The 54,880-nt window shown below is 67.7% G+C and carries 55 protein-coding genes and 1 tRNA gene (2 of these 56 only partly in view); 33 read left to right on the top strand and 23 right to left on the bottom strand.

The annotated features are described in order from the left end of the window. The 7 genes from ACQKLX_RS03535 to ACQKLX_RS03505 all read left to right on the top strand — a co-directional run. Positions 1-207: the 3' portion of a (2Fe-2S)-binding protein gene (locus ACQKLX_RS03535; protein ID WP_427359545.1), read on the top strand. 84 nt of this gene lie to the left of the window's left edge; only the last 207 of its 291 coding nucleotides appear in the window; its start codon lies beyond the left edge, outside the window; its stop codon occupies positions 205-207. Then, positions 204-1,604, top strand: coding sequence for an FAD/NAD(P)-dependent oxidoreductase (locus ACQKLX_RS03530; RefSeq protein WP_427359543.1), 1,401 nt, complete (start codon positions 204-206; stop codon positions 1,602-1,604). The genes ACQKLX_RS03535 and ACQKLX_RS03530 overlap by 4 nt, the downstream gene beginning before the upstream one ends. Next, positions 1,601-2,791: an NAD(P)/FAD-dependent oxidoreductase gene (locus ACQKLX_RS03525; protein ID WP_427359542.1), complete on the top strand. Its 1,191-nt coding sequence runs from the start codon at positions 1,601-1,603 to the stop codon at positions 2,789-2,791. Before ACQKLX_RS03530 ends, ACQKLX_RS03525 begins: the two co-directional genes overlap by 4 nt. Then, positions 2,788-3,840 carry an ABC transporter substrate-binding protein gene (locus tag ACQKLX_RS03520; protein WP_427359540.1) on the top strand — a complete coding sequence of 351 codons (1,053 nt, stop codon included), beginning with the start codon at positions 2,788-2,790 and terminating at the stop codon, positions 3,838-3,840. Before ACQKLX_RS03525 ends, ACQKLX_RS03520 begins: the two co-directional genes overlap by 4 nt. Before the next feature lie 297 nt (positions 3,841-4,137). Then, positions 4,138-5,196 (top strand): sugar phosphate isomerase/epimerase family protein, encoded by a 1,059-nt coding sequence (locus tag ACQKLX_RS03515; protein ID WP_427359539.1) that lies wholly within the window; start codon positions 4,138-4,140, stop codon positions 5,194-5,196. An 11-nt stretch (positions 5,197-5,207) separates the two neighbouring features. Then, the gene (locus ACQKLX_RS03510; RefSeq protein WP_427359537.1) at positions 5,208-6,383 is read left to right on the top strand and encodes a Gfo/Idh/MocA family protein; all 1,176 of its coding nucleotides are present in this window, start codon (positions 5,208-5,210) and stop codon (positions 6,381-6,383) included. Positions 6,384-6,456: 73 nt separating this feature from the next. Next, the gene (locus tag ACQKLX_RS03505; RefSeq protein WP_427359536.1) at positions 6,457-7,203 is read left to right on the top strand and encodes a transporter substrate-binding domain-containing protein; all 747 of its coding nucleotides are present in this window, start codon (positions 6,457-6,459) and stop codon (positions 7,201-7,203) included. A gap of 117 nt (positions 7,204-7,320) precedes the next feature. Here the strand turns inward: ACQKLX_RS03505 and ACQKLX_RS03500 are convergent, their stop codons facing one another. From ACQKLX_RS03500 to ACQKLX_RS03475, 6 genes are all read right to left on the bottom strand, one after another. Next, positions 7,321-8,259 (bottom strand): threonine ammonia-lyase, encoded by a 939-nt coding sequence (locus tag ACQKLX_RS03500; protein WP_427359534.1) that lies wholly within the window; start codon positions 8,257-8,259, stop codon positions 7,321-7,323. Continuing rightward, positions 8,256-9,296 carry a succinylglutamate desuccinylase/aspartoacylase family protein gene (locus tag ACQKLX_RS03495; protein ID WP_427359532.1) on the bottom strand — a complete coding sequence of 347 codons (1,041 nt, stop codon included), beginning with the start codon at positions 9,294-9,296 and terminating at the stop codon, positions 8,256-8,258. Before ACQKLX_RS03495 ends, ACQKLX_RS03500 begins: the two co-directional genes overlap by 4 nt. 225 nt (positions 9,297-9,521) lie before the next feature. Next, positions 9,522-10,304 (bottom strand): transporter substrate-binding domain-containing protein, encoded by a 783-nt coding sequence (locus tag ACQKLX_RS03490; RefSeq protein ID WP_427359530.1) that lies wholly within the window; start codon positions 10,302-10,304, stop codon positions 9,522-9,524. A 46-nt stretch (positions 10,305-10,350) separates the two neighbouring features. Beyond that, a complete protein-coding gene (locus ACQKLX_RS03485) occupies positions 10,351-11,082 on the bottom strand; it encodes an amino acid ABC transporter ATP-binding protein (RefSeq protein WP_427359529.1) in 732 nt (243 codons plus the stop codon). Continuing rightward, positions 11,069-11,719 carry an amino acid ABC transporter permease gene (locus ACQKLX_RS03480; RefSeq protein ID WP_346358232.1) on the bottom strand — a complete coding sequence of 217 codons (651 nt, stop codon included), beginning with the start codon at positions 11,717-11,719 and terminating at the stop codon, positions 11,069-11,071. The genes ACQKLX_RS03485 and ACQKLX_RS03480 overlap by 14 nt, the downstream gene beginning before the upstream one ends. Then, positions 11,716-12,375, bottom strand: coding sequence for an amino acid ABC transporter permease (locus ACQKLX_RS03475; RefSeq protein WP_427359526.1), 660 nt, complete (start codon positions 12,373-12,375; stop codon positions 11,716-11,718). Before ACQKLX_RS03475 ends, ACQKLX_RS03480 begins: the two co-directional genes overlap by 4 nt. Before the next feature lie 155 nt (positions 12,376-12,530). Between ACQKLX_RS03475 and ACQKLX_RS03470 the strand changes: the two genes are divergently transcribed. The 4 genes from ACQKLX_RS03470 (at position 12,531) to ACQKLX_RS03455 (ending at position 16,047) form a co-directional block, all read left to right on the top strand. Continuing rightward, positions 12,531-13,316: an IclR family transcriptional regulator gene (locus ACQKLX_RS03470; RefSeq protein ID WP_427359524.1), complete on the top strand. Its 786-nt coding sequence runs from the start codon at positions 12,531-12,533 to the stop codon at positions 13,314-13,316. Between the two features lie 125 nt (positions 13,317-13,441). Then, on the top strand, positions 13,442-13,651 hold the full coding sequence (locus ACQKLX_RS03465) for a hypothetical protein (protein ID WP_100962668.1): 210 nt from the start codon (positions 13,442-13,444) through the stop codon (positions 13,649-13,651). Between the two features lie 153 nt (positions 13,652-13,804). Continuing rightward, complete coding sequence (locus ACQKLX_RS03460) at positions 13,805-14,131, top strand: polyhydroxyalkanoic acid system family protein (protein ID WP_427359522.1); 327 nt, start codon at positions 13,805-13,807, stop codon at positions 14,129-14,131. A 125-nt stretch (positions 14,132-14,256) separates the two neighbouring features. Then, on the top strand, positions 14,257-16,047 hold the full coding sequence (locus ACQKLX_RS03455) for a cation:proton antiporter domain-containing protein (protein ID WP_427359520.1): 1,791 nt from the start codon (positions 14,257-14,259) through the stop codon (positions 16,045-16,047). Position 16,048: 1 nt separating this feature from the next. Here the strand turns inward: ACQKLX_RS03455 and ACQKLX_RS03450 are convergent, their stop codons facing one another. Genes ACQKLX_RS03450 through ACQKLX_RS03440 form a run of 3 tightly spaced genes read right to left on the bottom strand, consistent with a single transcriptional unit; the run spans position 16,049 to position 18,987 of the window. Next, positions 16,049-16,984 carry a site-specific tyrosine recombinase XerD gene (locus tag ACQKLX_RS03450; protein WP_427359518.1) on the bottom strand — a complete coding sequence of 312 codons (936 nt, stop codon included), beginning with the start codon at positions 16,982-16,984 and terminating at the stop codon, positions 16,049-16,051. Then, a complete protein-coding gene (locus ACQKLX_RS03445) occupies positions 16,981-17,124 on the bottom strand; it encodes a histidine kinase (protein WP_427359517.1) in 144 nt (47 codons plus the stop codon). The genes ACQKLX_RS03450 and ACQKLX_RS03445 overlap by 4 nt, the downstream gene beginning before the upstream one ends. Before the next feature lie 30 nt (positions 17,125-17,154). Further along, on the bottom strand, positions 17,155-18,987 hold the full coding sequence (locus ACQKLX_RS03440; RefSeq protein ID WP_427359515.1) for an aminodeoxychorismate synthase component I: 1,833 nt from the start codon (positions 18,985-18,987) through the stop codon (positions 17,155-17,157). 125 nt (positions 18,988-19,112) lie between these two features. Here ACQKLX_RS03440 and ACQKLX_RS03435 point away from each other — a divergent pair, with 125 nt between their 5' ends. The 3 genes from ACQKLX_RS03435 to ACQKLX_RS03425 are packed head-to-tail and all read left to right on the top strand — an operon-like array spanning position 19,113 to position 22,182. Beyond that, the gene (locus ACQKLX_RS03435; RefSeq protein ID WP_427359514.1) at positions 19,113-19,703 is read left to right on the top strand and encodes a shikimate kinase; all 591 of its coding nucleotides are present in this window, start codon (positions 19,113-19,115) and stop codon (positions 19,701-19,703) included. Beyond that, the gene (gene aroB, locus ACQKLX_RS03430; RefSeq protein WP_427359512.1) at positions 19,700-20,845 is read left to right on the top strand and encodes a 3-dehydroquinate synthase; all 1,146 of its coding nucleotides are present in this window, start codon (positions 19,700-19,702) and stop codon (positions 20,843-20,845) included. The genes ACQKLX_RS03435 and aroB overlap by 4 nt, the downstream gene beginning before the upstream one ends. A gap of 11 nt (positions 20,846-20,856) precedes the next feature. Beyond that, complete coding sequence (locus ACQKLX_RS03425; RefSeq protein ID WP_427359510.1) at positions 20,857-22,182, top strand: HlyC/CorC family transporter; 1,326 nt, start codon at positions 20,857-20,859, stop codon at positions 22,180-22,182. On the opposite strand, the gene ACQKLX_RS03420 is transcribed toward ACQKLX_RS03425, so the two are convergent. The 4 genes from ACQKLX_RS03420 to ACQKLX_RS03405 form a co-directional block, all read right to left on the bottom strand. Next, positions 22,172-23,344, bottom strand: coding sequence for a calcium:cation antiporter (locus tag ACQKLX_RS03420; RefSeq protein ID WP_427359508.1), 1,173 nt, complete (start codon positions 23,342-23,344; stop codon positions 22,172-22,174). The genes ACQKLX_RS03425 and ACQKLX_RS03420 overlap by 11 nt on opposite strands. Before the next feature lie 134 nt (positions 23,345-23,478). Beyond that, the gene (locus ACQKLX_RS03415; protein ID WP_427359507.1) at positions 23,479-23,808 is read right to left on the bottom strand and encodes a DUF1330 domain-containing protein; all 330 of its coding nucleotides are present in this window, start codon (positions 23,806-23,808) and stop codon (positions 23,479-23,481) included. Positions 23,809-23,916: 108 nt separating this feature from the next. After that, positions 23,917-24,891 carry a TRAP transporter substrate-binding protein gene (locus ACQKLX_RS03410; RefSeq protein WP_427359505.1) on the bottom strand — a complete coding sequence of 325 codons (975 nt, stop codon included), beginning with the start codon at positions 24,889-24,891 and terminating at the stop codon, positions 23,917-23,919. An 83-nt stretch (positions 24,892-24,974) separates the two neighbouring features. Continuing rightward, positions 24,975-26,792, bottom strand: a complete 1,818-nt coding sequence (locus ACQKLX_RS03405; RefSeq protein ID WP_427359503.1) for a glucan ABC transporter ATP-binding protein/ permease — start codon at positions 26,790-26,792, stop codon at positions 24,975-24,977. Positions 26,793-26,929: 137 nt separating this feature from the next. Here ACQKLX_RS03405 and ACQKLX_RS03400 point away from each other — a divergent pair, with 137 nt between their 5' ends. From ACQKLX_RS03400 to ACQKLX_RS03390, 3 genes are all read left to right on the top strand, one after another. Further along, positions 26,930-27,700: a motility protein A gene (locus ACQKLX_RS03400; RefSeq protein WP_427359501.1), complete on the top strand. Its 771-nt coding sequence runs from the start codon at positions 26,930-26,932 to the stop codon at positions 27,698-27,700. Between the two features lie 13 nt (positions 27,701-27,713). Next, the gene (locus ACQKLX_RS03395) at positions 27,714-28,538 is read left to right on the top strand and encodes an OmpA/MotB family protein (RefSeq protein WP_427359499.1); all 825 of its coding nucleotides are present in this window, start codon (positions 27,714-27,716) and stop codon (positions 28,536-28,538) included. A 99-nt stretch (positions 28,539-28,637) separates the two neighbouring features. Then, positions 28,638-29,294: a M15 family metallopeptidase gene (locus ACQKLX_RS03390; RefSeq protein ID WP_427359498.1), complete on the top strand. Its 657-nt coding sequence runs from the start codon at positions 28,638-28,640 to the stop codon at positions 29,292-29,294. Between the two features lie 19 nt (positions 29,295-29,313). On the opposite strand, the gene ACQKLX_RS03385 is transcribed toward ACQKLX_RS03390, so the two are convergent. Further along, positions 29,314-29,844, bottom strand: coding sequence for a CAP domain-containing protein (locus ACQKLX_RS03385; protein ID WP_427359496.1), 531 nt, complete (start codon positions 29,842-29,844; stop codon positions 29,314-29,316). Positions 29,845-29,848: 4 nt separating this feature from the next. Next, positions 29,849-32,440: a DUF3772 domain-containing protein gene (locus ACQKLX_RS03380; protein WP_427359494.1), complete on the bottom strand. Its 2,592-nt coding sequence runs from the start codon at positions 32,438-32,440 to the stop codon at positions 29,849-29,851. A 447-nt stretch (positions 32,441-32,887) separates the two neighbouring features. Here ACQKLX_RS03380 and ACQKLX_RS03375 point away from each other — a divergent pair, with 447 nt between their 5' ends. From ACQKLX_RS03375 to ACQKLX_RS03345, 7 genes are all read left to right on the top strand, one after another. Next, entirely contained in the window at positions 32,888-33,355 is a 468-nt protein-coding gene (locus tag ACQKLX_RS03375; protein ID WP_427359492.1) for a (2Fe-2S)-binding protein, read from the top strand. A 77-nt stretch (positions 33,356-33,432) separates the two neighbouring features. After that, entirely contained in the window at positions 33,433-35,628 is a 2,196-nt protein-coding gene (locus tag ACQKLX_RS03370) for a xanthine dehydrogenase family protein molybdopterin-binding subunit (RefSeq protein ID WP_427359490.1), read from the top strand. Beyond that, the gene (gene soxX, locus ACQKLX_RS03365; protein ID WP_427359488.1) at positions 35,625-36,071 is read left to right on the top strand and encodes a sulfur oxidation c-type cytochrome SoxX; all 447 of its coding nucleotides are present in this window, start codon (positions 35,625-35,627) and stop codon (positions 36,069-36,071) included. The genes ACQKLX_RS03370 and soxX overlap by 4 nt, the downstream gene beginning before the upstream one ends. After that, complete coding sequence (locus ACQKLX_RS03360; RefSeq protein WP_427359487.1) at positions 36,034-36,528, top strand: thiosulfate oxidation carrier protein SoxY; 495 nt, start codon at positions 36,034-36,036, stop codon at positions 36,526-36,528. Before soxX ends, ACQKLX_RS03360 begins: the two co-directional genes overlap by 38 nt. 4 nt (positions 36,529-36,532) lie before the next feature. Further along, positions 36,533-36,859, top strand: coding sequence for a thiosulfate oxidation carrier complex protein SoxZ (gene soxZ / locus ACQKLX_RS03355; protein WP_427359485.1), 327 nt, complete (start codon positions 36,533-36,535; stop codon positions 36,857-36,859). Continuing rightward, a complete protein-coding gene (soxA, locus tag ACQKLX_RS03350; protein WP_427359484.1) occupies positions 36,856-37,617 on the top strand; it encodes a sulfur oxidation c-type cytochrome SoxA in 762 nt (253 codons plus the stop codon). The genes soxZ and soxA overlap by 4 nt, the downstream gene beginning before the upstream one ends. A 62-nt stretch (positions 37,618-37,679) precedes the next feature. Continuing rightward, positions 37,680-38,615, top strand: a complete 936-nt coding sequence (locus ACQKLX_RS03345) for an alpha/beta hydrolase (protein WP_427359482.1) — start codon at positions 37,680-37,682, stop codon at positions 38,613-38,615. A 109-nt stretch (positions 38,616-38,724) separates the two neighbouring features. Here the strand turns inward: ACQKLX_RS03345 and ACQKLX_RS03340 are convergent, their stop codons facing one another. After that, the gene (locus tag ACQKLX_RS03340; RefSeq protein WP_427359480.1) at positions 38,725-39,843 is read right to left on the bottom strand and encodes an ROK family protein; all 1,119 of its coding nucleotides are present in this window, start codon (positions 39,841-39,843) and stop codon (positions 38,725-38,727) included. 182 nt (positions 39,844-40,025) lie between these two features. Here ACQKLX_RS03340 and ACQKLX_RS03335 point away from each other — a divergent pair, with 182 nt between their 5' ends. The 3 genes from ACQKLX_RS03335 to ACQKLX_RS03325 are packed head-to-tail and all read left to right on the top strand — an operon-like array spanning position 40,026 to position 42,512. Next, a complete protein-coding gene (locus ACQKLX_RS03335; RefSeq protein ID WP_427359479.1) occupies positions 40,026-40,505 on the top strand; it encodes a DUF2938 domain-containing protein in 480 nt (159 codons plus the stop codon). A gap of 39 nt (positions 40,506-40,544) precedes the next feature. After that, positions 40,545-41,780 carry a metal-dependent hydrolase family protein gene (locus tag ACQKLX_RS03330; protein WP_427359477.1) on the top strand — a complete coding sequence of 412 codons (1,236 nt, stop codon included), beginning with the start codon at positions 40,545-40,547 and terminating at the stop codon, positions 41,778-41,780. Positions 41,781-41,786: 6 nt separating this feature from the next. Beyond that, positions 41,787-42,512, top strand: a complete 726-nt coding sequence (locus ACQKLX_RS03325; protein ID WP_427359476.1) for a spermidine synthase — start codon at positions 41,787-41,789, stop codon at positions 42,510-42,512. Here the strand turns inward: ACQKLX_RS03325 and ACQKLX_RS03320 are convergent. Beyond that, positions 42,509-43,252: an aspartate/glutamate racemase family protein gene (locus tag ACQKLX_RS03320; RefSeq protein WP_427359475.1), complete on the bottom strand. Its 744-nt coding sequence runs from the start codon at positions 43,250-43,252 to the stop codon at positions 42,509-42,511. The genes ACQKLX_RS03325 and ACQKLX_RS03320 overlap by 4 nt on opposite strands. A gap of 216 nt (positions 43,253-43,468) precedes the next feature. Between ACQKLX_RS03320 and ACQKLX_RS03315 the strand changes: the two genes are divergently transcribed. Continuing rightward, on the top strand, positions 43,469-43,657 hold the full coding sequence (locus tag ACQKLX_RS03315) for a DUF3008 family protein (RefSeq protein WP_427359473.1): 189 nt from the start codon (positions 43,469-43,471) through the stop codon (positions 43,655-43,657). 32 nt (positions 43,658-43,689) lie between these two features. On the opposite strand, the gene ACQKLX_RS03310 is transcribed toward ACQKLX_RS03315, so the two are convergent. Then, positions 43,690-43,766, bottom strand: a tRNA-Arg gene (locus ACQKLX_RS03310). 118 nt (positions 43,767-43,884) lie between these two features. Between ACQKLX_RS03310 and ACQKLX_RS03305 the strand changes: the two genes are divergently transcribed. From ACQKLX_RS03305 to ACQKLX_RS03295, 3 genes are all read left to right on the top strand, one after another. Continuing rightward, entirely contained in the window at positions 43,885-44,610 is a 726-nt protein-coding gene (locus ACQKLX_RS03305; RefSeq protein ID WP_427359472.1) for a hypothetical protein, read from the top strand. 6 nt (positions 44,611-44,616) lie between these two features. Next, a complete protein-coding gene (locus ACQKLX_RS03300; RefSeq protein WP_427359470.1) occupies positions 44,617-46,092 on the top strand; it encodes a M48 family metalloprotease in 1,476 nt (491 codons plus the stop codon). A 73-nt stretch (positions 46,093-46,165) separates the two neighbouring features. After that, positions 46,166-47,035 (top strand): dienelactone hydrolase family protein, encoded by an 870-nt coding sequence (locus ACQKLX_RS03295; protein WP_427359468.1) that lies wholly within the window; start codon positions 46,166-46,168, stop codon positions 47,033-47,035. A 59-nt stretch (positions 47,036-47,094) separates the two neighbouring features. Here ACQKLX_RS03295 and ACQKLX_RS03290 read toward each other — a convergent pair whose 3' ends face one another. The 5 genes from ACQKLX_RS03290 to ACQKLX_RS03270 form a co-directional block, all read right to left on the bottom strand. Continuing rightward, complete coding sequence (locus tag ACQKLX_RS03290) at positions 47,095-47,691, bottom strand: CarD family transcriptional regulator (protein ID WP_427359466.1); 597 nt, start codon at positions 47,689-47,691, stop codon at positions 47,095-47,097. A 389-nt stretch (positions 47,692-48,080) separates the two neighbouring features. Then, the gene (fdxA, locus tag ACQKLX_RS03285) at positions 48,081-48,416 is read right to left on the bottom strand and encodes a ferredoxin FdxA (RefSeq protein WP_092157697.1); all 336 of its coding nucleotides are present in this window, start codon (positions 48,414-48,416) and stop codon (positions 48,081-48,083) included. A 158-nt stretch (positions 48,417-48,574) separates the two neighbouring features. Continuing rightward, positions 48,575-48,886: an RNA-binding S4 domain-containing protein gene (locus ACQKLX_RS03280; RefSeq protein ID WP_427359464.1), complete on the bottom strand. Its 312-nt coding sequence runs from the start codon at positions 48,884-48,886 to the stop codon at positions 48,575-48,577. Between the two features lie 21 nt (positions 48,887-48,907). Further along, positions 48,908-52,231: a helicase-related protein gene (locus ACQKLX_RS03275; RefSeq protein WP_427360087.1), complete on the bottom strand. Its 3,324-nt coding sequence runs from the start codon at positions 52,229-52,231 to the stop codon at positions 48,908-48,910. A gap of 312 nt (positions 52,232-52,543) precedes the next feature. Beyond that, complete coding sequence (locus ACQKLX_RS03270) at positions 52,544-53,434, bottom strand: alpha/beta fold hydrolase (protein ID WP_427359463.1); 891 nt, start codon at positions 53,432-53,434, stop codon at positions 52,544-52,546. Positions 53,435-53,624: 190 nt separating this feature from the next. Between ACQKLX_RS03270 and ACQKLX_RS03265 the strand changes: the two genes are divergently transcribed. Together ACQKLX_RS03265 and ACQKLX_RS03260 are read left to right on the top strand one after the other, a co-directional pair. Beyond that, entirely contained in the window at positions 53,625-54,815 is a 1,191-nt protein-coding gene (locus ACQKLX_RS03265) for a hypothetical protein (RefSeq protein ID WP_427359461.1), read from the top strand. Then, positions 54,812-54,880 carry the 5' portion of a hypothetical protein gene (locus tag ACQKLX_RS03260; RefSeq protein ID WP_427359460.1) on the top strand. It continues 603 nt past the right edge of the window, so the window shows 69 of its 672 coding nt (coding positions 1-69); it begins with the start codon at positions 54,812-54,814; its stop codon lies beyond the right edge, outside the window. Before ACQKLX_RS03265 ends, ACQKLX_RS03260 begins: the two co-directional genes overlap by 4 nt.

Below are 54,880 nucleotides of genomic sequence, written 5' to 3'. Positions count from 1 at the left end.
GGCGACACCGTACTGACCGCGATCCTGACCCAGGCCGAGCGGCTGCGCCTGTCGGAATTCTCGGCCTCGCCGCGCGCCGGCTTCTGCCAGATGGGCGCCTGCCAGGATTGCTGGGTCGTGCTCGAAAGCGGCGAACGCCTGCGCGCCTGCTCGACAACGCTGACCGCTGGCATGCGCATCCTCAGCCGCCGCGCGAGGGCGGCATGAACGGACATTCGGCGAGCGAGCGCCCGCAGCCGCTGATCGTCGGCGCCGGCCCGGCCGGCATCCGTGCTGCCGAGGCGCTGGTCGCGGCGGGCCTGCGCCCGCTCATCGTCGACGAGGCGCCCGCCTGCGGCGGCCAGATCTATCGCCAGCGCCTGGTTCCGGACGGACGCTCCACCAGCGATCTCTACGGCTCGGAAGCGGAGAAGGCCAAGGCGCTGCATCGCGACTTCGCCGCGCTCGACGGCAAGCTCGACTACTGGCCGCAGGCGCTGCTCTGGAATCTGCGCGACGGCCGGGCCGACATCATGGTCGCGGGCACGAGCCGGCAGGTCGCCTATGACGGGCTCGTCCTAGCCACCGGCGCCACCGACCGCATCCTGCCGATCCCGGGCTGGACCTTGCCCGGCGTCTTCACCCTGGGCGGCGCCCAGATCGCGCTGAAGAGCCAGGGCTGCGCCATCGGCTCGAAGATCGTCTTCCTCGGCTCCGGCCCGCTGCTCTATCTCGTCGCCTGGCAGTACATGAAGGCCGGCGCCAAGATCGTGGCCGTGCTCGACACCGCGCCCTTCGCCGCCAAGTTCAACCTGCTGCGTGGGCTGCCGCTCTTCCCGGCGATCGTGCTGCGCGGCATGCGGATGACTGCCGAACTGAAGCTAGGCGGCGTCGCCCTGCATTACGGTGTCGCCGATGTCCGCATCGAGGGCAAGAACGCCGTCGAGGCGATCGCCTGGCGCCAGGACGGGATGGAGCACAGGCTCGCCTGCGACGGCATCGGCTACGGCCTTGCCCTACGCTCTGAAACGCAAGCAGCCGATCTCGCCGGCTGCCGCTTCACCTTCAACCCACGCGACCGAACCGCCCTGCCCGAGCGCGACGCCGCCGGTCGTACCAGTGTCCCCGGCGTCTACCTCGCCGGCGACGGCGCCGGTATCGCCGGAGCGGATGCGGCCGAACGCGCGGGCGAACGCGTCGCGCTCGCTCTGCTGCAGGATCGCGGCCTGCCGCATGATGCCGGCCGCGCCGCCGCGCTCGAGGCGGAGCTCGCCCGCATCGGCCGCTTCCGCGAGGTGCTCGAGGCCGCCTTCCCCTTCCCGGCGCACTGGATACAGGACATCGCCGATGCGACGACGCTTTGCCGCTGCGAGGAGGTCACCGCCGGCGAGGTCCGCGCCGCCATCAGCCGCTTCGGTGTGCACGAGCTCAACCGGCTGAAGGCGGTGAGCCGCATCGGCATGGGCCGCTGCCAGGGCCGCGTCTGCGGCGCCGCCGCGGCCGAATTGCTGGCGCATGAAACGGGGTTCGGCATCGACGCCGTCGGTCGCCTCCGCAGCCAAGCGCCGATCAAGCCGGTGCCGCTGACGCTCGCGCTCGCGGCACAGCAGGAGGCGGCGGAATGAGCCGGCGCCTCACAGTCGACGTCGCGATCATCGGCGGCGGCCTCGTCGGCTCCTCGGCCGCGCTGGCGCTGCGCGGCATGGGCTTTTCGGTCGCTTTGCTCGACAAGGGTTTTTGCGGCGCGCAGGCCTCTGGCGTGAACTATGGCGGCGTGCGCCGCCAGGGCCGCCCCGTCGAGCAATTGCCGCTGTCGCAGCGGGCACATGCGATCTGGCCGCGGCTAAAGGCGCTGATCGGCATCGATGGCGAGTTCCTGCGCTCCGGCCATCTCAAGCTCGCCCGCAACGAGGCCGACATGGCCGCGCTCGAGACTTACGCCGAGGCCGTTGCCGAACAGGGCCTCGACCTCGAGCTGATCGGCCATAACGGCCTGCGCGAGCGCTTCGGCTGGATCGGCGACGGCGTCGTCGGAGCCTCCCTTTGCGCCGGTGACGGCCACGCCAACCCGCGCCTGGTCGCGACGGGCTTTGCTGCCGCAGCACGCCGGGTCGGCGTCGAGGTGCTGGAGAACACCGCCGTCGAAGGCGCGACGCGCGATGGCGGGGGCTTCGCGCTGGAGGCTGCCGGCAACCTCACGCTCCGGTCCCGCTTCGTCATCAACAGCGCCGGCGCCTGGGCCGGACCGTTCGCCGAGGGCTTCGGCGAACCGGTGCCGCTGTCGCGCATCTATCCCTCCATGGTCGTCACCGAGCCGATGGAACAGGTGATGTCGGTCAATATCGGCATGGAAGGCGGCGGCATCTATGCCCGCCAGGTCGAGCGCGGCAATGTCGTGGTCGGCGGCGAGCGCGCTCTGCCCCTGGCCGATGCCGATTTCTCGCGGCCTCGCGGCAACGGCGCCATCACGATCATGAACAACGCCGCCACGCTCTTCCCCGGCCTGCGCCACGCCCAGGCGATCCGCTTCTGGAGCGGCACGGAAGGGGCGATGCCCGACAAGAACCCGGTGATCGGTCCGAGCGCGACGACGCCCGGCCTGATCCATGCCTTTGGCTTCACCGGCGCCGGCTTCCAGATCGCACCGGGTGTCGGCGAGGTCATCGCCGAGCTCGTCCGGGATGGCGAGACGCCGACACCGATCGCAGCCTTCTCGATCGATCGCTTCAGAGAGAATTCCGCCCGCACCGACGCTGGCTCGGGTGCGGGGCAAAACCAAGAGCCGCACAACGCAGGGGAGTTGAGACCATGACCAGCTATCGCACAATCCTGGCCGCCGGCGTCGCCACCATGACGCTTGCCGCCGCGGGCAGCGCCTTCGCCCAGTCGAAGACGCTCTATGTCGGCATGAACGGCGGCAATTTCGAAAAGACCTTCACCCAGGCCGTCTTCCCGGATTTCGAGAAGGCCAACGACGTCAAGGTCGTGGTCGTGCCCGGCACCTCCTCGGACATCCTCGCCAAGGCGACCGCGGCCAAGGACAAGCCGCAGATGCACGTGATGTTCCTCGATGACGGCGTCATGGTCCGTGCCATCGGCGCCGGCCTCTGCGAGAAGCTGAAAGAGGGTCCGGAAATGGCCGATCTCGCCCCCGGCACGCGGATGAAGGACGACATGGCCGTCGGCATCGATCTCGGCATGACCGGGCTCGGCTACAACAAGAAGCTGTTCGACGAGAAGGGCTGGCCGGCGCCGACCTCGTGGATGGACCTCGCCGATCCCAAGTACAAGGGCAAGGTCGTGTTCCAGTCCGCCTCGGCCTCCTCCTTCGGCCTGCACGCCTTCCTGATGTTCAATCGCATCCAGGGCGGCACCGAGGCCAATGTCGAGCCGGGCTTCAGCAAGTTCCGCGACACGATCGGCAAGAACGTGCTCGAATTCATCCCGAGCTCGGCCAAGATCGCCGAGATGGCGCAGACCGGGGAGGCCGCGATCTTCCCGCTGACGCCGACCGGCATCTCGACGCTGAAGGACAAGGGCATCGCCGTCGAATACGCCCAGCCCAAGGAAGGCTCGGTCGTGCTGATGGTCGCCCAATGCGTCATCGCCAAGAATTCCGAGCCGGAGCTGGCACAGAAGCTCGCAGCCTACCTGCTCTCGCCCGAAGCCCAGTCCAAGGCGCTCGCCGCCGGCAACATCGTGCCCTCGAACGTCAAGGCGAAGGCCTCGACGCCCGAGGCCGAGAAGAAGCTCGAAGCCTTCCACGGCAACATGAAGACCGCCGTCACTCTCGACTGGGACCAGATCAACGCCAAGCGGCCGGAGTGGAACAGCCGCTGGAACAAGATGATCGAGCGCTGAGCCTCATCACGACGCGCCTTCCATAATCAACAACCTCATCCTGAGGAGCAGCCTTCAGGCTGCGTCTCGAAGTATGGTCCAGATGGCTCCAGAGCCTCCTGGAGCGCCCTTCGAGACGGCCGCTGACGCGGCCTCCTCAGGATGAGGGCTATGGGTTCCAGACGGCAAACAAGCCCGCCCGACCGATCCAGTTTGACAGAAGACGCGTCCCCGCTACAGTCCTGCAATCGATTACATCGCGGCATTCGCGATGGATTGCGAGCTCCGCCAAGGGGCCGCGCTGTCGGGAGGGTCGCGATGAAGACCATGAAGGGCCCTGGCCTTTTCCTCGCCCAGTTCGCCGGCGACGAAGTGCCGTTCAACTCGCTCGACGCGATCGGCCGCTGGGCCGCCTCGCTCGGCTACAAGGGCGTGCAGATCCCGAGCTGGGACGCCCGCCTGTTCGACCTCGCCAAGGCCGCCGAGTCCGACGCCTATTGCGACGAGGTCAAGGGCATGCTCGCCCAGTACGGCCTCTCGATCACCGAGCTTTCGACCCATCTCCAGGGCCAGCTCGTCGCGGTCCACCCCGCCTTCGACGAGGCTTTCGACGGCTTCGCCGTCCCTGCCGTGCGCGGCAATCCGAAGGCGCGGCAGGAATGGGCGGTCGAGCAGATGAAGCTCGGCGCGAAAGCCTCGCGCCGGCTCGGCCTCTCCGCCAATGTCAGCTTCACCGGCGCGCTGGCCTGGCCCTTCGTCTACCCCTGGCCGCAGCGGCCGGCGGGATTGGTCGAGACCGCCTTCGAGGAGCTCGGCAAGCGCTGGCGCCCGATCCTTGATGCCTTCGACGAGGCCGGCGTCGACCTCTGCTACGAGATCCACCCCGGCGAGGACGTCCATGACGGGGCCACCTTCGAGCGCTTCGTCGACGCGGTCGGCGGCCACCGCCGGGCCTGCATCAACTACGATCCCAGCCATTTCCTGCTGCAACAGCTCGACTATCTCGCCTTCATCGATATCTACCATGAGCGCATCAAGGCCTTCCATGTGAAGGATGCCGAGTTCAATCCGAACGGCCGCGTCGGCGTCTATGGCGGTTACGAGCCCTGGGTCGACCGCGCCGGCCGCTTCCGCTCGCTCGGCGACGGCCAGGTCGATTTCGGCGGCATCTTCTCGAAGCTGGCACAGTACGACTACGACTCCTGGGCCGTGCTGGAATGGGAATGCGCCCTGAAGCACCCCGAGGACGGCGCGCGCGAGGGCGCGGAGTTCATCGCCGCTCACATCATCCGCGTCACCGAAAAAGCCTTCGACGATTTTGCCGCAGGAGGTACCGACGAGGCGGCCAATCGGCGCATGCTGGGTCTTGGCCGCTGACGGAGGCGCTGATGGCGATCGAAGGCTCGACGACGCAAAAGCTCAACCGCCGCCTGCGCCTCGGCATGGTTGGCGGCGGGCGTGGCGCCTTCATTGGCGCGGTGCATCGCATCGCCGCAAGGTTGGACGACCGCTGGCGGCTCGTCGCTGGCGCGCTCTCCTCCGATCAGGAGCGCGGGCGTCTCTCGGGCGAAGACCTGCTGCTCGATCCCGCCCGCCTCTATGCCGATGCCGACGAGATGGCCAAGCGCGAGAAACGGCGCAAGGACGGCATCGACGCGGTCGCGATCGTCACGCCGAACCACGCCCATGCGCCGGCGGCGAAAGCCTTCCTCAAGGCCGGCATCCATGTGATCTGCGACAAGCCGCTGACGACGACGCTGCGCGAGGCGGAAGCGCTCGCCAAGCTGGCGCAGGACAGCGGCCTGATCTTCGCGGTCACCCACAACTACACCGGCTATCCGCTGGTCCGGCAGGCCAAGGCCATGGTCGCCGAGGGTGCGCTCGGGAAACTGCGGGTCGTCCAGGTCGAGTACGCACAGGATTGGCTCGCCACGAAGCTCGAAGAGAGCGGCCAGAAGCAGGCGGCCTGGCGCACCGATCCGGCCAAATCCGGCCCGGCCGGCGCCATCGGCGACATCGGCAGCCACGCCTTCAACCTCGCCGAGTTCATCGCCGGCGACGAAATCGAGGCGCTCGCGGCCGAGGCGCATGTCTTCGTCGAGGGCCGCCGGCTCGACGACAACGCCCATATGCTGCTGCGCTTCAAGAACGGGGCACGCGGCATGCTCTGGTGCAGCCAGGTTGCAGCCGGGCAGGAGAACGGCCTGCGCATCCGCCTCTATGGCGAGAAGGGCGGGCTCGAATGGCAGCAGGAGAATCCGAATCTCCTGATCCATTCGCCGCTCGGCGAGCCGCCGCGCCTGATCCGCCGCAACGGCGCCGGCGCCTATCCGGTCGCCAATGCAGCCTCTCGCGTCCCCGCCGGCCATCCGGAGGGTTATCTCGAAGGCTTCGCCCAGCTCTACGCCGATATCGCCGAGCAGATCACGACCCGGATCGAGGGACGCGAAGCCGCCACCTTCTCGACTCTGGTGCCGACCGTCGCCGACGGGGTCCGCGGTGTGCGTTTCATCGAGGCGGCCGTGCGCTCCTCGGCCAAGGGCGCGCGCTGGCTGAAGCTCTGACACCGACGATCGCGCTTGTCCTCCCGGCCAGCCGCACGGCATAAGCAGCGCCGACGACAGAGAGGACGACGCCATGGAATTCCGCCCCGATATCGGCCAGCTCTCGCCGACCGTGCGCGAGCATCTGGCGCCGGCCAACCTGCTGCGCGCCGGCATCAACCTCTCGAACTTCCTGCTGGTCTCCAGCCGCGGCCCGCAGGGCGAGCCGCAAGGTGTCTCGCCCGACATGGCCCGCGCGCTCGCCGATCTCATCGGCACCGGCCTGCGCTATGTGCCTTACGAAAATCCCGGCCTGCTCGCCGACGCCGCGCCTTGCGACGAATGGGATGTTGGGCTGATCGGCGCCGAGCCGCAGCGGGCCGAGGCGATCAGCTTCACGCCTGCCTATGCCGAGATCGAGGCGACCTATCTGGTCCGCGAGGCCTCGCCGCTGCGCGAGATCGCCGATGTCGATGCTGAGGGCGTCCGCATCGCGGTCAGTGGCCGCGCCGCCTATGGCCTCTGGCTCGACCGCAATATCCGCCGGGGCGAGCTCGTCCGCTCCGGCTCGCTCGACGATTCCGCTGCCGACTTCGTCTCCAAGGAGCTCGATGCGCTGGCGGGCCTGCGCCCGCGCCTGCTCAAGGATGTGCAGGCGATCCCCGGCACGCGCATCCTCGACGGCCACTTCATGAGCGTGCAGCAGGCGATCGGCGTGCCCAAGGCCAAGGCCGAAGCAGCGGCCTACCTTGCCAAATTCGTCGCTGCAGCGAAGGAATCGGGCTTCGTCGCCGCGCTGATCGCAAAGCATGGCGTACAGGGACTGAGCGTCGCGCGCTGATATCAGGCGTCATTCTCGGGCAGAGCGCAGCGCAGACCCGAGAATCTCAGGGCAAGAAGGCATGGAGCCTCATCCGGCATGAGATGCTCGGGTCAAGCCCGAGCATGACGGCGGACGTCAGGTCCCGTCCGTCCCGGCGCCGCAGACCAGCGCGCAGACCTTGCTGCCCGACGCGGGCACGAAACGCTTCGCCTGCAAGGCCGCGACCGCCGCCGCCCCCGAGAGGTCGGCAGCGATGCCGAACTCGAACCAGAGCGATTGCGCCGCCTGCTCCATCTCCGCGTCGCTGACCAGCACGATCTCGTCGACATTTTTGGCGACGGCCTCATAGATCGCCTGGTCGGTGCGCCGGCACGACATGGTCGCGACGCGCGTCTCCAGCTTGTCGAGCGTCACCAGCTTGCCGGCTTCGAGGCAAGCATGCAGCGTCGGCGAGCCATAGGGCTCGATGCCGATGATGCGCGTCTGCGGCCGCAGCGCCTTCACCGCGGTGGAGAGGCCCGTGATCAGCCCGCCGCCGCCGATCGCGACGAGAATGACGTCGACGTCGGGCATCTCGTCGAGGATGTCGAGACCGAGCGTGCCCTGGCCGGCGACCACCACGGGGTCACTGAACGGATGGGCATAGGTCGCGCCGGTCTCCCTGGCGTAGGCGAGCGCTGCGGCATTGGCGTCGTCCCAGATCGCCCCGACGATCTCGACCTCGGCGGCCCAGCGTTTCAGCTTGGCGACCTTGTCGGCGACGACATTGGACGGCAGGAAAATCTTGGCCCTGGCGCCGAGCACATGGGCGGAGCGGGCGATGGCGAGCCCGTGATTGCCGCCTGACGCCGTGACGACGCCGCGCTTGAGCGCGTCCTCCGAGAGCGTCAGCAGCCGGTTCATCGCGCCGCGTGCCTTGAACGAGCCGGCCGCCTGCAGCAATTCGAGCTTCAGCGTCACCGTGCCGCCGAAATCCTCGCGCGAGCCGAGCTGGCCATAGGGCAGGATCGGTGTCTTGCGGACATGCGGCTGGATCCGCCAGCGCGCCGCGCGGATATCGTCGAGGCCGATCACGACAGCACCCCGCGATAGGGCGCCGCCACGATCAGGCAGCAATTGCCCGGCCGGACCCGGCCCGGCTGGCGCCGCCCATAGAGAATGCCGTCGGCGGCGTAATGCAGCGTCTCCGGCGGGCGGGTCGGATCCCAGGTGCAATGGATACGACCTGCCGGCTGGCCGGCGCTGACCTTTTCGCCATTGGCGTGGAAGGGCTCGAAGACGCCGTCCGCCGTGGCGTAGACATAGGCCGCGGTTCCCGGCAGTTCGAGCACCTGCCCGCCGCCGCGGCGCGGCTCCGGCTTGTCGCGGGCGACGATGCCGAGATGATCCAGCACATTGGCGACGCCGCGCCGGCAGATCGCCAGCGCCTCCAGCGAGACGGCGCCGGCGCCAGCCATCTCGGTGCCGACCGTGACGAGGCCCTGCCGGCAGGCGGTCGCCGTCGCGGTGCGCGGCTCGCCGAGATTGGAGATCACCACCGTCATCGGCGCGTCGAAGGCCTGCACCGCCGCGACGTTGCGCTTGTGCAGCTGCGGATCATCGGTCGGCTCGACGATCGCGCTCGGAATGATGTCGAGCGAGGAGCCGCCGGAATGCAGGTCGAGGAAGGCATCGCCAAGCGGCAGGATATGGTCGCTGACGAAGGCCGAGATCTGCTGGGTGATGGTCCCGCGCGGATCGCCGGGGAAGGTGCGGTTGAAGTTGAGCCCGTCGACCGACGAGGTGCGCTTTCCCGCGATCACCGCATGGACATTGTTCGCCGGCATGAGGATCAGCCGCCCCTGAACGCGGCCGGGATCGAGATCGCGGATCAGGTCGCAGATCGCGATCGGGCCCTCGTATTCGTCGCCATGGTTGCCGCCCTCGAGGATCGCGGTCGGCCCCGAGCCGTTCTTGATGATCGCGACCGGGATCCGCGTCGCACCCCAGGCATCGTCATGCGGCGAATGCGGGATCATCAGGAAGCCGACCTGCTTGCCATCCTTCTCCGGATCGACGGTGAGGAAGGCGCTGGATGGGCGAGGGCTAGGCTTCTGGCGGGGGCTGGTCATGGCGGGGCTCGGAAAAAGCTGGGCTCGGGATTGCAGGCACGAGCGCGGGGAACCCTCTCCCGGAGGGAGAGGGCAGGGTGAGGGGTAGGCTGCCTGACCAGTGAGGCGTTGCGCTCACCGCGCGGTCGGGTTCAGGCCAACGTTTCCGATCCAACACCTCACCCCTGCCCCTCTCCTTCCAGGAGAGGGGTTCCCCGCGCCTTACGCGGGAGGCCTGTTGCCGTTTTACAGCGTCGGCAGCGGGTCCATCGGCATGTCCAGATACTTCTTGTGCAGCCGGTCGAGCTCGCCGTTGATCGAGGCGTAGAAGATGAAGCTGTCGAGCCAGCGCACGAGGTTGTGCTGGTCCATCTGCACGCCCATATGCGCCGGGCTGCGACGGATCACGAATTTGCGCTCGAACTCCTTGCTCGGGTTCTGCTTGGCGAGCGCCTGGGCGACGATCGAGTTGGTCGCGAGCAGATCGGCCTGGCCGGTGATATAGGCGGCCGCCGCGGTCGCATCGTCCTCGGTGCGCATCACATTGGCCTTGGGCGCCGATTCCGTGATGGCGAGTTCCTGCGTCGTGCCCTTGGCGGCGGCGACGCGGCTGGAGCCGAGCGTCTCCGGGCTGGTCACATTCGCCGATTTCGCGCCGTAGACGGCAAGGAAGGTGTTGGCATAGGGCGCGGTGAACTGGATCTGCCGGGCGCGCTCCGGCGACAGGCCCATCACCGAGATCACGATGTCGACCTTGTCGGTCAGCAGGAACGGAATCCGGTTGGCGCCGGTGATCTGCTGCATCTCCAGCTTCACGCCCAGGCCCTTGGCGACCATCTCGGCGAGCTCGATGTCGAACCCGATCGGCTTGCGGTTGGCATCCTGCGAGCCGAAGGGCGGGGCATCGAGCGGCACGCCGATGCGCACCACGCCCTTGGACAGGATGTCCTGGAGCTTGTCGGCCTTGGCCTCGACCGCGCCGAACGCGGCGATCGCCATCGCCGCAAGCCCTGCAAATAGTTTACGCATCTTTCTCTCCCCTCGTTGACCGCTACTGGAACCGATCGTCATTGCCTCAGTGCAGCACCGCGCTGAGGAAGGTGGTGAGTTCGGGCGTCTTCGGCTGGGCGAGCACCGCCGCGGCCTGGCCTTCTTCGTGGATGCGGCCCTCGTGCATGAACACGACACGCGAGCCGAACCTTCGGGCAAAGCCCATTTCGTGGGTGACGAGCATCATCGTCATGCCCTCCTGCGCCACGGATTCGAGCACCTTCAGCACCTCGCCGGTGAGCTCCGGGTCGAGCGCCGAGGTGACCTCGTCGAACAGCATCAGCTTCGGCCGCATGGCGAGCGAGCGCGCGATCGCGACGCGCTGCTGCTGGCCGCCGGAGAGCTGCGCGGGATAGGCGTCGAGCTTGTCCGCCAGTCCGACGCGGGCCAGCACCTCGCGGGCGACCTCGCGCGCCTCGTCCGGCTTCTGCTTCTTCACGACGCGCGGCGCGAGCGTGATGTTGTCGCTGACCGAGAGGTGCGGGAACAGGTTGAACTGCTGGAAGACGATGCCGACCTCCTGCCGGAGCTTGCGCAGGTCGGTGGCAGGATCGTTCACCTGAACGCCGTCGATGCGGATCGTGCCGGCCTGGACCGGCTCCAGCCCGTTGACGCAGCGCAGCAGCGTGCTTTTCCCCGAGCCGGAACGGCCGATCACGGCGACGACCTCGCCCTTCTCGATGTCGAGCGAGACGCCCTTCAGGACCTGGTTGGCGCCATAGCTCTTGCTGACGCCATGGATTTCAACGAGCGACATCGAGCTTCCGCTCGAGCGAGCGGCTCCATTGCGTGAGGGGGAAGCACATCGCGAAATAGATGCAGGCGACGGTGATGTAGACGGCGAAGGGCTTGTAGGTGCCGGCCGCAGTGAGCTGGCCCTCACGGGTGAGTTCGACGAAGCCGATCACTGCCGCCAGCGAAGTATTCTTGATCAGCTGCACCAGGAAGCCGACCGTCGGCGGGATCGCGATCCGGATCGATTGCGGGATGATGACGTAGCGGAGTTGCTCACCGAGCGAGAGCCCGAGCGAGGCCCCCGCCTCCCATTGCGTTCTGGCGATCGAGACCAGCGCGCCGCGCCAGATCTCGCCGAGGAAGGCCGAGCCGTAGACCGAGAAGGCGACGGCCGCGGCGATCCAGGGATTGACCGAGATGCCGGCGAGCGGCAGGCCGAAGAAGATCAGGAACAGCCAGACCAGCAACGGCGTGCCCTGGACCAGCTGGATATAGGTCGCCGAAAACCAGCGCAGCGGCGCGATCGGCAGGATACGCAGGATCGCGAGCGCCAGGCCGAGCACGGCCGAGCCGGCGAAGGCAACCGCGGTCAGCGCGATCGTCCAGCGCGCCGCCGCGATCAGGTACATCACGTCGATGAGGCCGAATTCCCGGATCATCGGACGAACACCAGGCGGTAGATCAGGGCGAACAGGCCGCGGAAGCCGATGGCGAGTGCGAGATAGAGCACGCCGATTACCGTATAGACCTCGAAATCGCGGAAGGTGCGCGACTGCACGATCGACGCCGCGTGGAACAGGTCCTGAACCGAGATCTGCGAGGCGACGCTGGTCGCCAGCATCAGCAGCACGAACTGGCTGGCGAGTGCCGGGAACATCGCCTTCAGCGCCGGGAAGACGATGATGTAGCGGAAGACCTGCAGGCCGGAGAGCCCGAGCGAATGCCCGGCCTCGACCTGCGCCTTCGGCACGGCCTCCAGTCCCGCGCGAACGATCTCGGTGGTGTAGGCGCCGAGATTGATCACCAGCGCTATCATCGCCGCCGTGAGCCCGTCGAGCCTGACGCCGAAGCTCGGCAGCCCGAAGAAGATCAGGAAGAGCTGCACCAGGAGCGGCGTGTTGCGGATGATCTCGACATAGGCGCCGACGATGCGGCGCAGCCATGCCGGGCCATAAGTCCGCCCGGCGGCGCAGAGGATGCCGATCAGAAGCCCGCCGACCATCGCGACGACGGAGAGCAGCAGCGTGATCCAGACGCCGTCGAGAATGGACTGCCAGGCCGCAAAGACGTCGCGAAACTGGAGCCCGTATTTCATCGCCGTCAGCCTTGCAGGGCCTGCGGACCATGGGCCCGCCGTCCGGATGCGCTGGATGGATGTCGCGGCGTTGCGCTCATGTCGCTCCCTCTTTACCCGGAGGCTAGTTTGGCTTCTTATTTGATGTCAAGCTTCACATATGAAACAGGCGCAGCATGAGCGTTCTCCCTGAAGCCGATCCAGACGAGAAGGCGGCCTATGCCGCTCCGGCCCTGGAGAAGGGCCTCGATATCCTCGAACTGCTCGCAGAGACCGGCGAGCCGCTCTCGACCCGTGTCATCGCCGAGCGGCTGCAGCGCTCGAAGAGCGAGATCTTCCGCATGGTCTTCGTGCTGCAACAACGCGGCTATCTCGAGCGCGAGCCGGGAACCGACCGGCTCGGCCTGTCGCGGCGCCTGTTCGACCTCGGCATCAGGACACCGGGCGGCAAGCAGCTCACTTCGGTGGTGCTGCCCCTGATGGAACGCTTCAGCGAGGAGAGCGGCCAGGCCGCCCATCTCGTCGTGCTGAGCCGGGCGCAAACCGTGGTGCTTGCCACCACCGCCGGCCATCTCGACGCCAGCGTCATCGTCCGCCCCGGCTATGGCCGCCCGGCGCTCGACGCCAATTCTGGCCTGCTCATCCTCGCCTTCCAATCGGAGGCGCGCCGGCGCGGGCTGATGCGCGAGGCGCCGCCCGAGATCAGGCAGCGCCTCGACGAACCGGCGACGCAGGCCGCGCTCGCCGAGGTCCGGGCGCTCGGGCACCGCATCGCGGCGAGCCGCGACATCCTCGCCGTCACCGACATCGCCTGCCCGGTGATCGGGCCGGCCGGCCATGCCGAGGCGGCGATCCTGGTACCCTGCCTGCAGCGCCACGGCGTCGAGACCGACGAGAATGCGATCCTGCTGGCGCTGAAGGCCTGCGCCGCAGAGGCGGGCCTGCGCCTGCCCTACGGCTAGACTAACCCGAAAAACCCGGAAAACCCGCGCAATTGCCGCAGCGCCACCCAATACTGGCCATATGCTCTCCAAGATTGCTCGCGAATTTGCGCCTAACCGACGCAAGCGCCACGGAGGAGGACGATATGGCCGAGACCGCGACGAACCCGCAGACCATCGTGATGACCGATCCGGAGTGGATCGCGCTGGAGAGCATCAACGAGGAGACGCGCCGCTTCATCTTCGGTGAGGCGATGCTGCGTCTGCTTCAGGGTCGCGGTCTGGCCGAGCCCGGCGACGAGCTCTGGAAGGTCACGCCGGAAGGCCAGCAGGCGCTCGAAGCGCGCAGCCACTGACCTCAACCCCAATTTCGCGTCACATGCGTCGTCCCGGGTGCCCTCACCCGGGACGTTCTCGTTCAAGGTCATGTCCTTAGGCGGTTGCAAGCGCCCGCCGCACAGCCCATCTCAGCGCTACGCCAACTCGCTCACGCATCCCGGACCTGACGCATGAAACGCCCCGTCACGATCACCGTCTCGCATTCGCTCGGCCGCGAGGCGGCCCGCCAGCGGCTGCAAGGCGGTGTCGGCAAGGTCCGCGACAAGCTGGGCAGCTTCGGCATGCAGCTCGTCGATGAGAACTGGCAGGGCGACACGCTGCAATTCGGCGTCGCAGCACTCGGCCAGACCGTCAGCGGCAAGGTCGAGATCGAGGACGCCCTCGTACGCGTCGAGGTGATGCTGCCCCTGATGCTCGCCATCTTCGCCGAGAAGCTCAAGCTCGGGGTCGAGAAGCAGGGCCAGATCCTGCTCGAGCACAAGCCGACCAAGACCTGAGCGTAGCCGCTGCACACCGTGTCGCAGCCTCAGTGCGACTTTTGTCTGTCGTCGAAGGTTGAATTCCCCCGCCGCGATCCGCAAAGTCGCAGGCGCCCCCTTGCCCGCCTGCCCACTGGAGACCCATGCATCACGGCCCATTGATCGCCATCATCGTCATGGGCCTCGGCCTCGCCTTCGTGTTCGGGGCGCTGGCGCAGAAGTTCAGGATTTCCCCTCTCGTCGGCTATCTCCTCGCCGGCGTCGCGGTCGGACCGTTCACCCCCGGTTTCGTCGCCGACCAGAACCTCGCCAACGACCTCGCCGAAATCGGCGTCATCCTACTGATGTTCGGCGTCGGCCTGCATTTCTCGCTGAAGGACCTGCTCTCGGTCAAAGCGATCGCGGTGCCGGGCGCCCTCGTGCAGATCGCCGCCGCGACATTGCTGGGCCTGGGGCTCGCTTTGCTGCTCGGCTGGACCGTGATCGCCGGTCTCGTCTTCGGCCTCGCGCTCTCGGTCGCCAGTACCGTCGTGCTGCTGCGTGCCTTGCAGGAGCGCCGCATCGTCCAGACCGAGAAAGGCAAGATCGCCGTCGGATGGCTGATCGTCGAGGACCTCGCCATGGTGCTGGCGCTGGTGATGATCCCGGCGGTCGCAGACGTGCTGAACGGCGGCTCCGGCACGGCAACGAGCAGCGGACCGCTGGCGACGCGCTTCGATCTCGGCCTCTGGGGCGTGCTCGGCCTGACCCTCGCCAAGGTCGCCGCCTTCGTCGCCTTCATGCTGATCGTCGGGCGCCGGCTGATCCCCTGGATCCTGCACTGGGTCGCCCATACCGGCTCGCGCGAGCTCTTCCGCCTCGCCGTGCTGGCGATCGCGCTCGGCGTCGCCTATCTCGCCGCCAGCCTGTTCGGCGTCTCCTTCGCACTCGGCGCCTTCTTCGCCGGCATGATCCTGAGCGAATCGCCGCTCAGCCATCGCGCCGCCGAGGAATCGCTGCCGCTGCGCGACGCCTTCGCCGTGCTGTTCTTCGTCTCGGTCGGCATGCTGTTCGATCCGGGCATCCTGCTGCGCGCGCCGCTCGCCCTGATCGCGACCATCGCGATCATCCTGTTCGGCAAGTCGCTCGCCGCCTGGCTGATTGTACGCGCCTTCGGCAAGCCCGATCAGGTCGCGCTGACGATCTCGGCCAGCCTCGCGCAGATCGGCGAGTTCTCCTTCATCCTCGCCGGCCTTGGCGTCTCGCTGAAGCTGCTGCCGGAACAGGGCCGCGACCTGATCCTCGCCGGCGCGATCTTCTCGATCCTGCTCAACCCGCTGATGTTCAAGCTGGTCGACCGCTTCGCCCCGCCCGACCCGGCGCCGGCCAAGCCCAAGCCGACCGAACCGAAACCTGCCGAGGCCGCGCCCGCGCCTCAGCCGGAAGCGCCGGCCGCGGCGCCGGAGCCCGAACCTGCGCCGGCCCCCGAACGAGACATCGCCCCGACGGAACTTTCCGACCACATCGTCGTCGTCGGCTATGGCCGCGTCGGCTCACTGCTCGGCGCCGGCCTGGCAGCCATGGGCGAGAAGCTGCTGGTGATCGAGGACCAGGACGACGGCGTCGCCGCCGCCCGCCGTGACGGTGCCGAGGTGCTCGTCGGTAATGCCGCCGACCCGGAAGTGCTCGGCGCTGCTGGCCTTGCGCGGGCAAAGCGCCTCTTCGTCGCCATCCCCGGCAGCTTCGAGGCCGGCCAGGTCTGCGAGCAGGCACGCAAGCAGAACCCTGGCCTGCCGATCGTCGCCCGGGCCCATTCGCTTGCCGAGGTCGAGCATCTCAAGGAATGCGGTGCCAGCCGGACCATCATGGGCGAGGCCGAGATCGCCCGCGCCATGCTGGCGCTCTGCGGCAGGAAGGGCGAGGAGCCGGCTCCGAGCACGCCGAACGCGGCCTGACCTAGCTATCTCCATCCATCAGCGGGTGGAGATCGCGCACCATGCTCTTCAGCCGCTCGTCGAGGACATGGGTGTAGATCTGCGTCGTCGCGATGTCGGCATGGCCCAGCAATTCCTGCACGACACGTAAGTCCGCGCCATTCTGCAGGAGATGGCTGGCGAAGGCATGGCGCAGCACGTGCGGCGAGACCTTGGCCGGCGACAGGCCAGCGGCGGCCGCCAGCGATTTGAGATCGCGCCCGAAGGCCTGGCGGGTCAGGTGCCCGCTCTCGCCATCGGAGGGGAAGAGCCAGCGCCCATCCGCCGCGCCCTGCTCGCGCAGCACGGCCAGATGCGCAGCAGCGGCCACGCGCGCGGCTTCGTTCAGCGGCACCAGCCGATCCTTGTCGCCCTTGCCGCGCACCACCAGGAAGCGCTCGCGGGTCGTCGCGGCCGAGAGCGGCAGCGCAATCAGTTCCGAGACGCGCAGGCCGGTAGCGTAGAGCATCTCGATCAAGCAGCGCATCCTTGACGTGCGCGCCCGCGCGGCCAGTGACTGGCCTTCCTGCTCAGCCATCTGCTGGGCCGTGCCGATCAGCTTGTCCACCTCGGCGACGCTGAGCACCTTCGGTAGCGGCCGGCCGAGCCGCGGTCCTTCGATCGCCGCGGTCGGATCGGTGCCGGCGAGGCCTTCGGTGTAGAGGAAGCGGTGGAACTGCCTGACAGCCGAGAGCCGCCGCGCCGCCGAGGAGGCCTTCAGCCCCCGTTCCGACAACTCGACCAGATAAGCGCGGACATCGTCGGCAGTGGCCGCGGCCGGCCCGCCCTGGCTGGCGGCGAAGCCGAGATAATCCTCGAGATCGCGCTCATAGGCCTCGATCGTGTTCTTGGCCGCGCCGCGCTCGGCCGCCAGCATGTCGAGGAAGCCGGTCAGCCAGGAGCGCGCTTGCTTGCTCATTTCTGCAGCTTCGAGGGCGGCACGATCTCGACCATCTCGCGCGGCTCCGGCTTCACGAAGGTGACCAGCGCGAACATGCCGCCATAGACCAGCCCGGCGATCACGGCCAGGAACGTCAGGAACTTGAACAGCGTCGGCACGGCCGGCGATTCCCCATGCACCCCAACCCGTTATTTCTGATTGGAGGCGTCGGGCGCAAGGGCCGAACCGGAGATCTGCGCGATCTGCAGCCCGCGCAGGCTGTTGCCGACGAACCAGCGCTCCGCTTGCCGCAGGTCGTCAAGGCGCAAGGGCGCCTCGCGAGCAGCACCGGTCTCGACGAGCTCACGACGTAGCACGCCCGGCAGAAGGCCATGCTCCGATGGCGGCGTCAGCAGCACACCGTCACGCTCGACGAAGATGGTGCTGCGGCTGGTCTCGGTGACGAAGCCCTGCCGATTCAGCAGCAGTGCATCGTCGCAGCCTTGCGAAGCCGCTTCGGTGAAAGCCCGTTCATAGACCGTCCGGCGCGTCGTCTTGTGGCGCAGGAAGGGATCGCCGGTATCGACTCGCTGGCTGGCGACAGCGATCCGGAGCGCCTCGCCCCATGCAGGCGGCATTGGTGCGATGGCGACCTCGAACCTGCCGTCACGGCGTAATTCGCAACGCACGCGGCGTTCCTCGCTGAGCTGGAATGGCGCCGCAGCTTCGGCGAGTTGCCGGAGCGCCTGCTCGCGATCGAACCGGAAACCCAGCGCAGCCGCCGACGTGCTCAAGCGTTCGAGATGCAATGCCAGCCGGACATAGCCGTTCGACCAGCGCAACGTCTCGATCAACCCGTAATCCCCAGCGAGATCGGTCAGCACCCGCGCCTTCAGCCGGCACTCGGCATATTCCTCGGCTGGTTTGGAATCGGCGACGATGCCGCCACCGACGCCATAGACGCCCTCGCCATCAGGCAGCAGCGTCGCGGTCCGGATGGCGACGTTGAAGCTGAGGTCGCCGTTCGGCGCGATGATGCCGAGAGAGCCGGTGTAGACCTCGCGCGGCGCGGTTTCGAGTTCCCGGATGATCTCCATCGCCCGCAGCTTCGGCGCGCCGGTGACCGAGCCGCAGGGGAACAGCGCCTGCATCTGCCCGGCCAATGACAGACCCGGCAGCAACGTGCTCGTCACCGTCGAGGTCAGTGTGTGGAAGCCCGGATAGGTCTCGACGCTGAACAGATGGGGCACCTCGACCGAGCCCTGCTCGCTGATGCGGCCAAGGTCGTTGCGCAGCAGGTCGACGATCATCAGGTTCTCGGCCCGCTGCTTCGGGTCGGCGCGGAGTCTCACTTTCGCGGCCTCATCGGCCTGAGCATCGGCGCCGCGCGCCGACGTCCCCTTCATCGGCCGGGTGACGGCGCGCCCGCCAGCGGTCTCGATGAACAGCTCCGGCGAGACCGAGAGGATGCTCGCCTCGCCTGTCGTGACCATGCCGCCATGCGCTACCGGCTGGCTCGCCCGCAGCGCGCCGTAAAGGGCGAGCGGATCGCCGGGATAGCGGAAGCGGATCGGGAAGGTCAGGTTGACCTGATAGGCGTCGCCGGCGTGGAGATAGTCGAGCACGCGCTGCACCGCCGCCGCGTGTGCTGCTTCATCCAGCCCGAACCTCAACTCGTCGAGTGGCGGCGGGCACAGCGCCGCAAAGCTTCGGTCGAGCTCAGCCGGCGCAATCTGGCGCGGCGCCTCGAACAGGCCGAACCAGAGCAGCGGCAGACGGCGCTGCGCCGGCAAAAGCCCGGCCAGCCGCGGCTCGAAGGCATATCCCAGTTCGTAGGAGAGGAAGCCCGCAGCGTGCAGGCCGCGTGCAAGACCAGCTTCGATGCAGGCAAATGCGGCAGCGATCCCGGATGGCTCGTCCGCCTCGACGATCTCGGCGGGATCGGCGAAGAGAAGCGCCTGTCCCGCCCCGCTGCGATCCTCCAGCAGCACGAAGGGCGGCCGCAATCCGGCAATTCCGCAATCCTCTCCGCGCCTCGGCATCATCAGCCCCGTCCCCCTCGTCGGCGCGCTACGAGCCCGACGGGGACGCCGGGGTCAAGCGGCAGTGTAAGGCGCATGGCGGTACCGCGATCCTCATGCTAGAGCGGGCTCAAGGAATTCATTCGATGACGATGGCGGAAACGATCGAACAGGTGGACCGGGAAGCCTTGCGGGCTGCGCTCGGCGCGCGCGCGATTGTGCTGGTGGGCATGATGGGCTCGGGCAAGAGCTCGGTCGGCAAGCGCCTCGGCGCCCGGCTCGGCCTGCCCTTCGTCGACGCCGACACCGAGATCGAGACGGCCGCCGGCATGACGATCCCGGAGATCTTCGCTCAGCGCGGCGAGAGCGAGTTCCGCGACGGCGAGCGCCGCGTCATCGCCCGCATCCTGACGACGCGCGCGCCCCTCGTCCTGGCGACCGGCGGCGGCGCCTTCATGAACGCCGACACCCGCGCCCGCATCGCCGAGCTCGGCGTCTCGATCTGGCTGAAGGCCGAGTTCGACGTGCTGATGCGCCGCGTCCGCAAGCGCAGCAATCGCCCTTTGCTCCAGACCACTGATCCGGAAGCGACCATGCGCCGGATGCTGGCCGAGCGCGAGCCGGTCTATGCGCTGGCCGACATCACGCTGATCTCGCGCGACGACCCGCACGAGGTCGTCGTCGAGGATGCCATGGCGGCGCTCGACCGCCGACTGCGCCAGGAGAACACGCAATGACCGCCCTGGCCCCGGCTGCCGCAGCGGCGGATCGCATCGTGGTGCCGGTCGCGTTGGCCGAGCGTTCCTATGACATCCTGATCGGCCGACATCAGCTCTGCGAGGCTGCCGAGACGATCGCGCGCCTGTCGCCGGGCGCTCGTGCCGCCATCGTCACCGACGAGAATCTCGCCGCACTGCATGCGCCGGCGCTCGAATCCTGCCTGCACCGGGCCGGCATCACCACGACGCGCCTGACCGTTCCGCCGGGCGAGGCGACCAAATCCTATGCCCGCTTCATCGAACTCTGCGACGGTCTGCTCGCCGCCAAGATCGAGCGCAACGACCTCGTCATCGCGCTCGGCGGCGGCGTCGTCGGCGATCTCTCGGGCTTCGCGGCCTCGGTGCTGCGCCGAGGCGTACGCCTGGTGCAGATTCCGACCAGCCTGCTCGCCCAGGTCGATTCCTCCGTCGGCGGCAAGACTGGCATCAATTCCAGCCATGGCAAGAACCTGATCGGCGCCTTCCACCAGCCGGCATTGGTGGTCTGCGACACCGCGCTGCTCGACACGCTGAGCGAACGCGAATTCAAGGCCGGCTATGCCGAGGTGGTGAAGTACGGACTGATCGACGATCTCGCCTTCTTCGACTGGTGCGAGGTCAACTGGCGCCGCGTCATGGACGGCGGTCCCGAGCGCGATCATGCCGTCGCGACCGCCTGCCGAGCCAAGGCCGCGGTGGTCGCGCGCGACGAGCGCGAGGACGGCGATCGCGCCCTGCTCAACCTCGGCCACACCTTTGCCCATGCTCTGGAGCGTCTGACGCGCTACGATTCCACACGCCTCGTCCATGGCGAGGCGGTCGCGATCGGGCTTTGCCTCGCCTTCCGCTTCTCCCAGCGCCTCGGCCTCTGCTCCGGCCAGGATGCCGGCCGCGTCGCCGCTCATCTCGCCGCCGTCGGGCTGCCGACCCGGTTGCAGGACGTGCCCGGCGGTCCAGGAACTGCGGCGGAGATCGTCGAGGCAATGACCCAGGACAAGAAGGTCAAGCGTGGCGCGCTGACTTTCATCCTGGCGCATGGCATCGGCAAGAGCTTCATTGCGCCCGGTGTCGCCACCGAGGCGGCGCACGACTTCATCGAGAGCGAACTCGCGGGGGCCTGACCGCTTCCTCCATGGTAGCCATTCCCCATCTCGACCCCTGGCTGGCCATCGCCGTCGTCGCGCTCGGCGTGTTCCTGACCGGCTTCCTCGCCGCGGCCGATGCTGCGCTCCACGCGATCTCGCGCGCCAGACTCATCCAGCAGGAGAAGGCCGGCAGCCGCCGCGCCGCGATCGTCCTGCGCGTGCTCGGCGATCGCGAGCGCCTGAGCGGCGTCTTCCTGCTGGCCCGGACACTGGTGAAGACCGCAACGGCGAGCTTCGCCGCCTATGCCGCGCTCGCCTCCTTCGGCGTCAGCGGTGCTGCGGGCCTTGCGATCGCGGTCGCACTCATCGTCGTCGTGTTCGGCGAGCTCGCGCCGCGCATGGCGGCCGTCGCCGAGCCCGAGCGTATGGCGCTCAAGCTGGTGCGGCCGGTGGCGCGCCTGCTCGCTCTGCTCGGCCCGCCGGTCCGGCTGATGCAATGGCTGGCGCGGCGCGCGCTCGGCCTGTTCGGCCTGCGGATCGACTCGCAACGTCCAGTGCTGGCGATCGACGAGATCCTGCGCGACCAGGTCGAGTTGATGCGCCAGGAAGGCACGGTCGAGAAAGCTGACGGCGACATGGTCAGCGGCCTGCTCGACCTGAAGCAGCTCGAAGTCGCCGATGTGATGATCCACCGCACCAAGATGCGTACGATCAATCTCGATCTCGGCCCCGAGGCGATCGTCCGCGAAGTACTGGCCTCGCCCTATACCCGCATGCCGCTCTGGCGCGACAAGCCCGAGAACATCGTCGGCATCCTGCACGCCAAGGACCTGCTGCGCGCGCTCGACGCCGCCGGCGGCGACGCCTGCAAGCTCGATGTCGCGGTGATCGCGCTGGAGCCCTGGTTCGTGCCGGTGAACACGCCGTTACCGGAGCAGCTCAAGGGATTCCTCGCCCGCAAGACGCATTTCGCCCTCGCCGTCGACGAGTATGGCGAGGTGATGGGACTGGTGACGCTCGAGGACATCCTCGAGGAGATCGTCGGCGACATCCGCGACGAGCACGACGTCGCCGTACCCGGCCTGCGCCAGCAACCGGACGGGGCGGTCATCGTCGATGGCGGCGTGCCGATCCGCGATCTCAACCGGGCGATGGACTGGCAATTGCCCGACGACGAGGCGACGACCATCGCCGGCCTCGTCATCCACGAGGCCCGCGCCATTCCCGATGCCGGTCAGGCCTTCACCTTCCACGGCTTCCGTTTCGAGGTGATGCGCAAGAGCCGCAACCGGCTGACGGCGCTCCGGGTTGCGCCGGCCGGCAACGTCGCACCGCCCGAGGCAGATGCGGCGACCGCCGCGGTCAGGGGCTGAACACCAGCACCAGGAAAACGAAGAACACCGACAGATGCACCGCCCCCTCCAGCATGGTGGTGCGCGTGCCGGTAAAGGTCAGCGTGCTCAGGAGCAGCGTCATCGACAGGATGACCATGTTGGTGCCGGACAGGCCGAGCACCACCTCCTGCCCGGTGATGAGGCCGATGACCAGCACCGCCGGAACGGTCAGGCCGAGCGTCGAGGCCGCGGCGCCGAGGCAGAGGTTGATGGCGCGCTGCAGCTGGTTGGTGGTGATCGCGCGCAGCGCCGCGATGCATTCGGGCGTGAACACCACCATGGCGATCAGGATGCCGCCGAGCGCAACCGGCGCACCGAGCTTGGCGATGCCGAAATCGAGCACGACAGCGAGGCTCTTCGCCAGGATGACGATCGGCAGGATGTTGGCGAGCAGCAGGACGACATGGGACCGCGTCGAGCCTTCCGAGGGCGGATGCGGCGGCTCCTCGGCCGGCTCGGCACCGGGCGCTGGTGCTGGCATGCGTTCCTGATCGGGCTGCATCCTGGCCCGGGCGTAGGCCGCACCATAAGGCATGTTCGATTCGCCCGCCGGCTCCTTGAAGAAGACACTGTGGCGGCCGGTCTGCAGGACCAGGAAGGCGCCGTAGAGCAGCAAGGTGAAGAGCGAGAAGGCGATCGACTGGAACGTCGTCAAAGTACCGTCCGCGGTCGAGGCGGTGAAGTTCGGCAGCACCAGCGGAATCAGCGTCAGCGGGATGATCACCGCGAGATAGGCCGAGGCGCCCTTGAGATTGTAGCTCTGTGAGAAGTGCCTGAGGCCGCCGATGAAGAGGCCGATGCCGACGACGCCGTTGAGCACGATCATCAGCACCGCGAACATCGTGTCGCGCCCGAGCGTCGGCGCGCCCTTGGCACCCAGCATCACCGCCGAGATCAGCGCCACCTCGATGATGACGATCGAGAGCGTCAGGATCAGCGTGCCATAGGGCTCGCCGAGCCGGTGGGCGATCTCCTCGGCCTCGTGCACCACGCCGAAGGCCGACCAGACGATGATACCGAGCAGCCAGGCGAAGATCAGCAGTGACGGCAAGGGCGCACCAAGCTGTGCGAGCAGCGTGCCGCCGAAGAGCTGGAAGGCTGCGACCGAGGTCCAGGCGCAGGCGAGGCGGGCGATCATCATGTCGGGCAATGAATCCGTATTGAAAGGAGACCGGCGAATAAGCGCCGAAAATGATCTCACAACGGCACGCCTGTGACACGCGATTGTTGACTGGCTCGGGGATCGGCGCCGGAAGAGCCACGGCGGAGTGGCGATCAGCCCAGCTTCGCCAGGAAATCGGTGGCCCTGTAGCCGTCCGGCGTACCGTCCAGGATGATCGCCGCGCTGCGCGAATTGCGCGTCCGGAGCGGCAGGATCGCCTGATAGGCCGGCGAAGCGTACCAGGCATGGGCAGCGCCACGGTCGGGAAAGGCGATGACGACGAGGTCGCCTTCCCACGGCCCCTCCATCACCTCCGGCGTCACGCCATGGATCAGGAAGCGACCGCCGAAGGGCGTGAGGGTCTCGTCGATCAGGCGGATATAGTCGACGATCTCGGGGTTGAGATCGACGTCGCGCAGATGGGCGATGGCATAGGCGGTCATGATGGCTTCCTCGCTTGCGAACGGCCGCTGCGGCCGGTGTCGCGAGAAACCATGCCCGCCAAGGAGCGGCAGGTCGATTACGCCACGGGTAATCGAAGCCGCGCCGCTTCAGTGCTTCGCGAAGGCGTCCAGGATCGCCCCGCCTTCCGCTCCGGCCTTGCCGCGCCAGTCCGCGACCGCGGCCTTGCCGGCAGCCTCGAGCCGCTGCGTCAGATCGGCCGGCAGCTTCGCATGGATGGTGACGCCATTGGCGCGCATGCGGGCATAGTTCTCGTCGAGCCGCGTCCTGATCGCGCTCCACTGCCGCCGCTCGGTCTCGGCCGCAGCCTCGTCGACGACCTGTCTGAGATCGGCCGGCAGCGCCTCGTAGGCTTTGAGATTCACCGTCGCCAGCGAGATCGGCAGCGCGTAGTTCACCTCGCTGAAATGCGGCAGGAACTGCCAGAGATTGCGCCCGGCCCCGCCATCCCCCGATGACAGCACAGCCGTGACCGAACCGTCCTTCACCTTCGGCATGGCGTCGGCGAAGGACAGGTTCACCGCCTTGGCGCCGGCATTGCCCATCACCGTGGTCGAGGTCGCGTCATAGGTGCGGATCGACAGGCCGTCGAGATCCCTGGCCGAGGTTACCGGCTCCTTCGACCAGATGCCGGAGGCCGGCCACGGCGTGGTATAAAGGATGCGCTGGCCATAACCGGCTAAGACCTTGGCATAGGTCGGGCCGGCGATCTCGGTCAGGCGCTTCGCATCGTCGATCGAGGTCGCGAGGAACGGCAGCGACGACAGCCCGAAGAGCGGATTCACGGCGCCGAGCGCCCCGGCGAAGGCATCGCCCGCTGCGACCTTCCCTTCCTGCACGGCAGCGACCATGCCGGCCGACTTGATCCCCTTTGCCGCGTCGAAGCTCGGGGTGATCGTCAGCCGCCCGCCCGAGCGCTCGTTCACAAGCCGCGCGAAGGTCGCGACGCCCTCGCCTGGGATGGCGCTGGCAGGATATTCGGTCGGCATCTCCCAGACGGTCTGGGCGAAGGCGGCGGGCGACAGGCTGAGAGCCAGCGCGATAGCAGGCAGGAGGCGGCGCATGGACAGGTCTCCGTGTTGGTCGAGCAGCGGCTAGATTCGTGTCCGGGCAGGCAGGATCGGAGCAAGACCCGGCTGCACCGCCCTCACGCGCCAGGCAGCTTCTGTGCCAGCGGACTGGTCTCTCCTTCCTGGAGCTGGGTCACCGGCTTGTCGGTGACGAGATACTGCGCTCGCGCCAGCGCCGCGAAGCGCCCACCCTTGGCGACGAGTTCCTCGAAGGAGCCCATCTCGATCACCCTGCCCTGCTCGAACACCAGGATGCGGTCGGCATTGCGGATGGTGGCGAGGCGGTGCGCAATGACGAAGGTGGTGCGGCCCTTCATCACCTCGTCGAGCGCCTTCTGCAGCTTCACTTCGGTCGCGGCGTCGAGGGCCGAGGTCGCCTCGTCCAGGATCAGGATCGGCGGGTTCTTGAGCAAGGCGCGCGCGATCGACAGGCGCTGGCGCTCGCCGCCGGACAGGGTACGGCCGCGCTCGCCGACGATGGTGTCGAGCCCGTCGGTTTGGCGCGCCATGACTTCGGTCGCCTGCGCCCGGTCGAGCGCCTCCATCATCTCGGCATCGGTCGCGTCGGGCTTGCCGACGGTAAGGTTCTCGCGGATCGAGCGGGCGAACAGCATCGGCTCCTGGAAGACGACACCGATATTGCGCCGGAGCGAGAGCAGCGAGATCTCGCGGATGTCGCGGCCATCGGCGAGGATGCGGCCCGATTGTGGATCGAAGGCGCGGTGCAGCAGGCCCAGCGTGGTCGACTTGCCCGAGCCGGTCGAGCCGACGATGGCGATGGTCTCGCCGGGTTTCACCTCGAAGGAGACGTCGGCGACCGCGGCGCGCTTGCCGTCATAGGAGAAGGAGACGTCGTCGAAGGCGATGCGTCCCTCCAGGCGCCCGGCATCGGGCGCGCCCGGCAGGTCGCGCACTGCCGGCAGCGTGTCGATCACCTCGAAGAACTCGCGCATCTTCGGCGCCTGCATGAAGATGAAGTTCACGAAGGCGACGATCTGCTCGAGTCGGCCGACCAGCATGGTGGCGAAGCCCATGAAGGTGACGATCTCGCCGACCGTGGTCAGCCCCTGCATCAGCAGCCAGGTGCCGACGACGAAGATCGAGAGCACGGTCAGCGTCGCCGAGGCCCGGGTCGCGACCGTGGCGACCGCCCACCAGGTCAGCACCGGGATCTGCGCTTCGAGCAGGCTGGTTATGGTGTTGCGCAGGCCGCGCACCTCGGCCTCGATCCGGGTGAAACTCTGGATCACCGGGACGTTGCCGAGCGCATCCGATGCCCGCTCGGCCAGGCTCGAATGATAGGCCTCGACATTGCTCTGCAATTTGTCGGTCTTGCGCAGCACGAAGGCCGTGAGCGTGCCGAACAGCACGACGAGGAAGATCAGCACCAGGCCGAGCTGCCAGTTCTTCCACAGCGTGAACGGCAAGAGGATGAAGAGCGCGACGAAGCTGGCGCAATGCTCCCGGAAGAAGGAGAGCCACAGCGCCCACATGCCGCTGGTGCCTTCCAGCATCACCTTGAGCACGCGACCGGAATGGGTCTGCGTGTGGTAGGCGAGCGGCAGCGTCAGCGCGTGCTCGAAATAATTCGCCATCACCGCGAGCCGCCGGCGATGCGCCAGACGATCGGCGAACAGCGCCACGAAGACGCCGGCGCCGATATTGAACAGGCCGAAGCCGACCCAGGCGGCGAGCAGGACGCTAATGTCGGCCCAGCTCGGGCGCGTGCCGGCCGTCTGCAGGCTGGTCAGCTTGTCGATCAACGCGCCGAACAGCATCGGCTCGGCAAAGGCGGCGCCCGCCAGCGCGACGTTGGCGATGGCGAGGATGAGCCCGAGGCGCCGTTCCGGGCCGAGCTCGCCGAGGACGCGGGCGTAGATCGCAAGCAAAGACATCGCAGCGCAGCTTTAGACGACGGCGCAGCCTGAGCAAGTCCTCAACCCTTAACGCTTCCTTCAAGCGCCGTTCCTTATGGTTTGCGCGAGAGCGTGGCGTTGGCGGCACGGCTGCGCAAGCCGGCTTGGGGTGGCTCATGGATATCGCGACCGGCGCAGGTATCATCGGCGGCATCGCCACGATCGTCGCATTGATCATGATCGATGGCGGCAACTTCGCCGCCTATTGGGACAAGCACGCCGCCATCATCATCTTCGGCGGCGCCTCGGCCGCGACCATGCTGCGCTTTCCCTTCTCGGTGATCGCGCACGGCCTGCCGATGGGCATCCGCTTCGCCTTCACCATGCGCTCGATCCATCCGCGCGAGCTGATCGACGAAATCACCCGCGTCGCCGAGATCAACCGCAAGAGCGGTCCGGTCGCGCTCGAGAATGTCGAGGTCTCCGACGCGTTCCTGGCCCAGGGCCTGCGCTATATCGCCGACGGCTATGACAAGGACTTCATCCGCGACACGATGGAGCGCGACCGCGACAACTTCCTGCAGCGGCTCGACGAAGGCTCCAAGGTCTATCGCGCCATCGGCGACTGCGCTCCTGCCTGGGGCATGATCGGCACGATTCTCGGCATGGTCACCATGTTCGCCAACATGTCCGATCCGTCCAAGCTCGGCCCGGCCATGGCGACGGCGCTGCTGGCGACGCTCTACGGCGCCATGGTCGCCAACATGTTCACCCTGCCGATCGCCGACAAGCTGCACATCAAGCTCGAGGAGGAGGAGATCTCGCGCACGCTGATCATCGACGGCGTGCTGCAGATGCGCGACGCCAAGAGCCCGACGCTGGTGCGCGAAATGCTCCTCGCCTATCTGCCCGACCATCATCGCGCCGAGATGGCCGAAGCCACCTGAGCGGACCCTAGCGATGGCCAAGAAGAAGCGCGGCGGGCATGGCGGTCACGGCTGGTTCGTGACCTTCGCCGACCTGATGGCCCTGCTCATGGCCTTCTTCGTCATGGTCGCCGCCTATTCCAGCCAGGACAAGCAGAAGCTCCAGATCGTCGCCGGCTCGATGCGCGAGGCCTTCGGCACGCAGCGCGACTTCAAGCTCGCCGGCATCGTCGAGGTCGACGGCATCCCGACCAAGACGCACATCAAGAACGCCTATGTCCGTCCGATCGAGGACGCCTCCGACAACACCGCGCCGAACCACAACCAGCAGAAGGAAGACGGGCTGGTCGCGGCTACCCATGACCGCGGCTTTGCGCTCGCCGCAGCCTCGCTGCGCCAGGCCTTGCGGGAGATGCCGGAGATCGGCGAGCTCTCGCGCAACATCCTGATCGAGGTCTCCGAGCAGGGCATCGACATCCAGCTCGTCGACCAGGACGGCCGCGCCATGTTCGACGAAGGCTCGACGATACCGAACGAGCGCATGCGCCGGCTGCTCGCGGCGATCGCACCGACGCTGCGGCGCATGCCCAACAAGATCGCCATCACCGGCCACACCGCGGCGCAGCGGCCGGGCACGATCGCACCCGGCAATCCCTGGGCGCTCTCGGTCGGCCGCGCCTCGGCGGTGCGCGAGATTCTCGGCAATGCCGGCGTGCCCGACGAGCGCTTCAGCTCGGTCACCGGCAAGGCCGACACCGAGCCGCTGGTCAAGGACAACCCCTATCTCGCCTTCAACCGTCGTGTCGGCATCGTGCTCAAGGCGGATGCGCCGCCGCTGCCGATCGGCGCCAAGCCCTGAGGCGCTGAGCATGCCGCGCTCGGCGCTTCGCAAGCAGGCGCTGACAGCCGCCTGCTCGCCACGTGTCCGGCCAGTGCCGAGCCGCTGCCTGCAGGCTTCGTGCGGCTGCGCGAGCTCGCGCCGGCGATCGTGCAGGACATGCGCTATGCATCGCCGTTCAATTTCACCGGCGCGGCCGTGCCCGGCTATGACCGGAGTGAATGCGTCCTGACACGCGCGGCGGCGAACGCGCTGATCCGCGCCGAAAAGCGCCTGTCCCAACAGGGTTATGGTCTGAAGCTGTTCGACTGCTACCGGCCCGCCCGGGCCGTCGCTGCTTTCAACGACTGGGTAAAGCAGCCGGGCGCTCCTGACCTTGGCCGCATCTTCCATCCTGGCATTGCGAGGGGCGATCTCGTCACCAGAGGCTACATCGCCGCCAATTCGAGCCACTCGCGCGGCTCCACTGTCGATGTCGGCCTCGTCCGCGCCGGCGGCGCCACCTTGCCGACACCCGTCGATGCCGGCCCCTGCGACGGACCTCTGGCGACCCGCCCGCGCGAGACCGACCTCGATCTCGGCACGAGCTTCGACTGCTTTTCGGAGAAAAGCGCGCTCGGCCATCCCGGCGTCACGAACCAGGTGCGCCGCAATCGCACCATCCTCGCTACCGCGATGAGCGCCGAGGGCTTCCGTGGCTACGGCAAGGAGTGGTGGCACTTCACGCTCGCGAAGGAGCCGTTTCCGAAGACGTCCTTCGACTTCGCGATCGAATGACCGTGTCAGCCACGCCTGCTCACGGGGCGACGACGAGCGCCCAGTAGACCTGGTACTTCGACCCCGCCGCATAGGCCGAGGCGATGCCCATGCGCGTCGCGTTCGGCGCCTTCATCACCCGGTCGTGCTGCGGCGAGTCGCGCCAGCCCGAGAAGGCCTCGGCGAGGCGGCGATAGCCGGCCGAGAGATTGGCTTCGGCGCCGGGCTGTCCGGCCCGGGCCAGCCTGGCCTTCACCGCCTCGGCCTGGGCCGGCTTGTCGGCGGCGGCCATGGCGGCGGCTTCCTGCTCGGCCGCCTGCATCAGCTCTGGATCGAGCTTTAGCGTGCCCAGGCCGGCATTGAGCCGATAGGCCGAGATCGTCGCACGCGCCGCCTCGGCATCGACCCTGGCCGAGGGCGAGCCAAGATCGCGATAGAAGGCCGGCTGGGTCCGGACCGGCTCGGTGCAGCCGGCGAGGTTGAACAGCGACAAGGCTGCTGCGAGCGCGGCGGGGCAGCTCATCGAACGCAGCCGCTGCGGGCGCGCGGAGAGCGCGGGAAGAAGGCGCATCGCATCAGTCCTTGGTCTCGTCCTTGCCGCCATTCGCGGCCGGTTCCGGTTTGGCGGGTGGCGGAGCCGGGGCCTCCTCCGGCTCTTCCTCGGCTTCGGGCGGCGGACCCGAGCGCTTCACGCTGACGCGCCCGCTCGCGGGCTTCGCACGGCGGCCGATCTCCTTCGACACGGCGGCGGCGATCTCGCCAAGCGAATGCTCGACGCCTTCGAGGCCTTTGACGGTGAGCTCGGTTGCAACCGGCGTCTCAAGCTCGCTCAGGCGCCTGTGGATGACGTAGTTGAGGTCGCTGGTGACCCGCCCGACGATGTCGACGTCGCCGACCACGCAGATCAGATCGAAATCCATCGTCGTCGTGCCGAGCTTCTTGAACAGCACGTTCGGGCCCGGCTTCTTCAGCACGTCGCCATGCGCCTCCGCGGCATCGAGCAGCATGGCACGGACCTCGGTGGGATTGAGCCGGCGCGGCACGCTGATCGAGATCAGCACCCGGCCCGTCCGGTCGGAGCGGACGCGGTTGCGCACCACGCCGGAGACCAGGTTCGAGTTCGGCACGATCACCGAGGAGCGGTCGAAGGTCTCGATCTCGGTCGAGCGGACATTAATGCGCTTGACGATGCCCTCGGCGTCGCCGACCAGCACCTGGTCGCCGACCCGGATCGGCCGCTCCCAGAGCAGGATCAGGCCCGAGACGAAGTTCGACACCACCGACTGCAGGCCGAAACCGATACCGACCGAGAGCGCCGAGGCGACGAGCGTGAGCCGCTCCATGCTGAGGCCGAGCGAGGAGAAGCCGATCGCGGCCGCGGCGGCGTAGCCGACATAGCCGGCCGCCGTGGTGATCGAGTTGCGCAGGCCGGTGTCGAGCGCCGTCGTCGGCAGGAACTTGCCTTCGAGCCAGCGCTGCAGCGAGCGCGTCGCCGCCAGCCCGAGCGCGAAGAGCAGGATCGCCACGACGATCGAGGACAGCGAGACCGTGACGCCGCCGACCTGGAAGCCGAAGAAGGCGGCCCGCAGCGATGTCGTCAGATCCGTCGATTCCAGTCCCCATGGCGCAAGCGCCAGCATGACCGTGACGACGATCAGCACGATCTTGAGGGCGCCGGCGAGAACTACCGCGATTTTCTGAAGCGTCGCCGCGCGCAAGCCGATTCCGGCTCGCAGCGTCAGGGCGAAGCGGCCATCGCCGGTGAGCTGGCTGACGATGCCGAGATCGACGAGCTGCATCAGCAGCACGAAGACGGCGGCGAGGATGCCGAGCCAGATCACCTGCTCGGTCAGGAAGGTCGCCAGCACGACATAGCCGAGCAGCAGCGCCAGGATGATGGCGATGCCGACGACCCAGCCGAGGATCCGCACCGGCCCGAGGCTGGCGCCGTCGACCGGCACATAGGGGCCCAGGCACGCCTCCTGCTCGATCTCCTGGTTGTCGCGCAGGCGATAGAGCCCGGCGATCAGGATGAGCGCGAAGGCGGTTGCGACGACGCCGCGCACGATGATCGACAATGTGAGGCCAGCGGCGATCGCCTGGAGCCAGGCTTCCAGCACCTTGCCGATCGCCATGACGATGGCGAGCGAGCCGGCGAGCCAGGTCACCGTGCGTGCCGTCGATTCCATCACGCTGGCGAGGCGCCGCTGCGGCTCGCCGGGCGCGAACAACGCATCGGCCAGCGCCTGGACGAAGGCGAAGAGCGCGAGCCCGAAGACCGCCGCGAGGATGACCGGCTGGACCCGTGGCGGCAGCAGACCGGCCGTGTTGAGACCGGCATAGATCAGCCAGCTCGCCAGCGCCGGCGGCGCCGTCCGCGCGACGACACGGATCAGTGCCGCATAGAGGATGTGGCGGTCGCTCGAATCGACGCTCGCCGCCAATCTTGCCGTCAGGCGCGGCATGTAGCGGGCGCGGGCGACGTAGAGCCCGATCGCGCCGAGAAAGGCGAGCGCGACCAGGACGCCGCGAGGGCTGAACAGGGCCGTGGTGAAGACCGAGAGCCAGTCGCCGAAGATGAACTGCGAAGCACGCAGATCGGACGGAAAGGCCGTCAGCGTCGTCGACCAGACCTCCGGATTGAGGATCGACGGGCCGGCGGCGAACAGCGCCTTGGCGAAGCGATCGCGCCTGAGATCGGCGATCGAGCCCTGCAATTGCTCCCCTTGCAGCAGCGTCGCGCGCCCGATCTTCAGGGTCTCGTCCGCCTCGGTGAAGGTCTTGGTGCGTGTCTCGCGCTCGCGCGCCACGTCCGGCGTCTCGGGCGGCGCATTGGCGTCGGGCTTGGCTCCGAGCTGGTCGAGCCTGAGCTTGGCCTGCTCGGTGCGCGGCCCCTGCTCGTCGGTGAGGATCCGCAACTGATCGAGCAAAGGCTGCAGCCGCAGCCGCTGGCGCTGCAACTCGTTGTCCGAGACATTCGGATTGGTGAGCGAGCCCTCGATCTGGGTGAGCTCGCCGCGGATCGAGTCGAGGCGGGCACGCGGGCTGGCCGTAGTATCTGCAGTCTGCGCCAGCGCCATCAGCGGCACGGCCAGCAGCATCAGCGCGAGCACAAGTGCGCCACCGGAGCGGCGGAAGGCCCGGGCGAGGCCGGATATCATCGACATTGCGGTCCTGCCGGGCTGATTCGCATCGTTGCGCAGCCTCGCCATTGCCGCGCGACGAAAGCAAGCATGTCTGACGACTCGGCAGCTTGGCCGGTCTCGTGGCTTTGCCGGGCTGGCGAACGATGATCGAACAAGAGCATCACATTCCTGTGAGAGTGCGCCACAGCCGGCGCGCCTGACGCTGCGTGTCTTCGGCAGAAAACCGGACAGCATCATGGCAGCGCCGTGGAAAGGGGCGCTGGCACGGCCTCGATTGCCCGGAAAGCAGGTCCGGCCGTCTCAACGCGACCGTGATCGTCGGTGAAGGCACAACCTCTGGCGGTAGCCGCGCTTCTGGGTTTGAATTCCTCCAAAGAACACCTCCGGCTGCTGACGAGCCGGCATGTGCAACCGGTGAGGCGCGCTGGCTCTCTCGCCGATCTTGGAATCGAAACCGGGAGGTTTGCGGTGGCTAAGCTCAGCATCAATGGCAAGACGATTGACATCACGGTCGAGGACGACACACCCCTGCTCTGGGTGATCCGCGAGCAGATCGGCCTGACCGGCACGAAATATGGCTGCGGCGTCGCCCAATGCGGCGCCTGCACCGTGCATATCGACGGTGTCGCCACCCGCTCCTGCACCATGCCGGTGAGCGCCCTCACGGCCGAGCAGAAGATCGTCACCATCGAAGGGCTCTCGCCCGACGGCAATCATCCGATCCAGAAGGCCTGGATCGAGCACGACGTGCCGCAATGCGGCTTCTGCCAGAGCGGCATGATCATGGCCGCCGCGGCGCTGCTGCAGTCCAATCCCAAGCCGAGCGACGCCGACATCGCCTCCGAGATCACCAATATCTGCCGCTGCGGCACCTATAACCGCGTCAAGGCCGCCATCAAGGACGTCGCCGCCGGCGGCCAGATGAATCGCGGCTGATCCGACCTCACCCATTCATTGCGCACGGCTCGAGCGCGACAGCCTCGCCGCAGCGCCATCCGCATCAGGAGGACGCCATGAGTCTAGCCTCTGTGACCGATACGAAGCTCTCCCGCCGCAGCCTGCTGAAAGGCTCGGCCGCAGCGGCCGGCGCCTTCAGCTTCGGCTTTTCCGTCCCGCTCTCCAGTGAGGCACAGGCCCAAGGCGCGGTGCCGGAGATCAATGCCTGGGTCGTGGTCCATCCCGACGACAAGGTGGTGATCCGCATCGCCCGTTCGGAAATGGGCCAGGGCACGCTGACCGGCCTCGCCCAGCTCGTCGCCGAGGAGCTCGACTGCGATTGGGCCAAGGTCACCACCGAATATCCGACGCCCGGCCAGAACCTCGCCCGCAACCGCGTCTGGGGCAATTTCTCGACCGGCGGCAGCCGCGGCGTGCGCGAATCCCATGAATATGTCCGTAAAGGCGGCGCCGCCGCGCGGATGATGCTGCTCCAGGCCGCCGCCGATGGCTGGAAGGTGCCGGTGGCCGAATGCAGCGCCGCCAGGGGCATGATCACGCACAAGGCCTCCGGCCGCTCGATCCGCTATGGCGAGGTCGCTGCCACGGCCGCCAAGCTCCAGGCCCCGGCGCCGGCCAATGTCCCGCTCAAGGACCCGAAGGACTGGACCATTGCCGGCAAGCCGCTGAAGCGGCTCGACACCGCCGACAAGACCACCGGCAAGAAGGTCTACGGCATGGACTTCACGCTGCCGGGGATGCTCAACGCCGCGATCAAGGACTGCCCGGTCTTCGGCGGCAAGGTGAAGAGCTTCGACGCCGCCAAGATCAAGGACATGCCGGGCGTCAAGCACGTCCTGCCGGTCGGCGACAGCGCCATCGCAGTCGTTGCCGACACCTGGTGGCGCGCCAAGACCGCGCTCGATGCGCTGCCGATCACCTGGGACGAGGGCGAGCATGCCAAGGTTTCGAGCGAGAGCATCGCCGCCTGGCTGAAGGAAGGGCTGGACGCGCCGCAGGCCGCCGTCGGCAACCAGAACGGCGACGTCAAAAGCGCCATCGCCAACGCCGCCCGCGTGATCGAGCAGGTCTATTCCTACCCGTTCCAGAACCATGCCTGCATGGAGGTGATGAACGCGACCGCGCTCTATACCCCCGAGCGCTGCGAGGTCTGGACGCCCACGCAGAACGGCGAGGCGGCGCTCGCTGCCGCATCCGAAGCCTCCGGCCTGCCGCTGGCCAAATGCGAGGCCTACAAGATCGATCTCGGCGGCGGCTTTGGCCGGCGCGGTGCCGTCCATGACTGGGTCCGCCAGGTCGTCGCCATTGCCAAGCAGATCCCCGGCACGCCGGTGAAGCTGATCTGGTCGCGCGAGGAGGACATGCTGCACGGGCGCTTCCACCCGGTGACGCAATGCAAGCTCACGGGCGCGCTCGACAAGGACGGCAACCTGACCGGCCTGCACCTGCGCATCTCCGGCCAGTCGATCGTCGCCGGCATCTTCCCGCAGAACATCCAGAACGGCCGCGACCCCGCCGTCTTCCAGGGCCTCAACCCACCGGGGCCGGAGGCCTCGATCGGCTACACCGTGCCGAACCTGCTGATCGACCACGCCATGCGCAACCCGCATGTGCCGCCGGGCTTCTGGCGCGGCGTCAACCTCAACCAGAACACGATCTATCTCGAATGCTTCATCGACGAGCTCGCCCATGCAGCCGGCAAGGACCCGCTCGACTACCGCCGGGCGCTGATGAAGAACCATCCCAAGCACCTCGCCGTGCTCAACGCCGTCGCCGAGAAGGCCGGATGGGGGACGAAGGCTCCGGATGGTGTCCATCGCGGCATCTGCCAGACCATGGGCTTCGGCTCCTATGTCGCGGCGGTCGCCGAGGTCTCGGTCGATGCCGACGGCAAGCTCAAGATCCACAAGATCACTGCCGCGACCGACCCCGGCCACGCCGTCAACCCGGCGCAGATCGAGCGCCAGGTCGAGGGCTCCTTCGTCTACGGGCTCTCCGCCGCGCTCTTCGGCGAGTGCACGGTCAAGGACGGGCGCATGGTCGAGGAGAACTTCGACAGCTATCCGGTGGTGCGCATGGAGGACATGCCGGCGGTCGAGACGATCATCGTGCCCTCCGGCGGCTTCTGGGGCGGCGTCGGCGAGCCGACCATCGCGGTCGCAGCGCCGGCAGTGCTGAACGCGATCTTCGCCGCCACCGGCAAGCGCGTCCGTAATCTGCCGCTGAAGAACACGGATCTGCGCAAGGCGTGAGGCTTGCCTCGATCCGGATTGCGCTGATCTTGCTGGCGCTCGCAAGCGCGCCAGCAAGCGCGCTCGAAGCCTACACCATCGTCGGCGACGCGATACCCGCGCCGCTCGGCGGCAAGATCGGCGATCCCAAGCGCGGGCGGGCGCTCGTGCTCGACCGCACGCAGGGCAATTGCCTGATCTGCCATCAAGTGCCGGAGCCGAACGAGCCCTTCCAGGGCACGATCGGCCCCGATCTCGCCGGTGTCGCCACCCGGCTCGATGCAGGACAGCTGCGTCTGCGTCTCGTCGATGCCAGCCTGCTCAATCCGCAGACGGTGATGCCGCCCTATTTTCGTAACCAAGGATTGCGAGACGTTGCCCCGGCCTTTCGCGATCGGCCGGCGCTGACTGCCCAGGAGATCGAGGATGTCGTCACCTATCTCGCCAGCCTGCGCACGCCCTGAAACGGCGCTCTCGCGCCGCGAGGTCATGGCGGCGGGCGCTGCCGGCCTCGCGCTCGCCGCCTTGCCTGCGATCGGCCACGCCGCCGCCCCGCCAGTGCTCTCCGAACTGATCGCGCGCGTCACCGAAGGCGCGGTGCCCGAGCGCGCCAGGATCAGCTTCGACATTCCCCAGCTGGTCGAGAACGGCAACTCGGTCGATGTCGCGATCCAGGTCGAAAGCCCGATGACGCAGGCCGACCATGTCCGCTGGATCCATGTCATCGCCGAGAAGAACCCGTTTCCCGACGTCGCGCGCTTCCACCTCACCCCGCGCAGCGGCCGAGCCGACATCCGCGCCACCTTGCGTCTCGCCACCTCGCAGAAGGTCGCGGTCGTCGCGGCGCTGAGCGGCGGCGGCTATGTCATGGCAGATGCCGACATCGTCGTGACCCTCAGCGCCTGCATCGACGGAGGTTGAGGCCATGGCATCGTTCAACGCCCGCATCACCATGCCGGCGCAGGCCAAGGCCGGCGAGATCGTCGAGATCCGTGTCCTCGTCCGCCATCCGATGGATCGCGGCGGCCAGGTCGATTCCGAGGGCCGCGTCGTGCCGCGCAAGATCCTCAACCGGCTGACCGTGACCTATGCCGGCGAGTCGGTCTTCCGCTACGACATGCACACCGGCGTCTCGGCCAATCCCTTCGTCAGCTTCACCACCCGCGCCGTCGAGACCGGCGACCTCTCCTTCGAATGGCGCGAGGATGGTGGAGCGACCTTCACCCGCACCGCCCGTCTCGTCGTGACATGAACGCCGCCGGCCGCGTCGTTGCCATAGCGCTGCTCGCACTGGCGGGCGCCTCAGTGGCCCAGGAGATCAAGCCGGGCAGCGCCTTCCTCTCGCCGCAGATGCAGCGCCAGCAGGAGGACGAGGCTCGCAATCCCGGCTGGCTCTGGGTCGAGCAGGGCGAGGAATTGTTCAGCCGCCGTGACGGTATGACCCCGACCTGCCTCTCCTGCCACTCGGACCCCAGGCAGAGCCTGCGCGGGGCAGCCGCCCGCTATCCGCAGGTCGATGCCGGCAGCGGCAAGCTGATCAACCTCGAAGGACGTATCGAGCAGTGCCGGGTCAACAGACAGAAGCAGCCGGCCTTCGGCTATGAGAGCCAGGAGTTGCTTGGCCTCACTGCCTATGTCGCCTCGCTCTCGCATGGCGTGCCCCTGTCGGTCTCGGCCGAAGGCGCCGCAAAACCTTTCTACGAAGCCGGCAAGGCCTTCTACGAGCGCCGGCAGGGCCAGCTCAATCTCGCCTGCACGCAATGCCATGACGGCCTGGTCGGCCAGAAGCTGCGCGGCGACACGATCAGCTACGGCATCGGCACCGGCTACCCGGCCTACCGGCTCGAATGGAACGGACTCGGCTCGCTGCACCGGCGCCTGCGCGCCTGCTCGCTCGGCGTCCGGGCGACGCAGTTCGACTATGGCTCCGATGATTATCTCGCGCTGGAGCTCTTTCTCGCGGTGCGTGCCAAGGGGCTCGCGCTCGAGGCGCCGGGTCTGCGGCGATAGGTCTTGTTGGCGCCCGCACGAGCCGTCACGATCCCGGCACAGTCCTGTCGGAGACGTCCTGGATGCTTCGCCTGCCTGCCCTCGTCGCCTTCATGCTGATTGCCACCGCCGCCATCGCCCAGCCGGATGCTGAGCCGCCCGCCTCCGCGGTCGGCATTGCCGCACCCCCGCCCTTCGTGCTCAAGGGCACCGAGGTCCGGACGATCCGGGCCAAGGCGCTGCAGCGCGACTATGAGATCTTCGTCAGCCTGCCGGAATCCTATCAGTCGCAGCCGCGGCGGCGTTTCCCGGTGCTGTTCGTCACCGATGCCGACTATGCCTTCCCGCTGGTGCGCAGCATCGCCCGCCGGGTCGGCAACCGGGCCAAAGGGCTGGAGGAGTTCATCCTGGTCGGCCTGTCCTATTCCGTCGGCGACACCCCCGAATACAGCCGCCGGCGCGACTACACGCCGACGCCGAACGGGGAGAAGACGCGTGATCCCTCCGGAAAACCGCCGGTCTTCGGCGAGGCCGAAGGCTATCGCCGCTTCCTCTCCGAAGAGCTGATGCCCTTCGTCGCGGCGACCTATCGCACCGACACCACCCGCAGCATCTATGCCGGCCACTCCTATGGCGGGCTGTTCGGCCTCCATGTCCTGCTCACCGAGCCGAAGCTATTCCAGCACTACATCATCGGCAGCCCCTCGCTCTGGTTCGACCAGAAGGTGCTGTTCCAGCGAGAAAAGACCTATGCCGAGGCCAACAAGGAGCTGAAGGCGAACGTGCTGATGGCGATCGCTTCCTATGAGACGATCGACAAGGCCTCGGGCGATCCGCGCTACAACGGCAAGACCGACATGATCGCCGATCTCCGGGAATTCGAGCAGGCTTTGCGCTCGCGCAATTATCCCGGCCTCAAGCTATCAAGCGAGATCATCCCCGGCGAGGACCACCTCACCGTCTTCCCGGCCATCATCACGCGCGGGCTGCTCTGGGCGCTGCCGGCGAAACGGGACTGAGTTTCGTCATTGCGAGGAGCGGAGCGACGAAGCAATCCAGGAGGACGTAGAGCTCTGCTGCCCCTGGATTGCTTCGCTACGCTCGCAATGACGGCAAGAGCCCTGCCCCTTATGAATCCTTCTTGTCCTTGCCGTTCTTCGGCTTGTTTTTGTCTTTCTCCCGGCCCTTCGGTTTGGCGCGGTTGTGGAAGCTGGCATTGCCGAGCCCGGTGCCGATCGTCAGCACCGCCCAGTGCTCGACATCCTGCATGAACGGCAATTCGCTCAAACCCTGGACGACGGCGTCGTTGTGCATGGTGACGACGGTGTCGTGCTCGCCGATTTCCGGCGCCATCTCTCGGATGTTCTCGACCAGGTTGAAGCGGCTGCTCGACCAGTTGCCCGGCAGGTTCTGGGCGCCGCGGTCGATCGCTCCGTCAGGCTCGATCAGACCGGGACAGCCGACGCCGATGAAGGGCGCGACGCGCAGGCCTTCCTTGGCGGCGTGCTCGATCTGCCCGCGCAGCATCTTGCCGAGCCGCTTCACTGCCTCCTCGCGGCTCGGCTCCTCGTCGGCATGGCGCCAGAGCTCGGTTTCCCAGACGCGCGCCTTGCTCAGATCGGAAGCCTTGTCCTGGCGCAGTTCGACGATGCCGGCGCGGATATTGGAACCGCCGATATCGACCGCGACCAGGCTGTCATAGGCCTCGAAGATCCATTTCGGCGCGAGATGGGCGCTGCCGACCAGCCCGGCCTCGTCCGGGTGATGGCGCACCGGCACCAGCTCGATCGCATGGCCATCCGTCTGCAGGATGATCCCGGCCCGCGCGATCGCGAGTTCGCCGATCCGGCTCTGGCGGAAGCCGCCGCCGACGACGATGCGCTCGACCGGGCTCCAGGCCTTCTGCCGCAGGAAGCGGCGGATGACGAAGGCGAGCGACTGGGCGAAGCGCTCGACCGCCGAGAGCACCAGCGCCGCCTCGCGCGCCTCGCCCTCCGTCAGCAGCTTATCGAGCTCCGACTTGCTGACGGTCTTGCCTGCCTTGGCCAGCGGGTCCTCGCCGGTCTCGGCCAGATGGCTGCGCAATTCGGCGAGATGGTCCATGAAGGCGCTGCGGCTCGCCTTGTCGCCGAGGAAGCCGTCGCCATCGCGGATTTCGAGATTGTAGCTGGTCACAATGACCGACGGCAGCTCCTGCGCTCCATGCGGTCCGGTCGCATTTGTCTTGCTCGCTGCCGCCACGGCCATCGCATCCCCCGCATTGAAAGCACGCGGGGAGAACGAGCAACGCCCCCTGGCGGTTCCTGCGCCGCGCCGCCGCATGCCCCGTCTGCGCTGCGGGCGGGGACATTCAACCTGCTGGCGATTGACCCCACTGCGTCCTTTCGCCTCCATAGCCGGCGGCGCGGTTCGCGGCCTGGGGGATAGACATGCTCGAAGTGATCGGCCGCTCGCTTGCGATCGGCATCGTCGCCACCGCCCTGCTCGATCTCTGGGCGCTCTTTCTCAACCGTGCTTTCGGCATACCCCTGGCGAACTGGGCTGCGATCGGGCGCTGGTTCGCCTATTTGCCGCGCGGCCGCTTCGCGCACGACACCATCGCCGAGACGCCGCCGGTGGCGAACGAGCTCGCGATCGGCTGGATCATGCACTACCTGATCGGCGCCCTCTTCGCCGCGATCGTCATCCTGGTCTGGGGGCTGGACTGGGCCCGCAATCCGACATTGCTGCCGGCCCTGATCGTCGGCGTCGTCACCGTCGGCTGCGGCTGGTTCATCCTGCAGCCCGGCCTGGGCTTCGGCCTCGCCGCCAACAAGCGGCCGAACGCCGGCCAGATCAGGCTGATCGGCCTGATCAACCACGTCGTCTTCGGCCTGGGCCTCTGGCTCGCCGCGCTGCTGATGCGCTGAACGGCACTCACCAAGATTTCAAACGCAAGGACTGAGCTTATGGCCGCGACTCTGTTCCATAACGCCCGCATCGTCGACGGCACCGCGCCCGAACGCGCAGCGCCGACCTCCGTCCTGGTCGAGGGCGGGCTGGTCCGCGAGGTCGGCAAGAGTGTCCGCTCCGACAAGGCGAAAGTGGTCGACCTCAAGGGCCGCACGCTGATGCCCGGCCTGATCGACGCCCATGTCCATGTCATCGCCGGCCTCGCCGATCTCGGCCGCAACGCCGCCTTGCCGGATTCGCTCGTCACCGTGCGCTCGCTGGTGATCATGCGCGAGATGCTGCTGCGCGGCTTCACCACCGTGCGCGACGTCGGCGGCGCCGATTTCGGCCTGAAGCAGGCGACGGAGGAGCACGACTATCCGACGCCGCGTCTCGTCATCTCCGGCAAGGCGCTGAGCCAGACCGGCGGCCATGCCGATTTCCGCGGCCGCTATGACGACCGGCTCGCGCCCGGCACCCGCCATCGCCTCGGCGCGCTCGGCCGCATCTGCGACGGCGAGGCTGAGGTCCGCCGCGCCGCGCGCGAGGAGCTCAAGGGCGGCGCCGACTTCATCAAGATCATGGCCAATGGCGGCTGCGCCTCGCCGACCGACCCGATCCATTTCCTCGGCTTCTCGGTCGGCGAGCTGGAGGCGGTGGTCGAGGAAGCTCGCATGGCCGGAACCTATGTCTCCGCCCATGTCTATACCGACGAGGCGATCCGCCGCTGCGTCGAGGCCGGCGTCCATTCGCTGGAGCATTGCAACCTGATCAAGGCCGAGACCGCCAAGCTCGCCGCCAAGAATGGCGCCGTCGCAGTGCCCACCCTCGTCACCTATGACAAGCTCGCCAGCGAGGGCGGCAAGCTCGGTTTCCCGCCCGATTCCGTCGCCAAGGTCGAATTCGTCCGCGCCGCCGGCATGGAATCGCTGGCGATCATGAAGAAGGCGGGTTTGGCGATGGCCTATGGCAGCGACCTGCTCGGCGAGATGCACCGGCACCAGTCGGAGGAGTTCGTTATTCGCGGCCGCGCCCTGCCCGCGCATGAGGTGATCGGCGCCGCCACCCATGTCGCAGCCAGGCTGCTGAAGCTCGAGGGCAAGATCGGCACGATCGCGCCCGGCGCCTATGCCGACCTGATCGTCGTCGACGGCGACCCGCTGCAGGACCTGTCACTGCTGACGCATCAAGGCCGGCACATGCCTGTCATCATGAAGGCCGGCGCCTTCATCAAGCGCGCCCGGCTGGACTGAAGGCGCATGAAGCCCTGGACGCAGCTCGACGCCGCGGCGATTGCCGGCGGCGGCACGCTCAAGCTCATGCGCCGCGGCGAGGACGAGTTCTCGATCACGCTCGGCCACAACGAGCTGATGAACTCGCGCCTCAAGGGGTCGGAAGAGGCGCTGGCGACGCTCGCCATCGAGCGGATCGGTCAGCGCCCAGGCCTGCGCCTGCTGATCGGCGGGCTCGGCATGGGTTTCACGCTCCGGGCCGCCCTTGCCGCGCTTCTGGCGGACGCAGAGATCGTCGTCGCCGAGCTGATCCCCGCGGTTGTCGCCTGGGCGCGCGGCCCGCTCGCTCCGATCTTCGCCGGCTGCCTCGACGATCCCCGCGTCAGTGTGCGCGAAGCCGATGTCGTGGCCGCCATCCGCGAAGGACAGAGACGCTACGACGCGATCTTGCTAGACGTCGACAACGGCCCGGACGGGCTGATGGTCGAGGCGAACGACCGGCTCTACGACCATGCCGGCCTGTCCCATGCGAAGGCGGCACTGCGGCCAGGCGGCGTGCTCGCGGTCTGGTCGGCCGGGCCGGACCGCAGCTTCACCCGGCGCCTGCGCCACGCCGGCTTCGTCGTCGAGGAGAAGACTGTGCGTGCCCGGGCCGGAGCCGGCGGCGCCAAGCACATGATCTGGCTCGCCGCCCCCCAGGGAAACGCGACTGCCGTGCAGCCCGCTCGGCCTTCTGGAAGCAGGCGCCGCTAGCGCTCGCCCAAGAGCCGCGCCAGACCGGCGGAAAGCCCGACATTCGGAACTGCGGCCGGCAGCGCCAGATCGCCTTGCACCGGCTTCAGCGGCGGATTGCGGGCCGCATCGAGCACGGCAGCAAAGCCGGCCTGCACCGAGCAGATCACCGGCACACCGGCATGAGGCTCGACCCGTGCCGCGAGACCGGCGAGCCCTGCGCCTCCCAAAATGACCGCCTGCGCCCCATCGCGTTCGACCGTCCGCCGGCAGGCTTCCGCCAGCAGCGCGATCGAGCCGTCAGGATCGGCCGCGATATCCCCACCGGTCGGCGCAACCGTCTCGACCGCGGCCAGTCGGCCATCCAGCCCGAGCGCCGCGGTGAATTCGGTCAGGATCGGGCCCCAGCGCTCGCCGCCAGTGACGATCGAGAAGCGTCCGCCCTGCGCCGCGGCCTGCCGGCAGGCCGCTTCGGCCATGCCGACCACCGGGATCTCGGCGATCTCCTTCAGCGCCATCAGCCCGGGATCGCCGAAGCACGCGAGATAGACCGCATCGCAATCGGCGCCGTGCTCGGCAAAGGCGTCGAGCGCCGCATGGCTTGCAATCGCTCCAGCGCTGCGGGTGGAGATGTAGCGGGCGCCGAAACGGCCGGTCGCTGGCTTCAAGGTTATGCCAGCGGGCGTCAGCGGCGCCAGCACGCGCATGACCAGCTCGGTCATCTCGGGGCTGGTATTCGGATTGAGGACGAGGATGCGCAAGATGAACCCAGCAGATGAAATTTAGCGCTTCGAAGCTTTATCGTTTTTGGCGGCGCTCTGAGCTTTGCCGCGCCTGCCTCTCACCGGCAAGGGTTAGCGGCCCGCATTCCTCGCATGAACGCCACGCGAGAAGAGCCGGCCTCCAGTTGCAGTGCCTGGAACCATCGCGCCATGCCCGGGTTGCACCATTGCCCGCCCCACATCGGAGGATGGACGATGCCAGCCAAATCCAAGGCGCAGCAGAAGGCCGCCGGCGCCGCGCTCGCCGCCAAGCGCGGCGATATCCCCAAGAGCGAACTCAAGGGAGCCTCGAAGTCGATGGTCGAGTCGATGACCGAGAAAGAGCTCGACGAACTGGCCTCGACCAGGCGCAAGGGCAAGCCGGAGCATGTGACGAAGCACTGATCCGCAGCGCCGGCCTTGGCGGAAAAGGAAACTGGCGTCCCGGAAGGGATTCGAACCCCTGACCTACGGTTTAGGAAACCGTTGCTCTATCCTGCTGAGCTACCGGGACGCACGTCCTTGCGTTTAGCATAAAGCCGATGTGGGTGAAGCCTTCCTTTGCAGCGATCCTACCGTTTCTCGCCATCATTGCGGCCGGGGCTCCGACGCAAGCCGCCGATGACGCTTGCGTGACGTCGGAAGGGGCCGAGCTGGTCCGCCTCGTCGGCCTCGACCGGCATGGCGACCCGCTGCTCGCTGACGGCCGGAGCGTCAGGCTGGCTGGGCTCGCGCCGCGACAGAACGACGCCGAGCGCAAGCGTTTCGCAATGCAGTTGGCGCGCTGGCATGGGCAGAGCTTCCGGTTGGCTCCTCTCGGCGGAGCGGATCGCTGGGGCCGCCTCCCGGGCCGCCTTCTCGCCGTCGACGATACTCCCGATGCGCTCGCCGGCCAGCCCGACCTCAGCGCCGCCCTCCTCGCCGAAGGCGCCGCGATGCGCCTGCCCGAGCCGGGCCTCGCCGCCTGCAACGAGCTCTGGCGGAAGGCCGAGCCGCGGCGAATCGCGGCCGGCCAGCCCGGCACCCCGCAGCGAAAACATGACGCAGTGGCGCTTCTGGTAGTTGACGGCCATGATGCTGCCGCGATGCGAGCGCAGGCGGGCCGGATCGTCGTGGTCGAGGGGCGTATCGCTGGCGTGGGAGAGCGGGCGCAGCGGACCTATCTCAATTTCGAGCGACGGCGCGGCGCAGGCGGCAGCATTGTTCTGTCGCGCGCGCTGTGGCGTGAATTGCAGCGCGCCGGCTGGACCGCCTCGGCGCTGACGGGTAAACGCGTGCGCGTACGCGGCGTGATCGAGGGGCGCGACGGCCTCCTGATCGAAGCCGAGGCGCGAAGCGCACTGGAATTGATTGACTAGGGACCGATGCGGAGAGTTCAGCGACATCGTCAGCCGATCCGGGGACGCCTCGTCGCCGCGCTGCTGCCGGCCCTGTTGCTGGCGGCCTGCTTCGGCGATCAGAATTCCGTCCTGGCCCCGCTCAACCAGCCCGGCGGCGAGGCGGCACCGCGCGTCGCCAGCCTGCAGCGCAGCACCGACCGCGAGCACCAGCGCCTGCTCGCGGCCTTCGGCGGCGAGTACCGCGCCCCGCAGGTCAAGGCCGAGCTGGAGGCGATCATCGCCCGCCTCGCCAAGGCCGGAGAGGGCCAGATCGGCACCTATGAGGTGACGATCCTCAACTCACCGATCGTCAACGCCTTCGCGCTGCCGACCGGACGGCTCTACGTCACCCGCGGCCTGCTCGCCCTCGCGAACGACTCGTCCGAGATCGCCTCGGTGATGGCGCACGAGATCGCCCATGTCACCGCGCGACACGCCGTCGAGCGTGCCGAGATGGAAGCGGAGTCGGCGCTGGTCAGCAAGGTCGTGGCGCAGGTGCTGAACGACCCGACAACCGGGGCAGCCGTGCAGCAGAGCTCGAAGCTCTCGCTCGCCCGCTTCTCGCGCCAGCAGGAACTGACCGCCGACCAAATCAGCGTGCGCAACATCGCCCGCGCCGGCTACGACCCCTATGGCGCTGGCCGTTTCCTGGTCTCGCTCGGCCGCAACACCAGTTTCCGCGCCGGTGGCCAGGGCGGCGGCGACAAGAAGCTCGATATCCTCTCCAGCCATCCCTCGACGCCCGAGCGTGTCGCCGCCGTCACCAACGGCGCCCGCCAGATCGGCGCGCCCGGCCTCGGCGAGCGGGACGCTGCGCGCTGGCTCAGCGTCGTCGACGGCGTCGCCTTCGGTGACGATCCGGCCGACGGCGTCGTGCGCGGCCAGCGCTATCTCAACAGCGCCCTGCGCATCGCCTTCACCGCGCCTGACGGCTTCGAGCTGGAAGCGGCGCGCGAGATGGTGGTCGGCGTCAGCAATGACGGCTCGCAGGCGCTGCGTTTCGACTCGGTCGCGCTGAAGTCCGGGCAGACGCTCGAATCCTATGTCGCCTCGGGCTGGATCGACGGCGTCGCCACGGCGGAAGTCCAGTCGCTGACGGTCGGCGGCCTGCCCGCGGCGGTGACCTCGGGCAAGGGCGCCGACTGGACCTTCCGCCTCGCCGCGGTCCAGGCCGGGCCGCGCGTCTATCGCTTCATCCTCGCTGCCAAGGGCCAGAACGACCCCGAGCGTGGCATGCGCGCCCTGCTCGACAGCTTCCGCAATCTCAGCGCCAGCGACGCCCAATCGGTCAGCCCCTTGCGCATCAGGCTCGTCACCGCAGGCGCCGGTGACACGCCCGCCGGCCTCGCCGAGCGCATGGCCTCGACCGATCGGCCGCTCGAGCAGTTCCTGATCCTGAACGGGCTGGAGCGCAGTGCGAAGCTGACGCCCGGCCAGCGTTACAAGATCGTGAGCGAGTAAGGCGGCGGCCAGCCGGTGCTTTCGTCACGCCATGTGCTAGCCTCCGCGCCGTCGTCAGGACAGGGAGGCAGCCATGGCGCTCGATCGCCGCATCGTCGAACTCTACGACGAATACACCCACAAGCCGCTCGACCGGCGCAGCTTCATGAACCGGCTGATCGCCATCGCCGGTTCGGCCGCCGCCGCCGAGGCGGCGCTCTCCCTGCTGGAGCCGAACTACGCCCAGGCTCAGCAGGTCACTGCGGACGATGCCCGCATCGAGACAAAGCGCATCGACGAGACCATCGGCGGCGTGAAGCTCAAGGGCTATCTCGTCACGCCGAAAACCCAGGCCAAGCGCGGCGGCGTTCTCGTCATCCATGAGAACCGCGGCCTGAACCCGCATATCGAGGACGTGACCCGCCGCGCGGCACTGGCCGGCTTCAGCGCACTCGGGGTCGATTTCCTGACCCCGCTCGGCGGCACCCCGGCCGATGCCGACGCCGCCCGCGCCTTGTTCCCGCAGCTGAAGCCCGAGGATGTCATCGCGCAGGGCCGTGCGGCCCTCGCCATCCTCAAGGCACGGCCGGATGCGACCGGAAAAGTCGGCGCCGTCGGCTTCTGCTGGGGCGGCGGCGCGGTCAACGACCTCGCCGTCAGCGCACCGGAACTCAATGCCGGCGTGGTCTTCTATGGTCGTTCGCCCGACCTCGCCAAGGTCCCGCAGATCAAGGCCCGGCTGCTGATCCAGCAGGCTGCCCGCGACACGCGGCTGGTCGAGGGTCTGCCAGCCTATGAGGCAGCGCTGAAGGCGGCGGGCATCCCATATCAGGCGATCGTCTACCCCGACGTCGATCACGCCTTCCACAACGACACCAGCGCCGAGCGCTACAGCGCCGCGACAGCCAAGCTCGCCTGGGAGCGGACGGTCGCCTTCCTCGCGGCGGAGACGGGGGCTACCTGACACGAAAGAGCCCGGCGGATCGCTCCGCCGGGCTCTTCTATTCGGTGAAGAAAGCTGCCTCAGGCAGCTTCTTCCTGCAGGTCGTCGTCGCCATCCTCGCCATCGGCCGCCTCGGCGGCATCGGCCTTGCCGGCGCGGCGCGGCGACTTGGCGAGCTGGCCCTCGATCTTCTTCAGCGCCTCGGTCTCGGTGATCTCCTCGACCGCCGAAATCTCGCGGGTCATCCGGTCGATCGCCGCCTCGTAGAGCTGGCGCTCGGAATAGGACTGCTCGGGCTGCGCCTCGGAGCGATAGAGATCGCGCACCACCTCGGCGATGGCGACGAGATCGCCCGAATTGATCTTGGCTTCGTATTCCTGGGCGCGGCGCGACCACATGGTGCGCTTGATCCGGGCACGGCCGGTCAGGGTCGAGAGCGCCTTGCCGACGATGTCGGTGTCGGCGAGCTTGCGCAGGCCGACGCTCGCCGCCTTGGCGGTGGGCACACGCAGGGTCATCTTGTCCTTGGCGAAGCTGACGACGAACAGCTCGAGCTTGAAGCCAGCGACTTCCTGCTCCTCGATCGCCGTGATCTGACCGACGCCATGGGACGGGTAGACGACGAACTCGCCCGTCTTGAAGCCCTGGCGCACAACAGTCTTCTTCGCAGTGGACATGCCGTTTCGACTCCTGATTTCTCCGCTGGGGGCGGAGACGCGACTTTCAGCCGCTGGCCAGGATGGCCGGCGGCACTCTGCCTGACACGTCGGATGAGCCTTCTGGCCCTTGTCCCGACGCAACACGCTCCCACAGCCGATTGTTTCTTGCGAACCACCAGACACGAAGACAACGACACACCGGACATTCTGACCGGCGGTGCATTGCTGTCGTCTCAGGGGGTGCCCCGTTTGTGTGACCTCGCAGGGGCAGGCGGAACGAACTCGACTGTGGCTTGTGGATACCACAAAAATCGCGCCGAATCAAAGGTAAACGGAATGCAAACACCGCCGGGCCGCGTTGCGGCCGGCTATGGTTAACCTCGATCGGGCCCTGACGAAGGGTAAGCTCAGTCGCCTTCGCCGGGATTTGGCGAGAGAAGCTCGAGCTTGTTCGGCACGCCGTCGAACTCCTTGGCGTCGGCCGGCGAGTCCTTCTTCTGCGTGATGTTGGGCCAGCTCGCGGCGAACTTCGCATTGAGCTGCAGCCAGCTGTCGAGGCCCGGCTCGGTGTCCGGCTTGATCGCCTCGGCCGGGCACTCCGGCTCGCAGACGCCGCAATCGATGCACTCGTCGGGATGGATGACGAGAAAGTTCTCGCCTTCATAGAAACAGTCGACCGGACAGACTTCGACGCAGTCCATGTACTTGCACTTGATGCAGTTCTCGGTGACCACATAGGTCATGGCGCTGTCCTTCCAATCGGCCGGCGCTTCTTTAGAGCCGGTCGAGAGAATGTTTCAAGGCCCTGTCACGACCGGAAACGAGATCAAACTTCCATCGAAACAACAGTTTCGAGAAGATTTTTTGCAGGCATGCTGACGCGTGCCGCGCAGCTTCCGCGTTATCCCTTCGGCTCCTCCGGCGCAAGCGACTGATCGCCGCGTTCGCCGCCGCTCAGCACCGCGTAGAGCGTCTGCGCCTGCTCATAGGAGCCGCGACGTTCGGCAAAAGCCGTGATCCGGACGACCAGCGTCGCATGCGGCAGAGCGAGCGTCAGCACGTCGCCGGGCTTCACGCCCAGCGCCGGATTCTCGACGCGCTTGCTTGCAACCCGGACATGCCCGTCCTCCACCAGCCGCACGGCGGCGGGGCGGGTCCGCGCAAAGCGCGCGAACCAGAGCCATTTGTCGAGGCGTTGCCGATCGTCCCGCAAGCAGCCTCCTTGTCGTCGCGATCAGCCCTTGCGCCCGTCATTGCCCTCGAGCTGGGCCTTCAGGGCGAGCAGCTTGGCGAAGGGCGAATCCGGATCGGGCTGACGCTCGGCCGGACGCGGCCGCGCCGGTTGCTGGAACCGCTGCTCCTTGCCGCCGCGCTCGTCACGACGCGGACCGCCGCCCGGGCGGCCAGCATCGCGCTTGAACTCCGGCCGCGGGCCGCGCTCGGGACGCCCGTCGCGCCCCTGGGCATTGCGACCAGCGCCATCCTGTGCCGCAGCAGGCCTGCCGCCCTCGCCGCCAGCCGGGCGCGGGCCATTCCAGCCACCCTCGCGCCAGCGATTGCGGTTCGGCGAACGCTGCCCACCGGGCTTGCTCTCGCCACCCTCTGCAGCAGGGGCGGCATCGGCCGCACCGGCGCGACGCTCGGGCCGGCGGCCACGCTGGCCCTGCTCGGGACGGCGCCCGCCCTGATGGCGGTGCGGGCGCCAGATCTCGATCAGCTCCGGCTCGGCCGGTGCAGCCGCCTCGACAGAGGCAGCGATCTCAGCCGCCGTCGTTTCGGCCTCGGGCACAGCCTCCGTCGCAGGCTCATCGCTCGGCAGCGCCAGCGTCGACATCGCATCGGCAGGAACCGGCTCAACCGGAGTTGCGGCTTCCTCTTCGGCCGGAGCCGTAGCGATCTCCGCATCGGTCAGGATCGGAGCATCCGGGGTCTCACCTGCTGGCGCAGCGCTGTCCGCGTTTTCAGCAGCAGCTTCGACCTCAGTGGAAGGCGCTTCGTTCAGTGCGACAGCCGCCTCAGCGACCGTCTCCGCCGGAACTGCCGGTGTCGTCGCGGCCGGCTCGGGAGCGACAGCGAGCGCGACGGTGATCGCCGGTCCCGGACGCTTCACGGACACATAGCCGAGCGAGCGCAGGATCGAGGCAAAGTCCTCGCCGGCACAGCCGACGAGCGAGGTCATCGCGCCGGTGGCGACGAAACCGTCCTGATCGGCGGCGCCCACCGGCGGCTGGCCGAGCGTCACGCCCGGACGATAGGCGATCGCCGGGCGGATCAGGTCGGCAAGGCGCTCCAGAATGTCGACACGCACCGCCCGCTCGCCGCAGACGCGATAGCCGGCGGCGCGATAGAGCCCCTTGGGGACATCCTTGTTCGCCGGGAACGAGGTCCTGCCGGAGGAGGCGAGATGGGAGATGTCGTCGAGCCCGGCAGCTTCCGGATTGCCGTGCTTCAGCGCCCAGAGCTGGGCCGCGAGCGCACGCGGCGCCGGCTTCAGCAGGGCCGGGACATAGAGGTGGAAGGCGCCGAAGCGGATGCCGAGCTGGCGCAGGCCCGCCCGCCCCTCCTGGTCGAGCGTCTTCATCTCCTCGGCGACCTTGCTGCGCTCGAGCACGCCGAGCGCCTCGGCCGCCTGATAGGCGATGCCGCGGGCGATGCCGGTGACGCTCTCGGCGTTCTCCAGGATCTGCAGCGGCCCGAGCAGCTTGGTGACGTGATGCTTCAACCAGGCGCCGAGGCGAGTCTCGATCTGCTCGCGGGCCTGGGCCGGCAGATGATCGTCGACCATCAGGCGCAGTCGCGGCTCAAGCACCTTCTCGCCGGCGGTCAGACGCGCCACCGGCTCGCCGATCCAGCGGATCAGCCCGTCATGCGAGAGCACGAAGGCTTCGTCACCTGCCAGCACGACGCGCGAGGCGCGCGCCTCCAGCTCGCCAGCCAGTGCTTTCAGCGCCGCCGCGTTCAGTGCTTTCGCTTCCGGACCACCCGCCTTCGGGTCCGCCGTGAAACGGAAGCCTTGCAGCAATCCGACATGCTGACCCTCGACCAGGACATCGCCGGTCGCGGTGACTTCGGCCTCCAACATCGCATTCTCCCGCAGGCGACGCATCAACACGCTCGTGCGCCGATCGACGAAACGGCTGGCGAGCCGTTCGTGCAAAGCGTCCGACAGCCTGTCCTCTACAAGACGAGCCACCCCCTGCCAATGCTCAGGATCAGGCAACCAGTCCGGACGATTGGCGACATAGGTCCAGGTCCGCACCTGGGCGATGCGCGCCGAAAGGGTATCGATCTCGCCATCGACCCGGTCAAGCGCCGCCAATTGGCCGGCATACCAGTCCGGATCGAGCCGGCCATGGCGCATCAATCGCAGATACAAAGTCGTCGCCAGCTCGGCATGCTGCATCGGCGCGATCTTGCGATAATCCGGCAGACCGCAAACCTCCCAGAGCCGCGACACCGCCGGCTTGCCCTGCGCCAGCCGCGCCACGTCGTGATCGCGCGCCAGAATCTCCAGCGTCGTCATATCCTCGGCGATCAGCGCCCGCGTCAGCCCCTGCTCCTGCTCCTGCGGCAGGACATTGAGGCTGTCGAGCAGCCCGGCGATCGAGCGCAGATCGAGGTCGGAGTTGCGCCATTGCACCTGCCGCACCGATTCGAAGCGATGGTCCTCGATCGCCTCGACCAGCTCCTGCTCGAAGGGCGGGGCGCGGCCGGTCGTGCCGAAGGTGCCGTCACGCAGATGCCGTCCGGCCCGGCCGGCGATCTGGCCGAACTCGGCCGGATGCAGCTTGCGATAATGATGACCGTCGAACTTGCTGTCGCCGGCGAACGCGATGTGGTCGACATCAAGGTTGAGCCCCATGCCGATCGCATCGGTGGCGACAAGATAATCGACATCGCCCGACTGGTAGATCTCGACCTGGGCATTGCGCGTGCGTGGGGATAGCGCTCCCAGCACCACCGCCGCCCCGCCCTTCTGGCGGCGGATCAATTCGGCGATGGCATAGACCTCCTCAGCCGAGAAGGCGACGATCGCGGAACGCCGCGGCAACCGCGTGATCTTGCGGTCACCGGCGAAGGAGAGCTTCGACAGGCGCGGGCGCGAGACGACGTTGACGCCGGGGATGAGTTGCTCGACCAGCGGCTTCATCGTGCCGGCGCCGATCAGCATCGTCTCCTCGCGGCCGCGATGATTGAGCAGCCGGTCGGTGAAGACATGGCCGCGGTCGAGATCGGCGGCGAGCTGTATCTCGTCGATGGCGACGAAATCGACGGGAAGGTCGCGCGGCATCGCCTCGACCGTGCAGACCCAGAAGCTCGGCCGCTCCGGCTTGATCTTTTCTTCGCCGGTGACGAGCGCGACGGCGTGGGGCCCGACCTTGTCGACGACGCGTTGATAGACCTCGCGCGCCAGAAGGCGCAGCGGCAGGCCGATCATGCCGGTCGGATGCGCCACCATCCTCTCGATGGCGAGATGGGTCTTGCCGGTATTGGTCGGGCCGAGCACCGCCGTGACACCGCGGGCGCGGAGCGAAGGCGGAAGGGAACGGGGCTGAATCAAGACGCTGGAGCTTTCCTGCAGTCCGGGCGGGGCAAGCCCTACCGGTTCAGGCCACCCGAAGGCAACCTGATCCGTGAACAGAACGAGTCCGGAACGAAGCGAGGCCGAATCGCTGACTCCAGCAGAATCAGGTTTCGTTCACGGCGAGATATGGCGGCAAGCGATTCAAAAACCACAAGATTTTGAATCGCCCTCATTGTCCATCCTTCGCCGGCTTGCGCGCGCGAGGGCCGCTTTCGCTGATGTAGGGCGTCCGGGCTGGAAGACGAGGGGGACCGGCGAAGATCGCGGCAGGCAAGCGCCGCCCGCTCAGTCCGCAAAAACCTCGGCGAGAACCTGCGCCGCCTCGTCCGGCGCCTCGACATGGACGAAATGGCCGGCGTTCTCGCAGAAGGTCACTTCGACATCGTCGAAATAATGCGACAGGAAGACAGACCATTCCGACTTCAGGATCGGGTCGTGTCGGCCCCAATGCACCCGGGTGCGCTGGTGGATCGGCACGGACGGCGCCGGGTGGCCGTCGATCGCGGCGATCCGCGCCGCATTCTGGCTGCGATACCAGTCGAATCCCCCGCGCAGATTGCCCGGCTTCATGAAGTTCTCGACCCAAAGGTCGAAGACCGGCGCGAAGGCATCCTTGCGATGGCACCAATGCGTCAGGAAATGCCCGAGGTAGAGGGCGCAGGCCTCGCGGCTGGAGCCGATCAGCTGCTCGGCCAGCGGCAATTGCTGGAAGGACTGGTACCAGATCTCGTTGACATGGCCGTCGCGGACCCAGGCCGAACCGACGCTCGGCGTCGGGCAATTGAAGAACAACAGCTTCTCGACCCGCTGCGGATGGCGCCGCGCCAGCCCCTGCGCGACATAGGCGCCGACATCGTGGCCGACGACGCCAACCGGGCCGGCGCCAAGCGCCTCCAGCAGCGCCGCCATGTCGTCGGCATGGGCGTTGGCGCCGACATCGCTGCGCGGCGCTGGTGACTTCCCGCTCTCGCCGAAACCGCGCAGATCTGGCGCGATCAGCCTGAACTCGCCGTGCAGCCGATTCATCACCGGCAGCCAGCTCATCCAGAATTCCGGCCAGCCATGCAGCAGCAGGACCGCCGGCCCGTCGCCGATTTCGGCGAGATGAAGCACGGTATCGCGCACGACGACCTGGCGATGCCTGAGGCCTGGCGGCAAGGCGAAATCGCTGGACATGGCGGCTCCGGGAGCGAATCGCCGGTAAGGCTAGCGCCTCGCATGAACCTCCGGCAATCCGCCTGATGGCAAAGGCTCCATGCGCTGTGAGGCGGAGGGAGCATCAAGTGTAGGCGGGGATAGCGGGGAATCTTATCCCCGGTGCTTCCGGCGGCCTCAGAATGACGCACTCCACAACCAGGAGCACGTCATGCCGATCTTGCCACATCACTCATCTCATGACGGCGCGCGCTGGCACGAGATCGTCCTTCTGCGCCGCCGGCTCGTCTCGCTGAAGGCGCAGACACGCCTGCTCCGGCATGAACTCGCCCGCAAATACAATCCCGATCAACCGCGCGTGCCGGCCGGCAATGCTGGGGGCGGGCAATGGACCAGCGGCGGAGGCGGCGATCCGACGCTGACCGGAACCGACTGGATCGGCGACCTCGGCACTGCCCTGTCGAGCGCGCTGAGCTTTGGCGATGTCGTCGCTGACACCAGCGGCGAGGAGAGCTGGGCCTTCTATCAGGATGCCACGCGCCCTGACGGCTCGCTTGCCGAGCGCGCCGTCGTCAACCGCGACGGCTCGACCATCCAGTCCGAATTTGCCGAGCCCGGCAAGCCGAGTGACTGGGACGAGCGCCACACCGTCACCCTGCCCGAAGGCGGCAAGACCACCTTCGAAACCGCGGACCGCACCCAGACGATCCGGGAGGGCGGCCCGGATGGCGAGATCGTCTCACGCTCGACCTGGACCGAGCGCGGGCCGGAGCGCGAGGCGACGGTGCAGGAGGCGCGGAACCCATCGCGACCCAACGGGCCGGCCCTTGCCGAAACCACGATCAATTCCGCTCTGACGCTGTTCAACTGGCTCTCGGCCCGCAACAAGCTCGATGGTCTGCAGGCGGTCGCCGGCTTCAATGCCGGGGACTATGCGCCCAGTGCCGATGCGATCGATCTGAGCTTCGTCGGCCAGCTTCGCGAGGACGAAGTCGATCGCGCTTGCCCACGCTTCCCCGAGGTCCGCAGCCGCACAGACGCGGCCGTTGATGCCGTCGGACCGCGCAGCGACTATCGCTCACCCGCAGAATTCGGAACAGCGGTTCACACGAACTTGAAATCACAGGTGGAGAACCTTGGCGATCCCAGCTTCCGCGCAGAGCGATCGTATCTTAAAAGCTACTACGAAGGGCCGCGCGACGAAGCCCCTTACGGCTCGCCGAACTCCCTTCGCATCGACGTCTATGAGCAGCGCAACAACGGAATCGTGTGCGTCTACGATATCAAGACCGGCAAGGCTGGCCTGTCTCCCGCACGCGCGGCTGAGATTGCTGGAACCGTCTACAAGCGCTTCCTTGGTGTTCGCCGCATCATCGTAACGGAGGTCAGGCCGAGACGATGACGACGATCCGCCAGATCAACAAGCTCGTCGCGCCTCTCATCAGCGCCTCTGGCCCCTTGGTGCAG

The sequence above is a fragment of the Allobosea sp. NPDC003192 genome (assembly GCF_050275675.1).
In the GTDB taxonomy this organism is placed as follows: Bacteria; Pseudomonadota; Alphaproteobacteria; order Rhizobiales; family Beijerinckiaceae; genus Allobosea.
The sequence above is the reverse complement of the archived record's forward strand: the minus strand, read 5'-3'. Positions and strand labels throughout refer to the sequence as shown.

Coding starts and splice junctions, on each gene's coding strand:
- ACQKLX_RS03485 (WP_427359529.1), bottom strand. CDS start 11,082: ATGTCGCTCGTTGAAATCCATGGCGTCAGCAAGAGCTATGGCGCCAAC.
- ACQKLX_RS03425 (WP_427359510.1), top strand. CDS start 20,857: ATGGTAGCCATTCCCCATCTCGACCCCTGGCTGGCCATCGCCGTCGTC.
- ACQKLX_RS03475 (WP_427359526.1), bottom strand. CDS start 12,375: ATGAAATACGGGCTCCAGTTTCGCGACGTCTTTGCGGCCTGGCAGTCC.
- ACQKLX_RS03490 (WP_427359530.1), bottom strand. CDS start 10,304: ATGCGTAAACTATTTGCAGGGCTTGCGGCGATGGCGATCGCCGCGTTC.
- ACQKLX_RS03525 (WP_427359542.1), top strand. CDS start 1,601: ATGAGCCGGCGCCTCACAGTCGACGTCGCGATCATCGGCGGCGGCCTC.
- ACQKLX_RS03340 (WP_427359480.1), bottom strand. CDS start 39,843: ATGGCCGTGGCGGCAGCGAGCAAGACAAATGCGACCGGACCGCATGGA.
- ACQKLX_RS03420 (WP_427359508.1), bottom strand. CDS start 23,344: ATGATGATCGCCCGCCTCGCCTGCGCCTGGACCTCGGTCGCAGCCTTC.
- ACQKLX_RS03530 (WP_427359543.1), top strand. CDS start 204: ATGAACGGACATTCGGCGAGCGAGCGCCCGCAGCCGCTGATCGTCGGC.
- ACQKLX_RS03510 (WP_427359537.1), top strand. CDS start 5,208: ATGGCGATCGAAGGCTCGACGACGCAAAAGCTCAACCGCCGCCTGCGC.
- ACQKLX_RS03450 (WP_427359518.1), bottom strand. CDS start 16,984: ATGAGCAAGCAAGCGCGCTCCTGGCTGACCGGCTTCCTCGACATGCTG.
- ACQKLX_RS03480 (WP_346358232.1), bottom strand. CDS start 11,719: ATGATCCGGGAATTCGGCCTCATCGACGTGATGTACCTGATCGCGGCG.
- ACQKLX_RS03410 (WP_427359505.1), bottom strand. CDS start 24,891: ATGCGCCGCCTCCTGCCTGCTATCGCGCTGGCTCTCAGCCTGTCGCCC.
- ACQKLX_RS03385 (WP_427359496.1), bottom strand. CDS start 29,844: ATGCGCCTTCTTCCCGCGCTCTCCGCGCGCCCGCAGCGGCTGCGTTCG.
- ACQKLX_RS03435 (WP_427359514.1), top strand. CDS start 19,113: ATGACGATGGCGGAAACGATCGAACAGGTGGACCGGGAAGCCTTGCGG.
- ACQKLX_RS03295 (WP_427359468.1), top strand. CDS start 46,166: ATGGCGCTCGATCGCCGCATCGTCGAACTCTACGACGAATACACCCAC.
- ACQKLX_RS03440 (WP_427359515.1), bottom strand. CDS start 18,987: ATGCCGAGGCGCGGAGAGGATTGCGGAATTGCCGGATTGCGGCCGCCC.
- soxA (WP_427359484.1), top strand. CDS start 36,856: ATGAACGCCGCCGGCCGCGTCGTTGCCATAGCGCTGCTCGCACTGGCG.
- ACQKLX_RS03520 (WP_427359540.1), top strand. CDS start 2,788: ATGACCAGCTATCGCACAATCCTGGCCGCCGGCGTCGCCACCATGACG.
- ACQKLX_RS03415 (WP_427359507.1), bottom strand. CDS start 23,808: ATGACCGCCTATGCCATCGCCCATCTGCGCGACGTCGATCTCAACCCC.
- ACQKLX_RS03300 (WP_427359470.1), top strand. CDS start 44,617: ATGCGGAGAGTTCAGCGACATCGTCAGCCGATCCGGGGACGCCTCGTC.
- ACQKLX_RS03330 (WP_427359477.1), top strand. CDS start 40,545: ATGGCCGCGACTCTGTTCCATAACGCCCGCATCGTCGACGGCACCGCG.
- ACQKLX_RS03370 (WP_427359490.1), top strand. CDS start 33,433: ATGAGTCTAGCCTCTGTGACCGATACGAAGCTCTCCCGCCGCAGCCTG.
- ACQKLX_RS03270 (WP_427359463.1), bottom strand. CDS start 53,434: ATGTCCAGCGATTTCGCCTTGCCGCCAGGCCTCAGGCATCGCCAGGTC.
- ACQKLX_RS03335 (WP_427359479.1), top strand. CDS start 40,026: ATGCTCGAAGTGATCGGCCGCTCGCTTGCGATCGGCATCGTCGCCACC.
- ACQKLX_RS03460 (WP_427359522.1), top strand. CDS start 13,805: ATGAAACGCCCCGTCACGATCACCGTCTCGCATTCGCTCGGCCGCGAG.
- ACQKLX_RS03495 (WP_427359532.1), bottom strand. CDS start 9,296: ATGACCAGCCCCCGCCAGAAGCCTAGCCCTCGCCCATCCAGCGCCTTC.
- ACQKLX_RS03265 (WP_427359461.1), top strand. CDS start 53,625: ATGCCGATCTTGCCACATCACTCATCTCATGACGGCGCGCGCTGGCAC.
- ACQKLX_RS03515 (WP_427359539.1), top strand. CDS start 4,138: ATGAAGACCATGAAGGGCCCTGGCCTTTTCCTCGCCCAGTTCGCCGGC.
- ACQKLX_RS03345 (WP_427359482.1), top strand. CDS start 37,680: ATGCTTCGCCTGCCTGCCCTCGTCGCCTTCATGCTGATTGCCACCGCC.
- soxZ (WP_427359485.1), top strand. CDS start 36,533: ATGGCATCGTTCAACGCCCGCATCACCATGCCGGCGCAGGCCAAGGCC.
- ACQKLX_RS03405 (WP_427359503.1), bottom strand. CDS start 26,792: ATGTCTTTGCTTGCGATCTACGCCCGCGTCCTCGGCGAGCTCGGCCCG.
- ACQKLX_RS03505 (WP_427359536.1), top strand. CDS start 6,457: ATGGAATTCCGCCCCGATATCGGCCAGCTCTCGCCGACCGTGCGCGAG.
- ACQKLX_RS03315 (WP_427359473.1), top strand. CDS start 43,469: ATGCCAGCCAAATCCAAGGCGCAGCAGAAGGCCGCCGGCGCCGCGCTC.
- ACQKLX_RS03290 (WP_427359466.1), bottom strand. CDS start 47,691: ATGTCCACTGCGAAGAAGACTGTTGTGCGCCAGGGCTTCAAGACGGGC.
- aroB (WP_427359512.1), top strand. CDS start 19,700: ATGACCGCCCTGGCCCCGGCTGCCGCAGCGGCGGATCGCATCGTGGTG.
- ACQKLX_RS03395 (WP_427359499.1), top strand. CDS start 27,714: ATGGCCAAGAAGAAGCGCGGCGGGCATGGCGGTCACGGCTGGTTCGTG.
- fdxA (WP_092157697.1), bottom strand. CDS start 48,416: ATGACCTATGTGGTCACCGAGAACTGCATCAAGTGCAAGTACATGGAC.
- ACQKLX_RS03470 (WP_427359524.1), top strand. CDS start 12,531: ATGAGCGTTCTCCCTGAAGCCGATCCAGACGAGAAGGCGGCCTATGCC.
- ACQKLX_RS03380 (WP_427359494.1), bottom strand. CDS start 32,440: ATGTCGATGATATCCGGCCTCGCCCGGGCCTTCCGCCGCTCCGGTGGC.
- ACQKLX_RS03400 (WP_427359501.1), top strand. CDS start 26,930: ATGGATATCGCGACCGGCGCAGGTATCATCGGCGGCATCGCCACGATC.
- ACQKLX_RS03455 (WP_427359520.1), top strand. CDS start 14,257: ATGCATCACGGCCCATTGATCGCCATCATCGTCATGGGCCTCGGCCTC.
- ACQKLX_RS03465 (WP_100962668.1), top strand. CDS start 13,442: ATGGCCGAGACCGCGACGAACCCGCAGACCATCGTGATGACCGATCCG.
- ACQKLX_RS03360 (WP_427359487.1), top strand. CDS start 36,034: ATGTCGTCACCTATCTCGCCAGCCTGCGCACGCCCTGAAACGGCGCTC.
- ACQKLX_RS03325 (WP_427359476.1), top strand. CDS start 41,787: ATGAAGCCCTGGACGCAGCTCGACGCCGCGGCGATTGCCGGCGGCGGC.